The organism is Marinovum sp. PR37 (assembly GCF_028807375.1).
GTDB lineage: Bacteria > Pseudomonadota > Alphaproteobacteria > Rhodobacterales > Rhodobacteraceae > Marinovum > Marinovum algicola.
Genome location: NZ_JARAML010000003.1, coordinates 1 through 54,923, shown reverse-complemented (window position 1 = coordinate 54,923; position 54,923 = coordinate 1). Strand labels below are relative to the sequence as shown.

Annotated in this window: 52 protein-coding genes (1 of these 52 running past the window's edge); 22 read left to right on the top strand and 30 right to left on the bottom strand. The window is 67.2% G+C overall.

Translation table 11 applies throughout. The features are described 5' to 3' along the window. Positions 1 to 104, bottom strand: partial view of a polyribonucleotide nucleotidyltransferase gene (pnp, locus tag PVW49_RS03440; RefSeq protein WP_274565727.1) — the 5' end (the start) only. 2,029 nt of this gene lie to the left of the window's left edge; only the first 104 of its 2,133 coding nucleotides appear in the window; it begins with the start codon at positions 102 to 104; its stop codon lies off the left edge, out of view. 316 nt (positions 105 to 420) lie between these two features. Between pnp and PVW49_RS03435 the strand changes: the two genes are divergently transcribed. Beyond that, positions 421 to 1,293, top strand: a complete 873-nt coding sequence (locus PVW49_RS03435) for a PilZ domain-containing protein (RefSeq protein WP_274589905.1) — start codon at positions 421 to 423, stop codon at positions 1,291 to 1,293. Between the two features lie 57 nt (positions 1,294 to 1,350). Here PVW49_RS03435 and rpsO read toward each other — a convergent pair whose 3' ends face one another. The 4 genes from rpsO to truB form a co-directional block, all read right to left on the bottom strand. After that, positions 1,351 to 1,620: a 30S ribosomal protein S15 gene (gene rpsO, locus PVW49_RS03430; RefSeq protein ID WP_048533422.1), complete on the bottom strand. Its 270-nt coding sequence runs from the start codon at positions 1,618 to 1,620 to the stop codon at positions 1,351 to 1,353. A gap of 155 nt (positions 1,621 to 1,775) precedes the next feature. Then, positions 1,776 to 2,765 carry a calcium-binding protein gene (locus PVW49_RS03425; protein ID WP_274565729.1) on the bottom strand — a complete coding sequence of 330 codons (990 nt, stop codon included), beginning with the start codon at positions 2,763 to 2,765 and terminating at the stop codon, positions 1,776 to 1,778. Between the two features lie 91 nt (positions 2,766 to 2,856). Further along, on the bottom strand, positions 2,857 to 3,378 hold the full coding sequence (locus tag PVW49_RS03420; protein ID WP_074839077.1) for a DUF1643 domain-containing protein: 522 nt from the start codon (positions 3,376 to 3,378) through the stop codon (positions 2,857 to 2,859). 4 nt (positions 3,379 to 3,382) lie between these two features. After that, a complete protein-coding gene (gene truB, locus PVW49_RS03415) occupies positions 3,383 to 4,294 on the bottom strand; it encodes a tRNA pseudouridine(55) synthase TruB (protein ID WP_274565730.1) in 912 nt (303 codons plus the stop codon). Between the two features lie 135 nt (positions 4,295 to 4,429). Here truB and PVW49_RS03410 point away from each other — a divergent pair, with 135 nt between their 5' ends. Beyond that, positions 4,430 to 5,242, top strand: a complete 813-nt coding sequence (locus tag PVW49_RS03410; protein ID WP_274589904.1) for a class I SAM-dependent methyltransferase — start codon at positions 4,430 to 4,432, stop codon at positions 5,240 to 5,242. Between the two features lie 27 nt (positions 5,243 to 5,269). Here the strand turns inward: PVW49_RS03410 and PVW49_RS03405 are convergent, their stop codons facing one another. Next, positions 5,270 to 6,010: a phosphodiester glycosidase family protein gene (locus PVW49_RS03405; protein WP_274589903.1), complete on the bottom strand. Its 741-nt coding sequence runs from the start codon at positions 6,008 to 6,010 to the stop codon at positions 5,270 to 5,272. Next, positions 6,007 to 6,402: a 30S ribosome-binding factor RbfA gene (gene rbfA / locus PVW49_RS03400; RefSeq protein WP_074839088.1), complete on the bottom strand. Its 396-nt coding sequence runs from the start codon at positions 6,400 to 6,402 to the stop codon at positions 6,007 to 6,009. The genes PVW49_RS03405 and rbfA overlap by 4 nt, the downstream gene beginning before the upstream one ends. Positions 6,403 to 6,484: 82 nt before the next feature. On the opposite strand from rbfA, the gene dapB reads away from it, so the two are divergent. Continuing rightward, complete coding sequence (dapB, locus tag PVW49_RS03395; RefSeq protein ID WP_074839090.1) at positions 6,485 to 7,303, top strand: 4-hydroxy-tetrahydrodipicolinate reductase; 819 nt, start codon at positions 6,485 to 6,487, stop codon at positions 7,301 to 7,303. A gap of 97 nt (positions 7,304 to 7,400) precedes the next feature. Here the strand turns inward: dapB and PVW49_RS03390 are convergent, their stop codons facing one another. Further along, on the bottom strand, positions 7,401 to 7,592 hold the full coding sequence (locus PVW49_RS03390) for a DUF1674 domain-containing protein (RefSeq protein ID WP_048533415.1): 192 nt from the start codon (positions 7,590 to 7,592) through the stop codon (positions 7,401 to 7,403). Between the two features lie 72 nt (positions 7,593 to 7,664). On the opposite strand from PVW49_RS03390, the gene PVW49_RS03385 reads away from it, so the two are divergent. From PVW49_RS03385 to PVW49_RS03355, 7 genes are all read left to right on the top strand, one after another. Next, on the top strand, positions 7,665 to 8,927 hold the full coding sequence (locus PVW49_RS03385) for an RsmB/NOP family class I SAM-dependent RNA methyltransferase (protein ID WP_074839097.1): 1,263 nt from the start codon (positions 7,665 to 7,667) through the stop codon (positions 8,925 to 8,927). Between the two features lie 108 nt (positions 8,928 to 9,035). After that, a complete protein-coding gene (locus PVW49_RS03380) occupies positions 9,036 to 10,787 on the top strand; it encodes a heparinase II/III family protein (protein WP_048533413.1) in 1,752 nt (583 codons plus the stop codon). A gap of 18 nt (positions 10,788 to 10,805) precedes the next feature. Continuing rightward, positions 10,806 to 12,404, top strand: coding sequence for a bifunctional phosphoribosylaminoimidazolecarboxamide formyltransferase/IMP cyclohydrolase (gene purH, locus PVW49_RS03375; protein WP_274589902.1), 1,599 nt, complete (start codon positions 10,806 to 10,808; stop codon positions 12,402 to 12,404). 16 nt (positions 12,405 to 12,420) lie between these two features. Continuing rightward, a complete protein-coding gene (gene lspA, locus PVW49_RS03370) occupies positions 12,421 to 12,918 on the top strand; it encodes a signal peptidase II (protein ID WP_274589901.1) in 498 nt (165 codons plus the stop codon). A 55-nt stretch (positions 12,919 to 12,973) separates the two neighbouring features. Beyond that, positions 12,974 to 13,531, top strand: a complete 558-nt coding sequence (locus PVW49_RS03365) for a DUF3035 domain-containing protein (RefSeq protein WP_048533410.1) — start codon at positions 12,974 to 12,976, stop codon at positions 13,529 to 13,531. 89 nt (positions 13,532 to 13,620) lie between these two features. After that, the gene (locus tag PVW49_RS03360; RefSeq protein WP_274589900.1) at positions 13,621 to 14,997 is read left to right on the top strand and encodes a M16 family metallopeptidase; all 1,377 of its coding nucleotides are present in this window, start codon (positions 13,621 to 13,623) and stop codon (positions 14,995 to 14,997) included. Continuing rightward, complete coding sequence (locus tag PVW49_RS03355) at positions 14,994 to 16,331, top strand: M16 family metallopeptidase (protein WP_274589899.1); 1,338 nt, start codon at positions 14,994 to 14,996, stop codon at positions 16,329 to 16,331. Before PVW49_RS03360 ends, PVW49_RS03355 begins: the two co-directional genes overlap by 4 nt. Before the next feature lie 91 nt (positions 16,332 to 16,422). Here PVW49_RS03355 and dapA read toward each other — a convergent pair whose 3' ends face one another. Next, complete coding sequence (dapA, locus tag PVW49_RS03350; protein WP_074839109.1) at positions 16,423 to 17,298, bottom strand: 4-hydroxy-tetrahydrodipicolinate synthase; 876 nt, start codon at positions 17,296 to 17,298, stop codon at positions 16,423 to 16,425. A gap of 143 nt (positions 17,299 to 17,441) precedes the next feature. Here dapA and PVW49_RS03345 point away from each other — a divergent pair, with 143 nt between their 5' ends. Then, on the top strand, positions 17,442 to 19,643 hold the full coding sequence (locus tag PVW49_RS03345; RefSeq protein WP_244526571.1) for a lytic transglycosylase domain-containing protein: 2,202 nt from the start codon (positions 17,442 to 17,444) through the stop codon (positions 19,641 to 19,643). A gap of 93 nt (positions 19,644 to 19,736) precedes the next feature. On the opposite strand, the gene PVW49_RS03340 is transcribed toward PVW49_RS03345, so the two are convergent. Next, positions 19,737 to 20,630, bottom strand: a complete 894-nt coding sequence (locus PVW49_RS03340; protein ID WP_074839112.1) for a DMT family transporter — start codon at positions 20,628 to 20,630, stop codon at positions 19,737 to 19,739. After that, positions 20,627 to 21,295 carry a tRNA (5-methylaminomethyl-2-thiouridine)(34)-methyltransferase MnmD gene (gene mnmD / locus PVW49_RS03335; RefSeq protein WP_274565739.1) on the bottom strand — a complete coding sequence of 223 codons (669 nt, stop codon included), beginning with the start codon at positions 21,293 to 21,295 and terminating at the stop codon, positions 20,627 to 20,629. The genes PVW49_RS03340 and mnmD overlap by 4 nt, the downstream gene beginning before the upstream one ends. 56 nt (positions 21,296 to 21,351) lie before the next feature. Between mnmD and PVW49_RS03330 the strand changes: the two genes are divergently transcribed. Further along, complete coding sequence (locus PVW49_RS03330; protein WP_274589898.1) at positions 21,352 to 22,383, top strand: NAD(P)/FAD-dependent oxidoreductase; 1,032 nt, start codon at positions 21,352 to 21,354, stop codon at positions 22,381 to 22,383. Between the two features lie 56 nt (positions 22,384 to 22,439). Here the strand turns inward: PVW49_RS03330 and PVW49_RS03325 are convergent, their stop codons facing one another. Next, complete coding sequence (locus PVW49_RS03325; RefSeq protein WP_048533404.1) at positions 22,440 to 23,063, bottom strand: trimeric intracellular cation channel family protein; 624 nt, start codon at positions 23,061 to 23,063, stop codon at positions 22,440 to 22,442. Between the two features lie 165 nt (positions 23,064 to 23,228). Between PVW49_RS03325 and fzlA the strand changes: the two genes are divergently transcribed. Together fzlA and queG are read left to right on the top strand one after the other, a co-directional pair. Then, entirely contained in the window at positions 23,229 to 23,894 is a 666-nt protein-coding gene (fzlA, locus tag PVW49_RS03320) for an FtsZ-binding protein FzlA (RefSeq protein WP_048533403.1), read from the top strand. Positions 23,895 to 23,963: 69 nt separating this feature from the next. Then, on the top strand, positions 23,964 to 25,007 hold the full coding sequence (gene queG / locus PVW49_RS03315) for a tRNA epoxyqueuosine(34) reductase QueG (RefSeq protein ID WP_274589897.1): 1,044 nt from the start codon (positions 23,964 to 23,966) through the stop codon (positions 25,005 to 25,007). An 88-nt stretch (positions 25,008 to 25,095) separates the two neighbouring features. Here the strand turns inward: queG and PVW49_RS03310 are convergent, their stop codons facing one another. The 11 genes from PVW49_RS03310 to PVW49_RS03260 form a co-directional block, all read right to left on the bottom strand. Further along, complete coding sequence (locus PVW49_RS03310; protein ID WP_074839121.1) at positions 25,096 to 25,686, bottom strand: VOC family protein; 591 nt, start codon at positions 25,684 to 25,686, stop codon at positions 25,096 to 25,098. A 74-nt stretch (positions 25,687 to 25,760) separates the two neighbouring features. Further along, positions 25,761 to 26,567: a glutathione S-transferase family protein gene (locus tag PVW49_RS03305; protein ID WP_274589896.1), complete on the bottom strand. Its 807-nt coding sequence runs from the start codon at positions 26,565 to 26,567 to the stop codon at positions 25,761 to 25,763. A gap of 92 nt (positions 26,568 to 26,659) precedes the next feature. Further along, positions 26,660 to 27,736, bottom strand: coding sequence for a BMP family ABC transporter substrate-binding protein (locus tag PVW49_RS03300; RefSeq protein ID WP_048533399.1), 1,077 nt, complete (start codon positions 27,734 to 27,736; stop codon positions 26,660 to 26,662). A 50-nt stretch (positions 27,737 to 27,786) separates the two neighbouring features. Beyond that, positions 27,787 to 28,710 carry an ABC transporter permease gene (locus PVW49_RS03295; RefSeq protein WP_170850602.1) on the bottom strand — a complete coding sequence of 308 codons (924 nt, stop codon included), beginning with the start codon at positions 28,708 to 28,710 and terminating at the stop codon, positions 27,787 to 27,789. Beyond that, a complete protein-coding gene (locus PVW49_RS03290; protein WP_274589895.1) occupies positions 28,710 to 29,795 on the bottom strand; it encodes an ABC transporter permease in 1,086 nt (361 codons plus the stop codon). The genes PVW49_RS03295 and PVW49_RS03290 overlap by 1 nt, the downstream gene beginning before the upstream one ends. Before the next feature lie 90 nt (positions 29,796 to 29,885). Then, entirely contained in the window at positions 29,886 to 31,409 is a 1,524-nt protein-coding gene (locus PVW49_RS03285) for an ABC transporter ATP-binding protein (protein ID WP_074839126.1), read from the bottom strand. After that, positions 31,406 to 32,161 carry a xanthine dehydrogenase accessory protein XdhC gene (gene xdhC, locus PVW49_RS03280; protein WP_274565747.1) on the bottom strand — a complete coding sequence of 252 codons (756 nt, stop codon included), beginning with the start codon at positions 32,159 to 32,161 and terminating at the stop codon, positions 31,406 to 31,408. The genes PVW49_RS03285 and xdhC overlap by 4 nt, the downstream gene beginning before the upstream one ends. Beyond that, entirely contained in the window at positions 32,158 to 34,596 is a 2,439-nt protein-coding gene (gene xdhB / locus PVW49_RS03275) for a xanthine dehydrogenase molybdopterin binding subunit (RefSeq protein WP_274589894.1), read from the bottom strand. The genes xdhC and xdhB overlap by 4 nt, the downstream gene beginning before the upstream one ends. Beyond that, entirely contained in the window at positions 34,593 to 35,981 is a 1,389-nt protein-coding gene (gene xdhA / locus PVW49_RS03270; RefSeq protein WP_274589893.1) for a xanthine dehydrogenase small subunit, read from the bottom strand. Before xdhA ends, xdhB begins: the two co-directional genes overlap by 4 nt. A gap of 172 nt (positions 35,982 to 36,153) precedes the next feature. Continuing rightward, positions 36,154 to 37,077, bottom strand: coding sequence for a glutaminase (locus tag PVW49_RS03265; protein WP_074839134.1), 924 nt, complete (start codon positions 37,075 to 37,077; stop codon positions 36,154 to 36,156). A gap of 9 nt (positions 37,078 to 37,086) precedes the next feature. After that, positions 37,087 to 38,022 carry a hypothetical protein gene (locus tag PVW49_RS03260; RefSeq protein WP_274589892.1) on the bottom strand — a complete coding sequence of 312 codons (936 nt, stop codon included), beginning with the start codon at positions 38,020 to 38,022 and terminating at the stop codon, positions 37,087 to 37,089. Between the two features lie 121 nt (positions 38,023 to 38,143). Here PVW49_RS03260 and dnaE point away from each other — a divergent pair, with 121 nt between their 5' ends. After that, a complete protein-coding gene (gene dnaE, locus PVW49_RS03255; protein ID WP_274589891.1) occupies positions 38,144 to 41,686 on the top strand; it encodes a DNA polymerase III subunit alpha in 3,543 nt (1,180 codons plus the stop codon). Between the two features lie 84 nt (positions 41,687 to 41,770). Here dnaE and PVW49_RS03250 read toward each other — a convergent pair whose 3' ends face one another. Continuing rightward, a complete protein-coding gene (locus PVW49_RS03250; RefSeq protein ID WP_074839143.1) occupies positions 41,771 to 42,538 on the bottom strand; it encodes a sulfite exporter TauE/SafE family protein in 768 nt (255 codons plus the stop codon). Positions 42,539 to 42,686: 148 nt separating this feature from the next. On the opposite strand from PVW49_RS03250, the gene PVW49_RS03245 reads away from it, so the two are divergent. Next, positions 42,687 to 44,381 carry an acyl-CoA dehydrogenase family protein gene (locus PVW49_RS03245; protein WP_274589890.1) on the top strand — a complete coding sequence of 565 codons (1,695 nt, stop codon included), beginning with the start codon at positions 42,687 to 42,689 and terminating at the stop codon, positions 44,379 to 44,381. A 154-nt stretch (positions 44,382 to 44,535) separates the two neighbouring features. On the opposite strand, the gene PVW49_RS03240 is transcribed toward PVW49_RS03245, so the two are convergent. Next, entirely contained in the window at positions 44,536 to 44,874 is a 339-nt protein-coding gene (locus tag PVW49_RS03240; RefSeq protein ID WP_074839149.1) for a hypothetical protein, read from the bottom strand. Between the two features lie 29 nt (positions 44,875 to 44,903). Then, complete coding sequence (locus PVW49_RS03235; RefSeq protein WP_074839151.1) at positions 44,904 to 45,350, bottom strand: SRPBCC family protein; 447 nt, start codon at positions 45,348 to 45,350, stop codon at positions 44,904 to 44,906. Between the two features lie 48 nt (positions 45,351 to 45,398). Between PVW49_RS03235 and PVW49_RS03230 the strand changes: the two genes are divergently transcribed. Further along, positions 45,399 to 45,761, top strand: a complete 363-nt coding sequence (locus PVW49_RS03230; protein WP_274565754.1) for an ArsR/SmtB family transcription factor — start codon at positions 45,399 to 45,401, stop codon at positions 45,759 to 45,761. A 182-nt stretch (positions 45,762 to 45,943) separates the two neighbouring features. On the opposite strand, the gene PVW49_RS03225 is transcribed toward PVW49_RS03230, so the two are convergent. Continuing rightward, complete coding sequence (locus tag PVW49_RS03225; RefSeq protein ID WP_274565755.1) at positions 45,944 to 46,258, bottom strand: DUF6525 family protein; 315 nt, start codon at positions 46,256 to 46,258, stop codon at positions 45,944 to 45,946. 99 nt (positions 46,259 to 46,357) lie between these two features. Further along, entirely contained in the window at positions 46,358 to 47,410 is a 1,053-nt protein-coding gene (locus tag PVW49_RS03220; RefSeq protein ID WP_274565756.1) for a Hint domain-containing protein, read from the bottom strand. Between the two features lie 147 nt (positions 47,411 to 47,557). Between PVW49_RS03220 and PVW49_RS03215 the strand changes: the two genes are divergently transcribed. Then, entirely contained in the window at positions 47,558 to 48,277 is a 720-nt protein-coding gene (locus tag PVW49_RS03215; protein ID WP_274589889.1) for a hypothetical protein, read from the top strand. Between the two features lie 3 nt (positions 48,278 to 48,280). On the opposite strand, the gene PVW49_RS03210 is transcribed toward PVW49_RS03215, so the two are convergent. Then, entirely contained in the window at positions 48,281 to 48,487 is a 207-nt protein-coding gene (locus PVW49_RS03210) for a SlyX family protein (RefSeq protein WP_048533383.1), read from the bottom strand. A gap of 117 nt (positions 48,488 to 48,604) precedes the next feature. Between PVW49_RS03210 and hisS the strand changes: the two genes are divergently transcribed. From hisS to hisG, 3 genes are read left to right on the top strand one after another with little or no spacing between them, the layout of a single operon-like run. After that, positions 48,605 to 50,077, top strand: a complete 1,473-nt coding sequence (gene hisS / locus PVW49_RS03205) for a histidine--tRNA ligase (RefSeq protein WP_274589888.1) — start codon at positions 48,605 to 48,607, stop codon at positions 50,075 to 50,077. After that, positions 50,077 to 51,177: an ATP phosphoribosyltransferase regulatory subunit gene (locus tag PVW49_RS03200; RefSeq protein ID WP_048533381.1), complete on the top strand. Its 1,101-nt coding sequence runs from the start codon at positions 50,077 to 50,079 to the stop codon at positions 51,175 to 51,177. The genes hisS and PVW49_RS03200 overlap by 1 nt, the downstream gene beginning before the upstream one ends. Then, positions 51,174 to 51,872 carry an ATP phosphoribosyltransferase gene (hisG, locus tag PVW49_RS03195; protein ID WP_048533380.1) on the top strand — a complete coding sequence of 233 codons (699 nt, stop codon included), beginning with the start codon at positions 51,174 to 51,176 and terminating at the stop codon, positions 51,870 to 51,872. Before PVW49_RS03200 ends, hisG begins: the two co-directional genes overlap by 4 nt. Before the next feature lie 111 nt (positions 51,873 to 51,983). On the opposite strand, the gene PVW49_RS03190 is transcribed toward hisG, so the two are convergent. After that, the gene (locus PVW49_RS03190) at positions 51,984 to 52,415 is read right to left on the bottom strand and encodes a DUF1489 family protein (RefSeq protein WP_048533379.1); all 432 of its coding nucleotides are present in this window, start codon (positions 52,413 to 52,415) and stop codon (positions 51,984 to 51,986) included. A gap of 118 nt (positions 52,416 to 52,533) precedes the next feature. Here PVW49_RS03190 and PVW49_RS03185 point away from each other — a divergent pair, with 118 nt between their 5' ends. After that, positions 52,534 to 54,825, top strand: a complete 2,292-nt coding sequence (locus tag PVW49_RS03185) for an adenosylcobalamin-dependent ribonucleoside-diphosphate reductase (RefSeq protein ID WP_274589887.1) — start codon at positions 52,534 to 52,536, stop codon at positions 54,823 to 54,825. Positions 54,826 to 54,923: the final 98 nt, after the last annotated feature.

Below are 54,923 nucleotides of genomic sequence, written 5' to 3'. Positions count from 1 at the left end.
AGCGTGGCGATGACCGAGCCGTCGGCCTGGCGGGCGACCTTGCCGGTTTCCAGCGTGAGCGTCTCTTCGCCCCACTGCATGCTTTTCTTGGAAATGTTGAACATCTGCGTATCCTGTATGGGGCGCTCCCGGGCGTATCCCGGGTCCCCGTTTGAATGGCGGCCCCATTGCCGCCGACCCCTTTCATCATTTCATGCGCCGGGGTCAGAGCGTCACGTCTCAGATGCCGGCTGGAATACAGGGTTTCACGCCACTTGGAAAGACGGGATGTGGATAGCTTTGTACACGGGCGGATGCGGCCCCTGGGGCGGGCGGGCTTAAGCCTTTCGTAAAGACGCTGTGCTAGTTCTCGCCGCGTCAGGCAGGCAATTGCCGGCGCGGCAGTCTTTGACACGTCGACAGGGGGCTGGACCAGTGCGAATGTCCGATTTCAGATCTCTTCTGGCGGCCGGCCTCATGCTGGCGGCGTCTGTCGCGACAGCCGCGGCCGAAGAGGCCTGTATCTTCGAGGCCTGGCTGCTGCGAATGGTGCATCAGACCAACGCGGTGGCGGCGGCGACCGGAAAGCCCGGCCTGGTGCGGCAGCAGGCCGGGCTTGCCCGGACACTTGCGGCGTTTGACCGGCCCGAGATGCGCCGTGCGATGGCGCGCGAAGGCTATGGTGATTTTGCGCCGCTGACCGGCCGGCATGTGGCCTCGGCCCGGGCTCTGCTGGCCAGCCCGCCGGGCAGCCCGGGCCGCGACGCCGCGTTGCGCCGGCTTGGCGGCAGCGGCGCGCGGCTGCTGGCGGCGGTGGCCCGGATCGATTGCGCCGCGACAAGCGAGGAGCCCGCCCGAAGCGCGACGCGAGAGGCCGGAACGGCCCCGGGCGCAGGTCGTGGCACCGGGCTCTGGCCGGCATTCGACGGATCGGCCGGGCTCGCGCTTTTGTTGGCGGCGGCGGCGTTGGCCGGGCTGCTTCTGCTGGAACACCGGACCCGTTCGCGCAAGCGGCGGAACCGGCGCTTTGTCTGCGATATCCCCTGCCGCATCAGGCTGCGCGGCAGGCTCCATGACAGCCGGATCGTCGATATCAGCGAGGCGGGCGCCAAGCTTCAGCTGGGGATGGAGGGCAGTGGCGATGCGCCGGTCGATATCGAGGCCGGCACGTTTGCGGCGGCGGGGCGGGTGGTCTGGGCCAACACGCATTATTGCGGCGTGGTGTTCGACCGGCCGCTGGCCTCGGGCCAGTTGCAGGAGGCGATGCTGGCGGGCTGCGGGCCGGCCCCGCACCCGGCATCGGTGCAGACATGACAACGCCCGCCAGTTTGCACTGGCGGGCGTCACGGAGCCTTGCGGATCCGAAAAACCTTAGCGGCGGATTTCGAGACGCTTGATCAGGTCCTGATAGCGTGCCTCTTCCTTGCCTTTGAGGTAGTCGAGCAGTTTCCGGCGCTGTGCCACGAGCTTCAGGAGGCCACGGCGGGAGTGGTTGTCCTTCTTGTGGGTCTTGAAGTGCTCGGTCAGCGTGCGGATGCGCGAGGTGAGGATGGCCACCTGAACTTCGGGCGAGCCGGTGTCGCCGTCCTTGGTGGCGAATTCCTTCATCACGCGGTTCTTTTCTTCCACAGTAATCGACATCGGGGTCTCCTTTCGGAAATCTAAAGGGTTATGGCGCAAGCCGGGATGTCGTCCAGCAGGGCCCGTGGAGATGGTGCGCCCCGGCCGCGAAGCCGGGGCAAGAGCTCCCTATAGGGCAATTTTCGCGGTTTGGAAAGGGCCGAGCGCCATGGCTCTCATGCGGCAGGGGGAAGCACCTCCCATGCGGCGGCCTCGGCCTCGGAAACCAGCAGGATATCGGCCATGGTCATGTCTTCCGCGCCGCGCAGAAGCGCTACCTCCTGGCCGTCCACTGACATGCGCAGCACGTTGGGATCGTCGGCATCTGGCGCAATTGTCACATCGACGCCGCCGGCCGGGTCATCGGAAATCAGCAGGATCCGGTCCTCGCCCGGTTCGAAATCGATCAGCGTGATCTGCTGCCCGGGATGGCCGCGCAGCACGATGTCATCGGCGCCGGCGCCGCCGGTCACGACATCGCCATCGTCGGCAAGGATCCGGTCGTCGCCGGCGTTGCCGTTGAGATAATCCACCGCATCGTCCCCTGCCTCGGTGCCATCGAGCAGGTCGTCGCCGGCGCCGCCGAACAGCGAATCGCTGCCCTGGCCGCCGATCAGCGTATCGGCGTCATGCCCGCCGAGAAGACCGTCATCGCCGGCGCCGCCGATCAGCGTGTCGTTGCCCTGGCCATCGGTCAGAACGTCGTCGCCGGCCCCGCCCCGCGACAGATCGTGCCCGCCGTGGCCATAAAGCGCGTCATTGCCGTCGTCGCCCGAGAGCGTATCCGCCCCGGCCTCGCCGTGCAGGGTGTCGTCCTCGCTGCCGCCGTGCAAGAGATCGTCGCCGGCAGCGCCCCAGATCCAATCCTCGCCGGCTCCGCCCGACAAAAGATCATCGCCGCCCCGGCCATCGATCGCATCGCTGCCGCCACCGCCGGAGATCAAGGAGACGCCCTCGCCACCGGCAAGCGTGTCGGCGCCCGCGCCGCCGGTCTGCGTGTCGGGCTCTTCGGCGGGTTCGAGCATGCCGGGCGGGCCGAGGTCGTCCTCGGTCAGCTCGGGCGCCGTCGTCCGGCCGCCCGGGTCGTCGTCGTCATCGCCAATCGTGCCGATCATCACGACCGAGCCGACAGCGGCCATGCCCAGAAGGCCCGCAATCAATAACATGGTTTCACACCCTTTGTCCCGCGGGCAGTATCCCGCCGCAGCGCCCGCAGGGCAAACCAAATCGGATCAAATGGTTAACGGTTTCAGGTATTTACCCGGCGTTTACCACAAAATGCTGTGGTTTCTGCGCGTAGGAGACATACAGCGGATGACGCGGCAGCCCGTGCCGGGTGAGCCCGAGCGCATAGAGTCGATCCTGCGCCGGTGCCATCAGCGCCAGGGCCTCGGTGTCGCGGGCGCGGTGGGTGCCATGCACGCCCCAGGCGGCCAGCACCATGTCGGCCTCGTCGCAGGCGCGGCTGAGAAAGCCGTCGTTTTCCGGCCCGACCGGCGCTTCGGCGGCACGCAGATCCTCCGGCGCCGTGGCGCGGAAGGCAAAGAGGTTGACCACGTCGAGCGCGCCGAAGCCCAGGAGCCGCGCGCGTTTCTCGCAGCGCGCGATGGTCGGATCGTTGACCTTTTCGCTGGCGGTCGAAGGGTTGAGCATGACAAAGACGATGCGCCCCGCCGTCGCGTTCCAGACCCGCGTCAGGCGGTAGCGGTAGAGCCCGCATTCGCTGTAGATCGCTTCCGAGCGGCAGTCGGGCGTCTCATGCGTTTTGGTGACGAGCATTGGCCTAGCCGGTGACAAACACGCGCGAGGGTTGCAGCTTGCCGCCGCGGTATTCGCCAACGGCCACCGGCGTGCCCTGATGGCTGACCCAGACGGTCTCGCCAAATTCGACATCGCCGCCGCCGGTCACCTCGGCCGGGTTGCCATTGCGCAGCCGGGTGGCGGATTCGACACCGCAATGCAGCTCGGGCAGATCGCCAAGACCGGTTTCCAGGGGCAGCAGCAGGGCGTCGAGCTCGGGCGTCTGTGCCAGTTCCTCGACCCGGCCCAATGCCACCGCAGTTTCAAGATCGAACGGTCCCGACCAGATCCGCCGCAGGGTGACCACATGGCCGAGACAGCCCAGCACCCGGCCCAGATCGCGGGCAATGGCGCGCACATAGCCGCCCTTGCCGCAGGTCATTTCCAGCACCGCGGTGTCGGCATCCGGCCGGTCGACCAGCAGCAGCTCCTCGACCCAGAGGGGCCGCGCCGCGATTTCGACATCCGCGCCGTCGCGGGCCAGCTTGTAGGCCCGTTCGCCGTCGATCTTCACCGCCGAGAATTTTGGCGGCACCTGCTCGATATCTCCGACGAACTGGCCCAGAGCGGCCTTGATCTCGTCGTCGCTGGGGCGGCTGTCCGAGGTCTCGATCACCTCGCCCTCGGCGTCATCGGTGTTGGTTGCGGCCCCCCAGCGCACGGTGAATTCATAGGCCTTCATCGCGTCGGTGACATAGGGAACCGTCTTGGTGGCCTCGCCCAGCGCCACCGCCAGCAGGCCGGTCGCCTCGGGGTCGAGCGTGCCGGCGTGGCCCGCCTTCTTGGCCTGAAACGCCCAGCGCACCTTGTTGACGACGGCGGTCGAAGTGGGGCCCGCGGGCTTGTCCACCACCAGCCAGCCGGAAATGTCGCGCCCCTTGCGTCTGCGTGCCATGATGTCCCCGCGATGTGTGATCAGAGCGGGCGGGATAGAAAACGCCGGCGCAGCCGTCAATAGGGCGCAAGAAAAACCCGAGCGCGCGGCGGTTCTGTGCTAGATTGGAGCCCTGCCATATTTGCGAGGGCTCTGATGGCGGGAGGTGACACGGATTTTGCCGGATCGATCCCCGAGATCTACGACGCCTGGCTGGTGCCGCTGATCTTCGAGGCGCATGCCGAGGACATGGCGCAGCGGGTGGCGGCGCTGGCGCCGAAAGACGTGCTCGAGACGGCGGCGGGCAGCGGTGTGGTCACGCGGGCGCTGGCGCCGCAACTGGCGGCGACCACACGTTATGTCGCCTCCGATCTCAACCCGCCGATGCTGGCGCGGGCCGCCGCGCGGCAGCCCGAGGGCAAGGGCGTGCACTGGCAACCGGCGGATGCGCTCGACATGCCCTTCGGCGACGCAAGCTTCGATGTGGTCTGCTGCCAGTTCGGGGTGATGTTCTTTACCGACCGCATCGCCGGCCACCGCGAGGCGCGGCGTGTGCTGCGGCCCGGCGGGCGCTATATCTTCAGCACCTGGGACGAAATCGCCGAAAACGGTTTCGCCGATTGTGTGGCCCAGGCGGTGGCCGAGGTCTTTCCCGAGGATCCGCCGGATTTCCTGGCCCGCACGCCGTATGGCTATCACGATCCGGCCGGCATCCTATCCGATCTCCGGGCGGCGGGTTTTGCCGATATCGCGGTCGACACGATCGCCGGCGAGAGCCGGGCAGCCTCGGCCCGGGAGCCGGCGGTGGCCTTTTGCCAGGGCACGCCGCTGAGAACCGAGATAGAGGCGCGCGACCGGTCACGGCTCGAAGAGGCGACGGCACAGGCGCAGGCGCGGATTGCCGCGCGCTACGGGCCGGGGCCGGTGACGGCGCCGATCCGCGGCCATGTGGTGACCGCGCTGCGTTAGGCCGGCGCGGCCGCCCGGGTTCGGAGCTCAGGGGTCGGGCACCACCACGGCGACGATCGGCCCCATGGGAAAGCCCAGATCGCTGCGGCCGATGTCGGGGGCATGCAACCGCGAGACATTGCCATCGAGAAACAGCGCCTGCGGCACGCCGAGCACGTCGCGGAAGAAGCTGGCGAATTCCCAGAAGGTCACGGTGTTGTTGGAAATCACGAAATAGGCGGTTTTCCCGTCCCCGGAGGTGCCGACGCCGTTGCGGATAAAACGCGAGGTGCCGTCGGGCAGGAAATCGGGGTGCAAGTCGCCATCGATCACCAGCATCGGGCCGGATTGCGTGGCATAGCGGCAATCGGGCGCCTGATCGAGATATCTGCGGGTCTCGATCACATCGGCGCGGCCCGGACGCAGGCAGAGCACGCCATTCGGCAGCAGGCCGAAATTGCCGGGCCCCTCGTTGGCGATCACCCGCATCTCTTCCTCGCCCTCCTCGATGTAATGGCCCACCGGGGCGCGGTCGTCGTGGTACATGCCGCCGTTGGTGGCAAAGCGCAGCTGCTTGCCCTCGGCCTGCACCGCGCGTTCGAGATTGGCAAAGGTGCCATAAGGCGCGCCGGCCTCATCGGCGCGGTAGAGCCGCAGCTCCTCCTCGCCGGGGCTCACCTTGCAGACGGTGAACCGGTTGCCTTCGTACCGCTCGTCCGAACAGGTCACCGCCATGGCCGGCGCCGCCACCAGAAGCAGCAGGGCTGTCAGTCCGCCGCGCAGCCTCATTCGTCCAGGTCGCGCCGGACGTTTTCCTGGGCGAACATCCGGCGGGTGTCTTCGAGCCGGTCGAAGGTGTCATCCAGCCGGAACCGCAGGTCGGGCGAAAACTTGATGGTCAGCTGCTTGTTGACCAGCCGGCGAATCTCGCCCTTGTTGCGCGCCAGAAGCGCCACGACGTCCTCGCCGCCCTGGCCGCCCAAGGGGCAGACATAGGCGGTGGCGATGCGCAGGTCGGGTGACATGCGCACCTCGCCCACGGTGATCGACACGCGGTTGAGATCGGGGTCATGCACCTCGCCGCGCATCAGAAGCTCGGAAAGGGTCCGGCGGATCAGCTCGCCGACCCGAAGCTGGCGCTGCGAGGCGCCCTGACCGTCTGGTATCTTGTTCTTAGCCATATCTGGCAGATACGCTTTCGCGCGGGCTTTGCCAAGTCGGGCGGCAGGCGGTATGTGGGGGCAAGCACAGGAGATCAGAGACATGAGCGCACCCCTTCCCGGCATTGTGATCACCGGCGCATCCGGCCGGATGGGCCAGATGCTGATCCGCAGCGTGAGCGAAAACGACCGGATGCGGCTGGCCGGCGCGGTCGAACGCAAGGGCCACGACTGGGTGGGGCGCGACGTCGGCGAGGCCATGGGCGGCGCAGCGCTGGGGGTGACGGTGACCGACGATGCGCTCTCGGTCTTTGCCGAGGCCCAGGCGGTGATCGATTTCACCGCGCCGGCGGCGACGGTGGAATTCGCCCATCTGGCGGCGCAGGCGCGGCTGTGCCACGTGATCGGCACCACCGGCATGGAAGAGCAGCACCTGGCCAAGATCCAGGCGGCGGCGCGCCATGCGGTGATCGTGCGGGCCGGCAACATGAGCCTCGGGGTCAACCTGCTGACGCTGCTGACGGAGAAGGTGGCGCGGGCGCTGGACGCGGAGTATGACATCGAGGTGATCGAGGCGCATCACAACCGCAAGGTCGACGCGCCCTCTGGCACCGCGCTGATGCTGGGCGAGGCGGCGGCCCGGGGCCGCGGCGTCGCGCTGGCGGATGTCGCCGACCGCGGCCGCGACGGCATCACCGGCGCACGGCAGACGGGCGACATCGGTTTCGCGGTGATTCGCGGCGGCGATATCGTCGGCGAGCATGACGTGATGTTCGCCGCCGCCGGCGAGCGGATCACCCTGCGGCATGTGGCCTCGGACCGCTCGGTCTTTGCCCGTGGCGCGCTGAAGGCGGCGCTCTGGGGCCAGGACAAGGCGCCGGGGGAATACGACATGATCGACGTGCTGGGGCTGCGGGACTAGGCGGTTCGGCCGGGCGGACGCGGGGCAGGGGGCGCTGCCCCCGGCGCCTGGCGGCGCCTCCCCCGAGGGTATTTCCGGCAAGAGGAAGCCCGCAGGCTCAGAAATCGATGGCGAGGCCCTTTTTCTCCCAGTCGCCGTAGCGCACGGGTTCGGGGCCGTCGCGGCCGCCGAGTTCGGTGGGCAGGGGCGTCTGGCCGGCCTGTTCGATGCGGCGGGCGTCGGCCTCTTCCAGGGCGCGGCGGGCGGCATCGGGCAGGGCGGCGCGGCGTTGCGCTTCGGTCTGGTCCATCGGGCTTTCCTCTTTTCGTCCTCCCAGATATACGCCGGGGCTTCACATGGGCAAGCGGTCTGGAGGTCGCGGATGGCAGCAACGGCACGTGCGGGAGCGCTCTGGCTTCTGGGGCAGGTTCTGGCCGAGGGGCGGCTTCTGTCGGAACTGACCGGCACGGCGCAGCATCTGCGGCTCGATCCGGCCGAGCGGGCGCGGGCGCAGCGGCTGGCGCTGGAAACGCTGCGCGGGCTGGAAAAGGCGGACCGCGTCGTGAAGCCCTATCTGCGCAAGATGCCGCCGCTGGCGGTGCGTAACGTGCTGCGGCTGGCCACGGTCGAGCTCTGCCAGGGCGGCGATGCCCATGGGGTGGTGAACGAGGCGGTGGCGCATGTGCGGCGCGGCAAGCGGACCGCGGCCTATGGCGGCATGGTCAATGCGGTGCTGCGCAAGGTGGCGCTCGAGGGGCCGGCGAAATGGGCCGAGCTGCGGGTGCCGCATCTGCCGAAGTGGTTGCGCCAGCCCCTGGCCGAGGCCTGGGGCGGCGCCACCGTGGCGGCGATGGAAGCGGTGCATTTTGCCGGCGCGCCGCTCGATCTGACGGTGAAATCCGACGCCCGGGAATGGGCCGCGCGGCTGGGCGGGGCGCTGCTGCCGACCGGCTCGGTCCGGCTGACGGCGCCGGGGCAGGTCTCGGCCCTGCCGGGCTTCGAGCGCGGCGACTGGTGGGTGCAGGATGCCGCCGCCGCCCTGCCGGTCCGGGGGCTGGGAGAGGTTGCGGGGCTGAGCGTGCTCGACATGTGCGCCGCCCCCGGGGGCAAGACCCTGCAACTGGCCGCCGGGGGCGCCGATGTCACGGCGCTGGACATTTCCGAGGGGCGGCTGGCGCGGGTGCACGAGAACTTGGCGCGCACCGGGCTGAGCGCCGCGGTGGTGACGGCGGATGCGCTGGCCTTCGCGGGCGGGCCGTTCGATGCGGTGGTGCTTGATGCGCCCTGTTCGGCCACCGGCACCATCCGGCGGCATCCCGATCTGCCGCTGGTGCAGCGCGGCGAGGCGATCGGCGGGCTGATCGAGCTTCAGGCAGCGCTGCTGGACCATGCGCTGACCCTGCTGAAGCCGGGCGGGCGGCTGCTGTATTGCACCTGTTCGCTGCTGCCCGACGAGGGGGAATGCCAGATCGAGGCGGCGCTGGCGCGGCATGAGGGCCTGCGGGTGATGCCCGGAGCCTTCGATCTGCCGGGGGTGGCGCCGGACTGGCGCAGCGACGACGGCGGGCTGCGGCTGCGGCCGGATTACTGGGCCGAGCGCGGCGGCATGGACGGGTTCTACATGGCCTGCCTGACCCGGGGATAACCCGGCCGCTGCCGGTCGCGGCGGGTGTTTTCAAAGGTGACTTTGTGCCGCGGCACGGCTATGCTCGGCCTCATATAACGCACGCCAAGTGCGCCAGAGGCAGTGCAGATGTCCGAGTACGAAAGCTGGTCGGCGCGACAGACGCGCCTGATGCACCGCGTTCATGCGCGGCTGGCCGCGCGGGCGCGCGCGGCGACGGCGTTCGTGTCGCAGCCCGAACCGCGCACCATCGGCAGCTTCAACCGGGGCCGGCAGCTGATCGCCGGCAACCTGATGTTCGCCGGCCATCTGATCGAGGCGAAGGGCGCCATGCTCTGGGATCTCGACCCGCCCGATCAGGCCTTCCTCGAACAGATCCACGGCTTTGGCTGGCTCGACGATCTGGCGGCGGTGGGCGATCTGCGGGCGCGGACGGTGGCGCAGGACTGGCTCTGGGGCTGGATCGACCGTTACGGGCGCGGCAGCGGGCCGGGCTGGACGCCGGATCTGACCGGCCGCCGGCTGATCCGCTGGACCCATCATGCGATCTTTCTGCTGCGCGCGCTGGAGCCGGCGCAGTCGGCGGCCTATTTCCAGTCGCTGGCGCATCAGACCCGGTTTCTCGGGCGGCGCTGGCACAAGGCGGCGCCGGGGCTGCCGCGGTTCGAGGCGCTGACCGGGCTGCTCTATGCCGGGCTGTCGCTGAGCGGGATGGAGCGCCACGTGGGATCGGCCACGGCGGCGCTGGCGCGGGAATGCGCCGGGCAGATCGACGACCAGGGCGGCATTCCGACCCGCAATCCCGAAGAGCTGCTCGAGGTTTTCACCCTGCTCACCTGGGCCGCCGCGGCGCTGGAGGAGACCGGCAATCCGGTGGCCCCCGAGCACCAGACCGCGATCACCCGCATCGCCCCCACCCTGCGCGCCCTGCGCCACAGCGACGGCGGGCTGGCGCGGTTTCATGGCGGCGGGCGGGGGCTGGACGGGCGGCTCGACCAGGCGCTTTCGGCCTCGGGGGTGCGCAAGGGCGCGCAGGGGCTGGCGATGGGCTTTGCCCGGCTCTCGGCGGGCCGCACCTCGGTGATTGTTGATGCCAGCCCGCCGCCCGAGGGCGCGGCCTCGTTCAACGCCCATGCCTCGACGCTGGCCTTCGAGCTGACCTCGGGGCGGCGGCCGCTGATTGTCTCCTGCGGCTCTGGCGCGCATTTCGGAGAGGATTGGCGCCGCGCCGGCCGCGCCACGCCGTCGCACAGCACCCTGGCGCTCGAAGGCTATTCCAGCGCCCGGCTGGGCCGCGAGGGCCGGGTGGCCGGCGCGCGACGCGAGATGCTGGAAGATGCGCCGGAGGAGGTGCCGGTCGAGATCGGCCATGCCTCTGACGGGCTCAAGCTCGAGGCCGGGCATGACGGCTATGTCGACACCCATGGCCTGACCCATGCCCGCATCCTCGAGCTGACCTTCGATGGCCGCGGGCTGGTGGGCGAGGACATGCTGCTGGCGCTGAAATCCTCCGACCGGAAGCGATTCGACCGGGTGCGTCACGCGGCTGGCAAATCGGGCATTCCCTATCATGTGCGGTTTCACCTGCATCCCGATGTCGATGCCGAGGTCGACATGGGCGGCATGGCGGTCTCGCTGGCGCTGCGCTCGGGCGAGGTCTGGGTGTTTCGCCACGAAGGCGGGCTCGAAATGACGCTGGAACCCTCGGTCTATCTCGAAATGGGGCGTTTGCGGCCCCGCGCGACGAAACAGATCGTTTTATCTCACCGGGCAATGGAGTATGCGACGCGCATTCGCTGGTCTCTGGCCAAGGCGCATGACACTGCCGTGGCGGTGCGCGACCTGACCACCGACGACGAAGACTACGATTTTGACAGCTGACCGCAGGACCCTGACGATATGACCGATGACACCCGCCTCGTGCCGATCCGGCGCGCGCTTCTCTCAGTTTCCGACAAGACCGGCCTGACCGATCTGGGGCGTGCCCTTGCCGAACGCGGGGTCGAGCTTCTGTCGACCGGCGGCTCCGCCAGGGCGCTGCGCGAGGCCGGCCTCGAGGTCCGCGACGTGGCCGAGGTGACCGGCTTCCCCGAGATGATGGATGGCCGGGTAAAGACGCTGCATCCGATGGTGCATGGCGGGTTGCTGGCGCTGCGCGACAATGACGCGCACGTGGCGGCAATGAAAGAGCATGGCATCGGCGGCATCGATCTGCTGGTGGTCAACCTCTATCCCTTCGAGGAGACCGTGGCCAAGGGGGCCGATTACGACACCTGCATCGAGAACATCGACATTGGCGGCCCGGCGATGATCCGCGCCGCGGCCAAGAACCACGGTTTTGTGACCACGGTGGTGGATGTGCAGGATTACGAAGGGCTGCTGCAAGAGCTGGACGCCAACTCCGGCGCGACCTCCTATGGTTTCCGCCAGCGTCTGGCGCAGATCGCCTATGCCCGCACCGGCGCCTATGATGCCGCCGTTTCCTCCTGGATGGCCGGGGCGCTGGGCGCCGCCGCGCCACGCCGCCGCGCGGTGGCCGGCGAGGTCAAGCAGACCCTGCGTTATGGCGAGAACCCGCACCAGCAGGCGGCTTTCTACACGGATGGCACCGGCCGCCCCGGCGTCGCCACCGCCGTGCAGCATCAGGGCAAGGAGCTGTCCTACAACAACATCAACGATACCGATGCGGCCTTCGAGCTGGTGGCGGAGTTCGCCCCCGAGGACGGCGCGGCCTGCGCCATCATCAAGCACGCCAACCCCTGCGGCGTGGCCAAGGGCGCGACGCTGCTCGAAGCTTATAAGGCGGCCTTCGACTGCGACCGCACCTCGGCCTTTGGCGGCATCGTCGCCTTCAACCGGCCGCTCGACGAGGAGACCGCACGGGAAATCACCGGCATCTTTACCGAAGTGGTGATTGCGCCTGGCGCCTCGGACGGCGCAATGCGTATTTTCAAAGAGAAGAAGAACCTGCGTCTGCTGACCACCGAGGGCCTGCCGGATGTGCGCGCCGGCGGCCAGACCCTGCGGCAGGTGGCCGGCGGCTTCCTGATGCAGGACAAGGACGTGGGCTTTGTCGGGCTCGATGACCTCAAGGTGGTGACCAAGGTCGCGCCGACCGACGAACAGATGCGCGACCTGCTGTTTGCCTGGAAAGTGGCGAAACACGTCAAGTCGAACGCCATCGTCTATGTCAAGGATGGTGCCACCGTTGGGGTTGGCGCCGGCCAGATGAGCCGGGTGGATTCGGCGCTGATCGCCGCGAAGAAAGCCGAGCGCATGGCCGAGGCGCTGGGCCTCGACACGCCGCTGAGCCAGGGCTCCGCCGTGGCGTCGGATGCCTTCTTTCCCTTCCCCGACGGGCTGATGGAAGCGGCGGCGGCGGGCGCGACCTGCGTGATCCAGCCGGGCGGCTCGATGCGCGATGACGAGGTGATCGCCGCGGCCGACGAGGCCGGGCTGGCGATGGTCTTTACCGGCATGCGCCACTTCCGGCACTAAGGGCAGGAGCGGGCAGATGCGAACGGTGTTCTGGGCAGCCTTCTGGGTGTTTCTGCTGGATCAGGTCAGCAAGATCGTTGTCGTGCATCTGCTCGATTTGCGCACCTTGGGCGAGATCGACGTGCTGCCGCCCTTCGTCAATCTGCGGATGGCGTGGAATTCGGGCATCAACTTCGGCCTGTTTTCCGGCCATTCCGATGCGGCGCGGATAGTGCTCATCGCCATCGCGCTGGTGATCGTCGGGTTCGTGCTGGTCTGGGTCTGGCGCGATCCGCCGGGACGGACCGGCCGGATTGCGGCCGGCCTCCTGATCGGCGGCGCGCTGGGCAATGTGCTCGACCGGGTGCTGTATGGCGCGGTGGCGGATTTTCTCAACATGTCGTGTTGTGGCATCGAGAATCCCTATGCCTTCAACGTCGCCGATATCGCGATCTTTGCCGGCGCCTTCGGGCTGGTGCTGTTTCCCGGATCGGGCAGCGGCAAGGGCTCGCCAAAGCGGAAAAAGGGCACGTGACCTCTCTGGAACAATCCGTTAAGTCTGGGCGCGTAAGCAGGTGGAGTGAATACGCATGACAGTCTCGCCAATTGCAAAGCGGTGCGTTTTGCTGGCGTTGGCCCTCGGGCTGGCGGCATGTGGCGAGCGTGACATCACCCTGCACGAGCTGCGGGTGCGCGGCGACGGCCCGGAAGAATTTGCCATCGTCCCGCCCAAGCCGTTGCAGACGCCGGAGAGCTTTGACGCGCTGCCGCCGCCGACACCGGGCGCGGCCAACCGCACCGATCCGACGCCCGAGGCCGATGCCGTCGCGGCGCTGGGCGGCGACGGCGCCCGCGTGGCGCCGCGGGCCGCGGGCGCGGCAGCCGGCGATGGCGCGCTGGTGAGCTATGCCGCCCGCAACGGCGTGCAGCCGGGGATCCGCGCCCAGCTTGCCGCCGAAGACCTGGAGTTTCGCAAGCGGGCCTCGCGGTTCACCTGGCAGCTGATGCGCGAAGACAAGTATTACGACGCCTACGAACGCTTTGCGATCGACCCCTATGAGGTGCTGCGCCTGTTCCGCCGGGCCGGGGTCAGAACCCCCGCCGCCGATCCGCCGGAAGAGCGGAACGACAATCGCGTGGGCGGCTGAGCCGGCTCACGCAACTGTCACGCGGTTTTTCTTGAACTCCGGGGGGGAGCGGCCATTAGTAAGGCCTGACACCCATTCAGGAGAGCCACATGTCCGCACCCCCGTTTGACCGACTGACCCCCAGCCTGCGCGCGTTCGCCGCCGGGATCGCCCTGCTCTGGGCCGGGGCCGCATTGGCCCAGACGTCGATCGAAGATCAGGTGACCACCGCGACGCTGGACAATGGCCTCGAGGTGGTGGTGATCGAAGATCACCGCGCGCCGGTGGTGGTCCACATGCTGTGGTATCGCGCCGGCAGTGCCGATGAGACGCCGGGGGTTTCCGGCGTGGCGCATTTTCTCGAGCATCTGCTGTTTCAGGGCACCAAGAACATGGCCCCGGGCGAGCTCAGCCGCGTGGTGGCCGAGAACGGCGGCACCGACAATGCCTTTACCAGCTACGATCAGACCGGATATTACCAGCGCGTCGCCGCCGACCGGCTGGGGTTGATGATGCAGATGGAGGCCGACCGGATGGTCAACCTTCAGCTTGGCCCCGAGGAAATCCGCACCGAGCGCGAGGTGATCATCGAAGAGCGCAACATGCGCACCGAGAACGACCCGGCGGCGCTGATGCGCGAGCAGGCCCGCGCGGCGCAATATCTCAATCACCGCTACGGCGTGCCGATCATCGGCTGGCGGCACGAGATGGTGGGCCTCGATCTGGAGGCGGCGCTGGAGTATTACCAGACCAATTACGCCCCCAACAATGCGCTGCTGATCGTGGCTGGCGACGTCACGCCCGACGAGGTTCTGGCGCTGGCCAAAGAGCATTACGGCCCGCTTGCGGCCAATCCCGATCTGGCGCCGCGCGACCGCCCGCAAGAGCCGCCGCAGACCGCACCGCGGCGGTTGGTGTTCGAAGACCCGCGGGTGGCCCAGCCCTATGTGATCCGCACCTACCTGGCGCCCGAACGGGACCCCGGTGCCCAGGAAAAGGCGGCGGCGCTGATGCTGCTCTCCGAAGTGCTGGGCGGCGGCCAGACCTCGGTGCTGAACGAAAAGCTGCAATTCGACCAGAAGCTTGTGGTCTATGCCGGTGCCGGATATGGCGGCGTCTCGCTGGATGACACGACGTTTTCGCTGGTTGTGGTGCCGGTCGAGGGCGTGAGCCTCGAGGCGGCGGAAACGGCGCTTGATGCGGCGGTGGCCGAGTTTCTCGAGGAAGGCGTCGACACCGAACAGCTGGACCGGATCAAGCGGCAGTTCGAGGCCAGCCGGATCTACGCCCGCGACAATGTCGAGCGGGTGGCCAATCAATATGGTCGGGCGCTGACCTCGGGGCTGACGGTCGAGGATGTGCACGCCTGGCCAGAAATCGTGGCGGCGGTGACCGAAGAGGATATCCTTGCCGCCGCGCGCGAGGTGTTCGACGACAAGGCCAGCGTGACAAGCTGGCTCATGCGCCCGCAGGAGGTGACCCAATGACCGCGCTCTTCAACGCCCCGCTGGTGAAAACATGGGCCTTTGCCGCCGCCGCGCTGGTGATGGCCGCGCTGCCGGCCCGTGCCGAGATCGAGATCCAGGAGGTCACCACCCCCGGCGGCATCTCGGCCTGGCTGGTCGAAGAGCCGTCGATCCCCTTTGTCGCGCTCGAACTGCGCTTCAAGGGCGGCGGCTCGCTCGATGCGCCGGACAAGCGCGGGGCGACCAATCTGATGGTCGGCCTGCTCGAGGAAGGCACCGGCGAGATGGATGCGCGGGCCTTTGCCCGCGAACTCGAAAGCCTGGCGGCGTCCTTCGATTACGACACGTTCGACGACACGATTTCGGTGTCGGCCAAGTTCCTGACCGACACCACTGACGCGGCCATGGCGCTGCTGCGCGGCTCGCTGGTGGCGCCGGCGTTCAACCAGGTGGCCATCGACCGGGTCAAGGCGCAGGTGCTGTCCGGGCTGGCCTCGGACCAGTCCGATCCCGACAAGATCGCCGGCCGCACTTTCGACCGGCTGGCGTTTGGCGATCACCCCTATGCCACCTCGCTTGATGGCACCCGCGAAAGCGTGATGGCGCTGAGCCGCGAGGATATCGTCGCGGCGCATGCGGCAGCCTTTGCGCGCGACCGGGTCTATGTCAGCGCGGTGGGCGACATCTCGGCCGAGGAGCTGTCGGCCTTGCTCGATGAGCTGTTGGGCGACTTGCCCGAAACCGGTGCGCCCCTGCCTGGAACGGCGCCCTTCCTGCTCGAGGGCGGCTTGACGGTCGAGCCCTTCGACACGCCGCAATCGGTGGTTCTTTTCGGGCACCGGGGGCTGGAACGCGATCACCCGGATTTCCTCGCCGCCTATGTGATCAACGAGGTCTTCGGCGGCAGTGGGCTGACCAGCCGGCTGATGTCCGAGGTGCGTGAAAAGCGCGGTCTGACCTATGGCGTCTATTCCTATCTGGTGCCCAAGGATCACGCGGCGCTGGTGATGGGCTCGGTCGCCTCGGCCAACAACCGCGTCGCCGAGACCATTGCGGTGATCCGCGAGGAATGGGCCAAGCTGGGGCAGGACGGTCTGACGGCCGAGGAGCTGGCAGCGGCCAAGACCTATTTGACCGGGGCCTATCCGCTGCGCTTTGACGGCAACGGGCCGATCGCCAATATTCTGATCGGCATGCAGATGGACGGTCTGGGGCCGGAGTATGTGACCGAGCGCAATGCGCTGGTCGAGGCGCTCACGCTGGACGAGGTCAACCGGGTGGCCGCCGAGCTTTACGACCCCGAGGCCCTGCATTTCGTGGTGGTGGGCCAGCCCGAGGGGCTGGAGACGCAATGACCGGCGCGGCCCCGGGGCCGTATTGCAGCACGAAAAAGGCCCGGCGCGATCCCTCGCGGCCGGGCCTTTCAATTCCGCAGCGGTCAGAGCCTCAGCCGGTCAGACCGGCTTGGCGCAGCCCGGCGTCGATCAGGGCGCGGGTCGGCTCGCTGACCGGCAGGAGCGGCAGCCGCACCTCGTTTTCGCAGAGCCCAAGCCGCGACATCGCGTATTTCACGCCGCAGAGCCCCGGTTCGGCAAAGATTGCCTGGTGCAGCGGCATCAGCCGGTCCTGGATTTCCAACGCCTTGGCGTAATCGCCGGCCAGACAGGCGTTCTGCAAGGCGCTGGACAACGCCGGCGCCACATTGGCGGTGACCGAGATGCAACCGACGCCGCCCTGGGCGTTGAAACCATGCGCGGTGGCATCCTCGCCCGAGATCTGGAGGAAATCGGCGCCACAGGTGATGCGCTGGGCCGAGACCCGGGCGAGATCGCCGGTGGCGTCCTTGACGCCGATGATGTTCTTCAGTTTCGCCAGCTCGCCCATGGTGGCGGGCAGCATGTCGATCACCGAACGCGGCGGGATGTTGTAGATGATGATCGGCAGGTCGACGGCCTCGGTGATGGCAGTGAAATGCGCGATCAGCCCGGCCTGCGTCGGCTTGTTGTAATAGGGGGTCACCACGAGGCCCGCATCGGCGCCGACCGATTTGGCATGGGCCATCAGGCGAATCGCCTCGGTGGTGTTGTTCGATCCGGCGCCGGCAATCACCGGGATACGGCCGGCGGCGGCCTTGACCACTTCCGACACGACCAGCTCGTGCTCGCCATGGGTCAGGGTGGGGCTTTCGCCGGTGGTGCCGACCGGGACCAGACCATGGCTGCCCTGATCGACATGCCAGTCCACGAGTTTTCGCAGCGTCTCCAGATCGACCGCGCCGTTCTTGAACGGCGTGACCAGGGCTGGCATGGACCCTTTGAACATGGTGACGCTCCTTTTCTGTCAACAGGCCCGCCCCGAGGGCGCGCCGCATGTCCGCCAGTGTCAGCATCGTGAGTTGAAGGATGCGGCGGACGGGTTATCTTCTAGATCGTGTCTATTCCTTTTCAGAACAGAAATTGCAAGTGATGATGCGTGCGCTTTTATGCCTTCTGGCACTGGCCGCTTCGCCGGTGCCCGCTCAGCAAACCTCTGATACCGGGGCCGCTGTCGACCTGACGACAAGCCTGCGCCCGCGGGCCAGAAGCTCTGGTGCGCAGGGCGATGCCGAACCCGCCGCCGAGGCCGAGGACGGGCTGCCCGCCGCCGAACCCGAAGCGATCGCGGCGGGTGAGGATGCCGCCGTGCCCGAGCCGCTGGAAGAGCTGGAAGAAGACCTCGCCGGGCTGCGCCCCAGGGTCAGGCCGAAGGGGCTGGATACAGAGCCGCTCGGGCTGCGCGTGCCTGCGGCCGATCCGGGCTTCAAGGCCGGGCTCGCCGCGATGCGCGATGGCCGCTGGGACGAGGCCCTTCGCCTTGCCGGCCCCGAAGGTTCGCCGGCGCGCGATGTCATCATGTGGCACTTTCTGCGCAGCGGCAGCGGCAGCTCGGGCGAGGTGATGGAATTTCTCGCCCGCAGCGGCGACTGGCCCGGCCTGCCCTATCTGCGCGAGAAATCCGAAGACGCCATGGCCGGGGCCTCGGTCGCGGCGCGCCTCGCCTTTTTCAAGGAGCAGGAGCCCCAGACCGGCACCGGCGCGCTGGCCCATGCCGAGGCACTGGAGGCCAGCGGCGAAACCGGCGCGGCGCAGGCCGGCATCGTCAAGGCGTGGCTGACCCTGGCGCTGTCCGACAGCGAACAGGCGCGGTTTCTCGACCGATATGGCAGCCTGCTCAAGCCGCATCACGAGGCGCGTCTCGACCGGGCGCTCTGGGAAGGCTGGGAGATCAACGCCACGCGGATGCTGCCCCTAGTCTCCGAGGGCTGGCAAAAGCTCGCCACCGCGCGGATGGCGCTGCGCGCGCGCAATGGCAATCCCGATCCGCTGATCGCCGCCGTGCCGGCGGTGCTGGCCGATGATCCGGGTCTGGCCTATGAGCGGTTTGAATGGCGGATGGCCAAGGGGCTGCGCGACAGTGCCATTTCACTGCTGCTCGACCGTTCGACCAGTGCCGAGAGCCTGGGTGAGCCCGAGCACTGGGCGCGCCGACGCCACACGCTGGCGCATCGCGCCATGCGCGACGGCGATCCGGTGCTGGCCTATCGCATCGCCGCCTCGCATTACACCGTGACCGGCCGCAATTTCGCCGAGCTGGAATGGCTCTCGGGCTATCTCGCCCTGCGGTTCCAGAAGGACCCGAGCCGGGCGCTGGCGCATTTCACCCGTTTCAAGGGTGACGTCTTTACGCCGATCTCGCTCGGCCGCGCCGGGTATTGGCTGGGGCGTGCCTATGAGGCACTGGGAAACGAGGATGCCGCCAAGGGCGCCTATGCGCTGGGCGCGGCCTATCAGACCAGCTTCTACGGGCTGCTGGCGGCCGAGCGCGGCGGCCTGCCGTTCAACAGCAATCTCGGCGGTTTCCGCCCGGTCGAGGACTGGCGCGAGGCCGCATTCACCAAATCCCGGGTGCATGAGGCGGCGCTGTTGCTTCTGGCGGCGGGCGAGGGCTGGCTGGCCAAGCGGTTCTGGACCCATCTGGCCGAGAGCCAGGACGAGGAAAACCTGCACCTGATGGGCAAGATGCTCGAGGATCTGGGCCAGCCGCATATCGCCGTGCTGCTGGGCAAACGCGCGGCGCAGGCCGGGCACGAGATCGCGGCGCCCTATTATGCGGTGCATCCGGTGGCAAAACGCGATCATCCGGTGCCGACAGAGATGGTGCTGGCCATCGCCCGCCGCGAGAGTGAGTTCGACCATTCGGTGGTCAGCCACGCCGGCGCGCGCGGGCTGATGCAGGTGATGCCGGCGACGGCGCAACTCGTGGCGCGGCGGGTCGGGCTGGATTACAGCCAGTCCCGGCTGACCGGCGATTGGCTGTACAACTCCCGTCTCGGCGCGGATTACCTGCGCGGGCTGGCTGAGGAGTTCGACGGCAATGTCATCATGATGTCGGCCGGCTACAATGCCGGGCCGGGGCGGCCGCGGAGCTGGAAGAACGCCTATGGCGATCCGATCCGGGGCGATATCGACATCGTCGACTGGATCGAGATGATCCCCTTCAACGAGACCCGCAACTACGTCATGCGGGTATCAGAGAGCCTGCCGGTCTATCGCGCGCGGCTGGGCAAGGATCCGCATCCGGTGCCCTTCTCGGAGGAGCTGGTGGGATCGACCCTGCTGCCCGAATGAGCCTTCGGCGGCAAGTTGCGGCCCGAGTTGCGCGGGCCGGGCCAATCCTGCACCAAACGCCGTAAGGCGGGTTTTCAACCTACCGCCCGCGCTTCATACCGGCGCCACCCGCCGGGCCACCCGCATCCTCTGCCGTTCGCGCCACAGGGTGAAGAGCCCGGCGCCCACGATCAGCACCGCGCCCACCACCACCGAGGCCCGCAGGCTTTCGCCAAAGATCAGCAGGCCGATCGCCACGGCAAAGGGCATTTGCAGATAGGCAAAGGGCTGCACCGCGCTGGCTTCGGCAACCTCGTAGCATTTGATCATCGTGTAATGCCCGGTCACCCCGGTCACGCAGAGCGCTGCCATCCAGATCCAGTCGGGCCCGGTCATCGGCACCCAGAACCAGATGCCGATTGCCGTCATCACCACGCAGCCCACCGTACCGGTCCAGAAAAACGACGTGGCGGCGGTGTCGCGGCGTGCGGCATACCGGTTGAGCAGCGAATAGAGCGCGAACATCGAAGCCGCCGCCAGCGGGATCAGCGCATAGATCGAGAATACCCCTGCGCCGGGATTGATGATGATCATCACCCCGACAAAGCCCACTGCGATCGCCAACCAGCGCCGCCAACCGACCTGTTCGCCCAGCACCGGGCCCGAGAGCGCGGCGACCAGCAGCGGATAGCTGACAAAGACCGCATGGCTCTCGACCAGCCCGAGATAGGTGAAAGCGGCGACCATGACACAGATCTCCAGCGCCAGCAGCACGCTGCGGAAGATCTGCACCAGCGGCTGATCGGTGCGCGCCACATCGCGCAGCCCGCCGGCCTTGCGCGCCGACAGGGCGATCACGAAGGCGGCAAAGAACCAATAGCGGATCATCACCACCATGAAGACATTGTATTCCGAGGCGAGATGCCGGCTCAGCCCGTCCTGCACCGCAAAGACAAAGGTGGTGGCCACCATCAGCCAGATGCCGCGCACCGTATCGTTCTGGGTCATAGGGTGGCCCTTGTCATGTGACGTTTGCGGCCGAAGCCGGGGATGCGGGTGACGGCAAAGCCGCCCGCGGCGAGCGCGCGGCGCACATGGCCCGCCGCGGTATAGGTGGCCGCCGTGCCGCCAGGGGCGGTGTGGCGCGCGACCTGCATCATCAGGGCCTCGCCCCAGAGTTCGGGGTTTTTGGCCGGCGAAAACCCGTCGAGAAACCAGGCATCCGCCTTGCCGGACCAGTGCGGCAGGGTCTCGCGGGCATCGCCCTGGACCAGGGTGAAGGTCAGGTCGGGCGTCTCGAAGTGGCGCGCGCCGGCCTGCCACTGCGGTGCCAGCTCTGCCGCGATCGCGGCCAGTTCGGGAAAACCGGCCTGCGCGGCAATCATGTCGTCGGCCTGCATCGGGAAGGCCTCGAAACTGGTGAAATGCAGCCGGCCGGGGGTGCCGGCGGCGCGAAAGGCCGAAAGCGTGCAGAGCAGGTTCAGCCCGGTGCCGAAGCCCAGTTCGGCGATGTGAAAGCCATCGGCAAAACGCGCCGGCAGGTCGTTGCCGGCCAGAAAGACATGCCGCGTCTCGGCCAGGCCATTATCGAGCGAGTAATAGGGATCGTCGAATCGGGTCGAGACAGGCACGTGCCCGTCGCGCCATTCCAGCTCTGCGCTCTGGTCTGTCATTTTCGGCTGCCTTAAGGGTTTCCCCCGAGGCCTAAAGCCTGACGGAGGGGTATGCAATGGACGACGTGACAGTGCGGGGGGCGGGCGTGTTCGGCCTGTCAGTGGCTTGGGCCTGCGCCCGGCGCGGCGCCAAGGTGCGGGTGATCGATCCCTTCGGCCCGGCGGCGGGCGCCTCCGGCGGCATCGTCGGCGCGCTGGCGCCGCATGTGCCGGAAAACTGGAACGCCAAGAAGGCCTTCCAGTTCGAGAGCCTGCTTATGGCCGAGGGTTTCTGGGCCGAGGTGGCGGAGGCCGGCGGGCGTGACCCCGGCTATCTGCGCTCGGGCCGGTTGCAGCCCCTGGCCGATGACCGCGCGGTCGACCTGGCCCGGCAGCGGGAAGGGACGGCGGCCGAGCTCTGGCAGGGCAAGGCGGTCTGGCGTGTGGTCGATGCGGCGGGCTATGGCGATTGGGCCCCGGCCTCGCCGACGGGATTGCTGGTCGAGGACAGCCTCAGCGCCCGGGTGCATCCGCGCCGGGCCTGTGCCGCGCTGGTGGCGGCGCTGGCGGCGCGCGGGGTCACCGTGACCCCGGAGGGGGAAGACCGGGGGGCCGTGGTCTGGGCCACCGGGATGCAGGATCTCGCGGCGATGAGCCGGGCGGCGGGGCGCAGCCTCGGCAACGGGGTCAAGGGGCAGGCGGCGCTGTTGCGATTCGCGGCGCAGGACCGCCCGCAGCTTTTTGCCGATGCGCTGCATATCGTGCCGCATGGCGACGGCACGGTGGCCGTGGGCTCGACCTCGGAGCGCGAATACGACGATGGCGCGGCAGTGGACGATCAGCTCGAGGCGGTGATCGCGCGGGCGGTGGCGGCCTTTCCGGTGCTGGCCGGGGCGCCGGTGGTGGCGCGCTGGGCCGGGGTGCGGCCGCGGGCGCGCAGCCGGGCGCCGCTGCTCGGGGGGCATCCCCTTCGACCGGGGACCTTCATCGCCAACGGCGGGTTCAAGATCGGCTTCGGCATGGCGCCGCTGGTGGGCGAGGTGATGGCGGATCTCGTGCTCGAGGGTCGCGACCGGGTGCCGGAGGGGTTTCGCCCGGAACCGCTTTAGGGCGGGCGCGACGAACCGGCGGAGAGGTCCCGGATCGGGTCCGGGACGGTGGGGCGCTATTTCTCGCGCGGCGGGCGGCTTTTGTAGACCGGCAGCATCCAGCCCCAGCGCAGGCTGCCGGCGCGCAACGCCCAGGTCACGCCGGCGCAGCCCAGAAGCGCGACGTCGCGGCCGAGACCCAGCTCCAGCAGCCCCAGCGCGGCGCCGGCACCGGCCAGCGCGGCGGTGGCGTAAAGCTCGCCCTGGCGCAGGATCACCGGCACCTCGTTGGCCACCACGTCGCGCATCAGCCCGCCGAAACAGCCCGTCGCCACCCCCATGATCAACACGATCACCGGTGGCTGATCCAGCGCCAGCGCCACCCCGGTGCCGGCGGCCACCGCCACCGCCAGCGCGAAGCTGTCGAGCCAGAGCAGCCAGCGCAGCCGGCTTTCCATCCGGTGTGCGGTGAAGAACACCAGCAGGGCCGCGCCGCAGGCGGTCGGGACGATGCCGGGATCGGCGATCCAGAACACCGGGTTGCGATCGAGCAGCAGGTCGCGCAGCGTTCCGCCGCCCACCGCCGTCAGGCTGGCGAGAAAGGCGAAACCGATGATATCGAGCTGCGCCCGCGAGGCCGCCAGCGCCCCGGTCAGGGCAAAGACAAGGACCGATGCATAGTCGAGAACACTCAGGATCATGGCGCGTCCTTGCGGCGTGAAAGCTGCGGCGGCCATAGCGGATTCGGCGCGCAAGGGGAACCGGCCGGGGCCGCGGGCTGTTGCCGATCCGGGCGGGGGTGGTTGAACTGGCGCCGGTTTCACGGCAAAGAAGCTGGGCACTTCCCCCTTAGGACATTGCCCTTCATGGCCAAGCTTTATCACGTTCCCCTCTCGCCGTTCTGCCGCAAGGTGCGACTCAGCCTTGCCGAGAAGAAGATCGAATGCGAGCTGGTCGAGGAACGCTACTGGGAGCAGGAGCCGGATTTCCTGCGCCGCAATCCGGCCGCCAAGGTGCCGGTGCTGCGCATCGACGGCAAGACCATGGCCGAGAGCGCGGCGATCTGCGAATGGCTGGAGGAGAAGTACCCCGAGCCGAGCCTGATGCCGAAATCCGCCGATGCGCGTTATGAGGTGCGCCGGCTGGTGGCCTGGTTCGACGACAAGTTCCACCATGAGGTGACCTCGAAGCTGCTCTACGAGCGGGTCAACAAGAAGGTGCAGGGCCAGGGGTTTCCCGACAGCAAGAACGTCAAGGCCGGGGCCAAGGCGATCAAGTATCACCTGGATTACATGACCTGGCTGCTCGACCACCGGCGCTGGCTGGCCGGCGATGTGATGACGCTGGCGGATTTCGCCGCCGCGGCGCATCTGTCGTCGCTCGACTATATCTCCGACGTCGACTGGAACCGGTCGGCGGTGGTCAAGGACTGGTATGCCAAGATCAAGTCGCGGCCGGCGTTTCGCCGCATCCTGGCCGATCAGGTGCCCGGATTTCCGCCGCCGCGGCATTACAATGACCTCGATTTCTGAGATCGGGCCTCGGCGGTTTCGGGGGCTCTGCCCCCGGACCCCCGCGGGTATTTCTGAACAGAAGAAGCCATGGATGCGCTGAAGGACAGACTGCTGCGCGAGGCGCGGGACCAGGGGTTTTCCGCGGCGCGAATCTGTCGGCCGGAGGCGGTGCCGGAGGTGGCCGAGCGGCTGGCCGGGTTTCTCGCGGCGGGCTATCACGGGCAGATGTCCTGGCTGGCCGAGCGCAGCCATTGGCGCGGCGATCCGGCGGCGCTCTGGCCCGAGGCGCGCTCGGTGATCATGCTGGCGGAGAATTACGGGCCGGCGCATGATCCGCTGGCGGTGCTTGAGCAGAGCGACCGGGCGGCGATCTCGGTCTATGCGCAGCACCGCGATTACCATGACGTGGTGAAGAAGCGGCTGAAGCGGCTGGCGCGCTGGCTGATCGCCGAGGCCGACACCGATCCGCCGGCCGAGGTGAAGGTCTTTGTCGATACCGCGCCGGTGCCGGAAAAGGCGCTGGGGCAGGCGGCGGGGCTGGGCTGGCAGGGCAAGCACACCAACTTGGTGAGCCGGCAGCTTGGGTCCTGGTTCTTTCTCGGGGCGGTGTTCACCACGCTGGAGCTGCCTGTGGACCCGGGCGAGGTGGATCATTGCGGCTCGTGCCGGAAGTGTCTCGATATCTGTCCGACCGCAGCCTTTCCGGCGCCCTATCAGCTCGATGCGCGGCGCTGCATTTCCTACCTGACGATTGAGCACAAGGGGCCGGTGGACGCGGCTTTGCGGCCGCTGCTGGGCAACCGGATCTATGGCTGCGACGATTGTCTTGCGGTCTGTCCCTGGAACAAGTTCGCCGAACGGGCGGCCGAGGTGAAATACCATGCCCGCGACGACCTGATGGCGCCGGATCTGGCAGAGCTGGCCGGGTTGGAGGATGCGGCGTTCCGGGCGCGGTTCTCGGGCTCGCCGATCAAGCGGATCGGGCGCGGGCGTTTCGTGCGCAACGTGCTTTACGCCATCGGCAATTCCGGCGAGGCGCGGCTCTTGCCGGCGGCGCAGGCGCTGTGCGAGGACGCCGATCCGCAGATCGCGGATGCCGCACGCTGGGCGGTGGAGCGGTTGCAGAGATAAGCCGACAGGCCGCCGGCCGACGCCCGCCGGGCCGGGAAAGCGGGGACCGGGTGGCGAGGCAACCGGGCCTGTCAGTCGGGGGACGGGGTCAGCCCCGGCCGTAGGGGTCTTTTGCCGAGCGGTCCTCGCTCAGAGACTGCTGGCGCCGCGCGACCAGCGCTTCGATCGCGTCGGCCAGGTGCACTTCGGCGATGTGGTGATCGCCCTGCGCCACCCGCCGCCGATGCGCCTCGATCATCACGTCGGCATGGGAACAGCCCATCGGCGGTTCGAACCGGTAACAGGCCAGCTCGATCAGCAATCCGAGGGGATCCTTGAAGTAGATCGAATCCATGAACCCCCGGTCCTTGACGCCGGAATGGCCGATCCCCCGCGCATCGAGCCGGTCGATGGTCTGCGAAAAGGTCGCCTTGGAGACGTTGAACGCCAGGTGGTGCACGCAGCCGGGATCGGTGGGCGTGCGCCGGTGAACCGGCGTGCGGGCCTCGTTGGTAAAGATGGTGATCAACCGCCCGTCGCCGGGATCAAAATAAAGGTGGCCCTCGTCGGGATTGTCGAGGTTGGGCTGATCGAAGATGAAGGGCATGCCCAGCACGCCCTCCCAGAAATCGAGGCTGGTCTGCCGGTCGGCCCCGGTCAGCGTGATGTGATGCACGCCCTGAACCTGAAGTTTGCGCATGTGTCGGTCCTCCTTGTCGCAAGGATAGCCGCACGGCGGAAAAAGGCGAGAGGAAGCGGCGGCGCGGGCCGTTGTCAGGCCGCCACCAGCCCCAGTTCGGCGTCGCTGGCATGGGTCAGGTACTTGTCGCGCGGCGGCCAGGGCCGGTCCGGCCAAGCCGGCTCGAAAGCAAAGCTCGAGACGTTGCGATCCTCGGGCAGGGCGCCGTTGCCGGCGCCGAGGGCGTAGTCGTAATAGAGTTTCACGATCTCCTCGCGGCTCACCTGCTGCGCCGCCGGATGAGCCAGACAGGCTTCGCGCCAGGCGCGCACGCGGGCATATTCGGCGGTGGCCGGCACGTCGAAGCCCTCGTAATACTCGAGGAACCAGAAGCGCATGAACATCGGGGTGAAGACCGTTTCGGCCAGTCCGAAATCCTCGAACAGCCAGGGCCCCTCGCCTTTGCCCTCATGGCGCAGGAAATCGTCGATCTCGCGGTAGAGGCCCCGCATCTTTTCGGCGTGCGTGTCGCGCCGGTCGGGATCCTGGTTCATCACGAAGCTGTAGCCGGCCATGGTGAAGGCGCCTTCCTTGGCGATCAGCATGCTTTCCGTCGCATGTTCCAGCGGATCGGCGCGGCGCAGCGGCGTGTCGCCCACCGTCTCGTCAAGGTAGCGCAGGATCACCAGGCTTTCCTTGAGGATCTCTCCGCCCGGCATCTCGAGCACCGGCAGCGCGGTGGTGCCACGGGTCTTTTCCAGCAGTTCCGGGTCGCGCGGTCTGGTGATGTCGACGACCTGGAAGGAAACGGCGTCGCGCACGCCTTTCAGCGCCAGCATGATCTCGAGCCGTTGCGAGAACGGACAGACCGGGATGTGATAGACGATGGGGATCCGGGGCATGGTCAACCTCTTGTCAGGGCGCCTCTCGGCAGGCGCGACAAACAGAGAACCCCCGCCCGGGGGCGAGGGTTCCCGTCGCCTGTCGGCAGCGGTCAGTTCGGGATTTCGCCGGTCAGCCCTTCGACGTAGAAATCCATGCCCGCGAGCGTGCCGTCATCGGCCACTTCGCCTTCGGCCAGCCAGGGCGTGCCGTCCTGCTTGTTGATCGGCCCAGTGAAGGGGTGATACTCGCCCGCGGCAATCGCGTCTTTCATCGCCAGCGCCTCGGCCTTGACCTCTTCCGGCACCGCGTCGGTGATTTCGCCGATGCCAACCATGCCCGGCCCGATGCCGTCCCAGGTGTCCTTGCTTTCCCAGGTGCCGTCCATCACCGCCTGCACGCGATCAATGTAATAGGGCGCCCAGTTGTCGATGATCGAGGAGACCCGCGGCATCGGCGCGTAATCGCCCATGTCCGAGGCCTGGCCGAAAGTGATCACGTTGCCCGCCTTTTCGGCGGCCGCCTGCGGCGCCGTGGAATCGGTGTGTTGCAGGATCACGTCGGCGCCCTGTTCGATCAGCGCATTGGCGGCGTCGGCCTCTTTCGCCGGGTCGAACCAGGTGTAGGCCCAGACAATCGAGAACTCGACATCGGGGTTCACCTCCTTGGCGTGCAGATAGGCCGAGTTGATGCCGCGGATGACCTCGGGGATCGGGAAGGAGGCGATATAGCCGATTTTGTTGGTCTCGGTCATGTGGCCCGCAATCAGGCCTTGGATGGCGCGGCCTTCGTAGAACCGGGCGGAATAGGTCGAGACGTTGTCGGCGCGCTTGTAGCCGGTGGCGTGTTCGAACTTCACGTCGGGGAATTTCTTGGCGACGTTGATCGTCGGGTCCATGTAGCCGAAGGACGTGGTGAAGATGATGTCGGCGCCGGACAGTGCCATCTGCGTCATCGCGCGTTCGCTGTCGGCGCCCTCGGGCACGCTTTCCTGGAACACGGTTTCGACCTTGTCGCCGAAGTGCTCTTCGACGGCCAGGCGGCCCTGTTCGTGCTCATAGGTCCAGCCGCCATCGCCGACGGGTCCGACATAGATGAAGCCGACCTTGGTCGTGTCGTCCTGCGCCATCGCCGTTCCGGCGAGGCCAAGCGCCAGCGCGGCGCTGGCAAGAAGGGTTCTGCGGTTCATGTGGATACTCCCTGAGTCTTCTTTTGGATTGTCTTGTTTTGGGTTTGGCCTCAGTGCGAGGCATGGAACGGCCGGCCGAGCGAGGCCGGCGCGCCGTGGTAGCCCCGTGCTGAAATGATGACCAGCACGAGAATTGTTATCAGATACGGTGACATCGACAAGTATTCGACCGGCAGCCTTGTGCCGGCCGCCTGAAGGTTCAGTTGCAGCACGGTGACGCCGCCGAAAAGGTAGGCACCGATCAGCACGCGCCAGGGCTTCCAGCTGGCAAAGACCACGATGGCAAGCGCGATCCAGCCGGCGCCGGCGGTCATGCCCTCGGTCCATTGCGGCACCCGGACAAGACTGAGATAGGCGCCGCCGAGGCCGGAACAGGCCCCGCCGAAGAAGATCGCCATGAGCCGGATGCGCACCACCTTGTAGCCCAGGGCATGGGCGGCATCATGGCTTTCGCCGACAGCCCGCAGGATCAGCCCGGCGCGGGTGAATTTCAGCCCGGCCCAGACGGCAGCCACCAGCGCGATCGAGAGATAGACCATCAGGTCATGCTGAAACAGCATCGGGCCGATGACCGGCATATCGGCCAGCAGCGGCAGCGGCAGGTCGGGCAGGGTGGGGGATTTCATGCCCTCGTAGGGCTTGCCGATCAGCGACGAGAGCCCGAGGCCCACCAGCGTCAGCCCGAGGCCGGTGGCCACCTGGTTGGACAGCAGAAACTGGGTCAGCACCCCGAAACTGAGCGACAGCAGCGCCGAGGCCAGCGCCGCGGCGGCAAAGCCGAGACCCGGGCTGCCGGTGTTGACCGCCACGGCAAAGCCCACCACGGCACCGGTGATCATCATGCCCTCGACGCCGAGGTTGAGCACGCCGGATTTCTCCACCACCATCTCGCCGATGGCAGCCAGCAGGATCGGCGTGGCCGAGACCATCAGCGAGGCGACCAGAAGGATGGGATTGATCGTTCCGAGATCCATCAGGCGGTTTCTCCCTGTCCGAATTGTAGCCGGTAGTTGGTGAACACATCCGTCGCCAGCAGGAAGAACAGCAACATCCCCTGGAACAGCTGGATCGAGGCGCCGGGCAGGCCGAGCATGAGCTGCGCCAGCTCGCCGCCGATATAGGTCAGCGCCATCAGCAAGCCAGCCAACAGGATGCCAACCGGATGCAGCCGGCCGAGGAAGGCCACGATGATCGCGGTAAAGCCGTAGCCCGAGTTGAAATCAATGGTGATCTGGCCGGCCGGGCCGGACACCTCGAAGAGCCCGGCCATGCCGGCCAGCGCGCCCGAGAGCCCGAGACAGAAGATCACCACCCGGCCCGGGTTGACCCCGGCGAAACGGGCGGCGCGCGGCGCCTCGCCGGTCAGCCGGATGTGGAAGCCGCGGATGTGGCGGGTGAGCAGCACATAGGCAAAGATCACCGCGACAAAGGCCGCCACCACCCCCCAATGCATGCCGGTGCCGGCGATCACCTCGGTATTGGCGCCGGCGTCATATTGCTGAAAGTTGCGCGAGCCGGGAAAGCCGCGGCCTTCCGGGTTCTTCAGCAGGCCCGAGGAGACCGAGGCCAGCCAGGCCTCGGCGACATAGACCAGCATCAGCGAGACCAGGATTTCGTTGGTGCCGAATTTCACCTTGAGCAGCGCCGGGATCATCCCCCAGGCCCAGCCGCCAAGCGCGCCGGCGATCACCATCAGCGGAAAGACGATGAAACTGTCGAGCGGGTAGAAGGCCAGCCCGACCGCGGCGCCGGTGATCGCGCCCATGATATACTGGCCTTCGGCGCCGATGTTCCAGATGCCGGCGCGAAAGCCGATCGACAGGCCGATGGCAATCAGGATCAGCGGCCCCGCCTTGACCAGAAGCTGCGGCCGCGAATAGGCGGCGAATTGCGGATGGAACAGCGGATCCCAGAAGATCGTGCGGATCGCCTCGAGCGGCGGCTTGCCCAGCGCGGCGAACATGATGCCGCCGACGAACATGGTCAGCACCACGGCCAGCAGCGGCGTCACCGCCGTCCAGACCCGTGACGGCTGCGGGCGCTTGACGAGATGGATCATGCGCGACCTCCCCCCGATTGCGCCGTCCTGCGCTTCTTCTCTTGCAAAATACGCTCCGCGACGCTGGCCAGGCGCGCCCCGCCAGCTTCTCTAGGCCTCCACATGGGCCACCTCCATGTCATGTGCGCCGCCCATCATCAGGCCGATCTGTTCGACGGTGAGGCCCTGCACCGGGCGGATATCCGACAGCCGGCCTTCGTTCAGCGCGGCAAACCTGTCGGCCACCTCCATCAGTTCGTCGAGATCCTGGCTGATGACGACGACGGCCGCGCCCTCACCTGCGAGATGCAGCAGCGCCTGGCGGATCGCGGCGGCGGCGGCGGCGTCGACCCCCCAGGTGGGCTGGTTGACGACAAGCACCTCGGGGCGCTGCATCACCTCGCGGCCGATGACGAATTTTTGCAGGTTGCCCCCCGACAGCGCCCGGGCGGCGGTGCCGGGGCCGGGGGTGCGGACGTCGAAGGCCTTGATCACCTTTTCGGTAAAGCCGCGGGCGCCGGACCAGTCGAGAAAACCGTTCTTCATCAGCCCCTCGCGGGCGGCGGCTGTCAGGATCGCGTTCTCGGTCAGGCTCATGTCGGGGGCGGCGGCATGGCCCAGCCGCTCCTCGGGGGCCGAGAGCAGCCCGGCAGTGCGCCGTGCCTCCGGGCCCTGGCCCCCCACCGGCGTGCCGTCGAATTCCACCATCTCGGGCCTGGTCACGATCTCGCCCGAGAGCGCGGCGAGCAGCTCGTCCTGGCCGTTGCCGGCAACCCCGCCGATGCCCAGCACCTCGCCGGCGCGGACCTCGAAGGAGACGTCCTTGAGCGCGGTGCCAAAGGCATTGGGCGAACGCGCCGACAGGTTGTGCACCGCCAGCCGCACCGCGCCCGGGGCCCGCGCCTCGCGGGTGACGGCGTCGAACGAGGCGCCGACCATCAGTTCGGCCAGCTGCCGCGCGGTGGTGTCGCGCGGATCGCAGGTCTCGACCACCTTGCCCAGCCGCAGGATGGTGGCGGTTTCGCAAAGGCTGCGGATTTCCTCGAGCTTGTGCGAGATATAGAGGATCGCGGTGCCCTCGGCCGAGAGCTTGCGCAGGGTCTGGAACAGGATCTCCACCTCCTGCGGGGTCAGCACCGAGGTCGGCTCGTCCATGATCAGCAGTTTCGGTTCCTGCAACAGGCAGCGGATGATCTCGACCCGCTGGCGTTCCCCGGCCGAGAGCCCGCCGACGGTGCGGTCGGGGTCGAGCGGCAGGCCGTAGGTCTCCGAGACCTCGCGGATCTGGCGCGCCAGATCGCGCGGCTTGGGCGGGTTCTCCATGCCGAGCGCCACATTCTCGGCCACGCTCAGCGCCTCGAACAACGAGAAATGCTGGAACACCATGGCAACGCCGGAGGCACGGGCGGCATGCGGATCCTGCGGCGCAAAGGCGCTGCCGTTGAGACGCATGCTGCCGCTGTCGGGTTTGACCAGGCCGTAGATCATCTTGACCAGGGTCGATTTGCCGGCGCCGTTTTCGCCCAGAAGCGCATGCACCTCGCCGCGGCCGATCGAAAAGGAGACATCGGAATTGGCAATGACGCCGGGATAGGCCTTGGTCAGCCCCTTGATCTCCAACAAGGTTTCTCTCACGCGTGTCTCTCCTTCAGGGCGGGCGGCTCTGCGGCCCGGGCGAGATAGCCCGCCGCCACGCCCACCGCAATTGCCTGCGGGTGCTTGCCCAGGGCCGGATCGCCGATCGGGCAGGCAATGCGGGAAATTTGAGCGGTGGCATGGCCCAGCGCGGCCAGCCGTTTGCGAAAGCGGGCCCATTTGGTGGCCGAGCCGATCAGCCCGCAGTCGCCGAAGCCATGGCGCAGCAGCGCGTCGCAGAGCCGCAGATCGAGATCATGCGAATAGGTGACGATGATGTGACTGGCGTCGGACGGCGCCAGCGCGACGGCGCGCAGCGGATCGGCGGCGACAAGCGGGGTGACGCCCTCGGGGATCGGGTCGGGCAGGCGCGCGGCGCTGGTGTCGACCAGGGTGATCTCGCGGTCCTGCAACGGCGCCATGGTGGCGGCAATGGCGCGGCCGACATGGCCCGCGCCCCAGATCCAGAGCGGTGCGGCCAAGGCGGTGCGGACGGCGGCATTGCGGGCAAAGCTCAGGGTGACCACGCCGCCGCAGCATTGGCCCATGTCGGGGCCCAGCGCCATCTTGCGTCGGGCCTCGGCGGTGCCCTCCGCCAGCATCGCCCGGGCGATCTGCGTCGCCTGCCATTCCAGCGTGCCGCCGCCGATGCTGCCCTCTTGCGCATCGGCCCAGACCCGCATCGTGGTGCCCGGTTCGCGCGGGGTCGAGCCGCGCGCCTCGGTGAGGGTGATGCGAATCCAGTCGCTCATCCGCGCGCCCTTTGCACCGCGTGCAGGATCTCTTCCGGCGTCGCCGGGGCCCTTAGCGCCGGGTAGTGCGGGCCGCAGGCGGCCACCGCGTCGGACAGGGCAAAGAAGGCCGACATGCCCAGCATGAGCGGCGGCTCGCCCACCGCCTTGGAACGATAGATCGTCTCGGCCGGGTTCTCGCCGTCCCAGAGCGCGACGTTGAAGATGTCGGGCGTGTCGGGGCAGGCGGGGATCTTGTAGGTCGAGGGTGCATGGGTGGTCAGCCGGCCCTTGTCGTCCCAGACCAGCTCTTCCATCGTCAGCCAGCCGGCGCCCTGCACAAAGCCGCCCTCGATCTGGCCGATGTCGATGGCCGGGTTCAGCGAGGCGCCGGCATCATGCAGGATATCGGTGCGCAGGATGCGGTTTTCGCCGGTCAGCGTGTCGATCACGCATTCGGTGAGCGCGGCGCCATAGGCAAAGTAGAAAAACGGCCGGCCTCGCCCCTTGATCCGGTCCCAGGCGACATCGGGCGTCTTGTAGAAGCCGGTGGCCGAGAGGCTGATGCGCGCCTCATAGGTCAGCTTGGCGGCCGCGGCGAAACTCAGCCTTTCGGCGCCGACCTGCACCTCGCCGTCGGCGAAGCGCACCGATTCCACCGGCTGCTGGTGCAGTTCGGCGAGGTGGCCGGCGATCCGGGCGCGGATCGTGTCGCAGGCGTCCTTGACCGCCATGCCGTTCAGATCCGAGCCGGAGGAGGCGGCGGTGGCCGAGGTGTTGGGCACCTTGGCGGTGTCGGTGGCGGTGATCTTGATCGCCTCGAGCGGCAGGCCAAAGCGGCTGGCGGCGACCTGCGCCACCTTCTGGAACAGCCCCTGTCCCATCTCGGTGCCACCGTGATTGAGATGCACCGACCCGTCCTGATAGACATGCACCAATGCCCCGGCCTGGTTGAGATGGGTCAGGGTGAAGGAAATGCCGAACTTGACCGGGGTCAGCGCAAGCCCGCGTTTCAGGATCGGATTGGCGGCGTTCCACACGGCCACTTTCGCCCGGCGGTCGGAGTAGCCGGCCTGCTCTGCCAACCGGTCGGTCATCTCGTGCAGGATGAAATCGGTGACCTCCATGCCGTAGGGCGTGGTCTGGGCGCCCTCGGGCGGCTCGGGCACCTCGGGCGGGGCGACATTCGCCGCCGCGCCGCGCGAGGCGAGATCCTCTTGCGGCGCCGTGGCGGGGCCCGGTCCGGCGTAGCGGTGGCCCTTGCCCGCGTTGGGGCCGGTAAAGGGCTGGCCGCTGCCGGGGCCGGTCCTGGCTGGGGCGTGGTAATAGTTCACCCGGCGCACCTCGAGCGGGTCGCGCTCGAGGTAATGCGCGATATGGTCGACCACCCGCTCGATCCCCAGCATCCCCTGCGGCCCGCCAAAGCCGCGAAAGGCGGTGGCGCTCTGGGTGTTGGTCTTGAGCCGGTGGCTCTCGATGCGGGCATGATCCAGCAGATAGGCATTGTCGGCATGCAGCATGGCGCGGTCGGCCACCGGCAGCGACAGATCCTGGGCCCAGCCGCAGCGGGCATATTGCACGAAATCGATGCCCGCGATGCGGCCGCTGTCATAAAAGCCGACCTCGTAGTCGATGCGGAAATCATGCCGCTTGCCGGTGACAACCATGTCGTCATCGCGGTCGTAGCGCATCTTGCAGGCTGTGCCCGTCACCTGCGCCGCCAGGGCACATGCCACGGCCAGCGCATTGCCCTGGCTCTCCTTGCCGCCGAATCCGCCGCCCATGCGCCGGGTCTCGACGCGGACGGCGTGCATCGGGCGGCCGATCGCCTCGGCCACTTTGTGCTGGATCTCGGTCGGATGCTGGGTGGAACTGTGCACCAGCATGTCGCCGTTGTCCTGCGGCAGCGCCAGCGCGGCCTGGCCTTCGAGGTAAAAATGCTCCTGCCCGCCCATGGTGAGCGTGCCTTTCAGCAGATGCGGCGCGCCGGCGATGGCGCTGGCGGCGTCGCCCTTGCTGTAGATGCGCGGGCCGTCCTCGAAACGGCTGTCGGCGGCGAGCGCCTGCTCGATGGTCAGAAGCGGCGCCTCCACCTCGGTTTCGATCTGGCCCAGCCGGGCGGCGCGGCGGGCGATGTGATGCTCTGTCGCCACCACCAGAAAGAGCGGCTGGCCGAGGTAATGGATGCGGCCATCCGAGAGCAGCGGCTCGTCGTGGATCGACGGCGAGACATCGTTGGCGAAAGGCAGGTCGTCGGCCGACAATACGGCGATGACGCCGGGCAGGGCGCGGACCTGCGCCAGATCCATCGCGGTGATGCGGCCGCGGGCGATCTGGCTCAGGCCGAAGGCCAGATGCAGCGTGCCGCGCGGGGCCGGTATGTCATCGACATAGCGCGCGGCGCCGGTGACATGCAGGGCGGCGGCGTCATGCGGCAGGGGTCTGGCGACGCTCATGGCAGCACCTTCAGGACGGAGGTTTCGCGGCCCTCGATCTCGTGGAAATAGCGCAGGGCGAGGTTTTTCGCCGCCTCCATGCGGTAGCGGGCCGAGGCGCGCATGTCGGTGAGCGGCGTGAAATCCTGTTCCAGCGCGGCGGCGGCCGCCCGGAGGCTGTCTTCCGACCAGGGCGCGCCGGTGAGCGCGGCCTCGAAGGCGCGCGCGCGTTTCGGAATGCCGGCCAGGCCGCCGAAGCCGGTGCGGACGGCGGTGATCCGGCCGGCCTCGATGCTGAGGTTGAAGGCGGCACAGAGCGCCGAGATATCCTGATCGAAGCGTTTGGAGATCTTGTAGCAGCGGAAGCCGGGCTGGTGTTTGGGCAGGGTGACCGCCTCGACGAATTCGCCGGGCGCGCGGTCCTGCTTGCCGTAGTCGAGAAAGAAATCCTCGAGCGCGATGTCGCGGCGGGCCTCGCCCCGGCGCAGGTGCAGCCGGGCGCCGAGGGCGATCAGCGGCGGCGGGCTGTCACCGATGGGCGAGCCATTGGCGATATTGCCTCCGAGGGTCGCGGCTTCGCGTACCTGGACCGAGCCGTAGCGGCGGAACAGCTCGACCAGGCTGGGATAGAGTTCCGCCATCAACGGCCAGAGCCGGGCGATGCTGACCCCGGCGCCGATTTTCAGGCTGTCCCCCCGGTCCTCGATCTGCTGCAAGTCGCGGACCCGGTGCAGGAAGATCACCGGATCGAGCGCGCGCAGCTGCTTGGTGACCCAGAGGCCGACGTCGGTGGCGCCGGCGATCAGGGTGGCCTCGGGGGCGGCGGCGTAGGCCGCTGCCAGTTCGTCCGAGCTGCGGGGGAGGAGGGGGGCGCTGCCCCCCGCTGCGCTCCCCCCGGGATATTTCCGGCCAGAAGAAGCATCGGAGGCGACCCATTGCGGGACCGGGGCGGATTCGGCCGCCCTGGCGGCGCGCAGGATCGGGGCGTATCCCGTACACCGGCAGAGATTGCCGGCGAGCCGGTCCGTGTGATCCGTCTGGCCGTTGGCATGGGCCACGGCCATCGAGGCGATGAAGCCCGGGGTGCAGAAGCCGCATTGCGCGCCGTGGTGGTCGACCATCGCCTTTTGCACCGGGTGCATGTCGCCGGCGTCGTCGCGCAGGCCTTCGACGGTGCGCACCGCCTTGCCGTCGAGCTGCGGCAGGAAGAGGATGCAGGCGTTGAGCGCGCGGATGCCGGTGTCGTCCTGCACCATCACGGTGCAGGCGCCGCAATCGCCTTCGTTGCAGCCCTCCTTGGTGCCGGTGAGACCGCGCTCGTCGCGCAGCCAGTCGAGCAGGGTGCGGGTCGGGGGCTCTGGGCGGATCCGGACCGGTTCTCCGTTGAGAAGAAAGCCAATGTCCATGGTGATGACCTGCCGCTCTACCTTGCGCACCTGTGCTGCGGGTCTTCGATGCGGCGTAGAAAACCTGCGTGCCTGTCCGGACAGATTAGAAAGCGCGGATCGGGCCTTGCAAGCATTTCCTTGGCCGCGGTGCAGAAAAAACCGGCGCTGCCTGCCGGATGGGCAGGGCCGGTCAGCCGAAAACCGACCATCCGGTGAACCGCGCCAGCCGTTCCGCCGCCTCGGTGCCGACCCGCGAATTGCCCCAGGCGTTGAGCCCCGGCGACCAGATCGCCACCGAGGCGCGACCGGGCACCGCCAGTAGGATGCCGCCGCCGACGCCGGATTTTCCCGGCAGCCCGGTGCGGAAGGCGAAATCGCCCGAGCCGTCGTAATGCCCGCAGGTCAGCATCAGGGCGGCGATGCGGCGGCGCTTGACCTCCGACAGCTTCAGGGGCGCGTCGGCCAGCCCGGCGATGCCGCGCCCGGCCAGGGCCAGCTGATCGGTGGTCATCTCGATGGCGCATTGGTGGAAATAGGTGCCCAGCACCAGCTCGGGCGGGTTTCTCAGGTTGTCGAAACTCAGCAGGTAATGCGCCAGCGCCCGGTTGCGATGGCCGGTTTCGGTTTCTGACGCCGCGACCTCGGCGTCGAAGTGGATGTCGCTGTCGCCGGCGCTGGTGCGGATGAAGTCGATGATCTCGGACAGCGCTTCTTTGGGCGCGCGGCCGGCCAGCAGCTCATCGGTTGTCACCAGCGCGCCGGCATTGATGAAGGGGTTGCGCGGGCGGCCGTGCTCCTGTTCGAGCAGGAGGATGGAATCGAACCGGTCGCCGGACGGTTCGCGCCCGACCCGGTGCCAGATGCTTTCGCCGAACCGGGCGAGGACGCAGGCGAGTGAAAAGACCTTGGAAATCGACTGGATCGAAAACCGTTGTGCGTATTGCCCGGCGCGCATCAGCCGGCCATCGGCCAGCACCACCGAGATGGCGAATTGCGCCGGGTCGATGCGGGCCAGTTCGGGGATGTAGCCCGCGACCTCGCCCCAGTCGGCCGCGTCGCGGACCTCGGTATCGAGGGTTTCGAGAAAGGCGGGCAGGGTGTCGAGATCGGCCATGACTGGACGCTACTGCATTTCCGACTCTTGTCCACTCTTGGCCGCGGGCGTGTGCGGGGCAGGGCGCTCTTGCAGGAAGGCGAGGATCCGGTCGATGGCGCCGCGTTGCCCGAGGATGGTGTTGTGATCGCCGGTGTCGAGCAGGGCGAGCCGCGCCCCGGGCCAGGCCGCGCCGATGCCGGCCACGTCCGAGACCGGCACCGCATAGTCGTTGCGGGCATGGATCACCAGCAGTGGCTCCGAGCGGCGCGCGGCCAGCGGCTGCCAGGGGATGTCGATCGGATAGGGGGCGCCGAGCCGGCTGACCTGGGCCACGAACCGCGCCAGACAGCGCCGCCGCAGGCCGTATTGCCGGCCGGCGAAGCGCACCAGGTTCGGCAGGGTCAGCGGCGCCGAGAGAAACACCAGCTTTTTCGCGAGCGGCACATCCTCCATTGCCAGCAGGCTGGCGTTGCAGCCGACGCAATGGGCGATTACTGCGTCATACGGGCCGCCATGGGCGCCCACCTCGCGCACTGCCCCGACAATCGCGCCGAAGCTGCACAGCCGGGGCTTCGGCCCGAGATGGCCGGGCAGGACCAGAAGATCGACCGATGCCCCGGTTTCGCGCAGGCAGCGCAGAAGGCGGCCGAACTGCCGGACATGGCCATTGTGGCCGGGCACGATCAGCAGCCGCCGGGCCGGAGCCGACCCGGCCACCCCGCCAAAGCGCAGCAGCACCTGCCGGCCCGCGGGCACAATCGCGAAACCGGGGTCGGTCTCCGCCCCGGCGATGAAACTGCCCGACGGCGTGAGGTAGCGCCGCGCCAGCAGCCGTGCGGTCGCCGCCGGGCACAGGCGCGCGGCGGCTGACAGGCAGCGGCGCCGGAGACTGTGCCGGCCGGCGCGGGACACCGGAGCCCAGTCGAAGGGTATGACGTCCCCGGGGGAATGGTGATTGGCCATTGCTCTTTAAGGTTGTGGCATTCAGGCCGTTTATTCTTGCCAATTGTGACGAAATTGCGGCGGTTCGACGGAAGCGGCCGTTGCGCTTCCATCGTGCCGGGCGCCGTTCTAATGTGCGCGCATGACGAGCTCCCCCCGATTCATCCATCTTCGCACCCATACCGAATATTCGCTTCTGGAAGGCGCCATGCGGCTCAAGAAGCTGCCGGGCCTTTGTGCCGAGATGGGCATGCCGGCGCTGGCGGTGACCGACAGCAACAACCTGTTCTGCGCGCTGGAATTCTCGGTCGGTGCCCAGGCTGCCGGGGTGCAGCCGATCATGGGATGTCAGGTCGATGTGGCCTATGTGGCGCTCAACCCGGGCGACAAGCCGGTGGACCCGGCGGCGGTTGTTCTTCTGGCGCAGAACGAGCGCGGCTACGAGAACCTGATGAAGCTCAACACCTGCCTGTATGTCGACAAGGGCGGGCAGGTGCCGCAGGTGACGCTGGAGGAGCTGGCGGCCAATGCCGAGGGGTTGATCTGCCTGTCGGGCGGGCCGGACGGGCCGGTGGGGCGGCTGCTCCGGCGCGGCCAGCGCCCGGCGGCCGAGGCGCTGATGGAGCGGCTCAAGGGGATCTACGGCGACAGGCTTTATGTCGAGCTGCAACGCCATCCCGGCGAAAGTGGATTGCCGGAGGCCGAAGCGCGGTCAGAGCGCGGGCTTGTCGAGATGGCCTATGCGATGGCGCTGCCACTGGTGGCGACCAACGACGTCTATTTTCCCAAGCCCGAGATGTACGAGGCGCATGATGCGCTGATCTGTATCGCCGAGGGGGCCTATGTCGATCAGCAGGACGCCCGGCGGCGGCTGACGCGGGAGCATTATTTCAAATCGCCGCAGGAAATGGCGACGCTCTTTGCCGATCTGCCCGAGGCGCTGGAGAACACCGTCGAGATCGCGCAGCGCTGTGCTTTCGGCTGCTATCGCCGCGACCCGATCCTGCCGAAATTCGCCGATGACGAGGTGGCCGAACTGCGCCGCATGGCCAACCAGGGGTTGCAGGCTCGTCTGGCGGTGATCCCGCATGCGGTTTCGGTCGAGGACTACCAGAAGCGGCTGGATTTCGAGCTCGGCATCATCGAGGGCATGGGATTTCCCGGCTACTTCCTGATCGTTGCCGATTTCATCCAGTGGGCCAAGGACAACGACATTCCGGTGGGGCCGGGGCGGGGGTCGGGTGCCGGCAGCCTCGTGGCTTATGCGCTGACCATCACCGACCTTGACCCGCTGCGTTATTCGCTGCTGTTCGAACGCTTCCTCAACCCCGAGCGGGTCAGCATGCCCGACTTCGACATCGACTTCTGCATGGATCGCCGCGAAGAGGTGATCCGTTACGTGCAGGAGAAATACGGCCGCGACAAGGTGGGGCAGATCATCACCTTCGGTGCGCTGCTGTCGAAGGCGGCGGTGCGCGACATCGGCCGGGTGTTGCAGATGCCCTATGGCCAGGTCGACCGCCTGTCCAAGATGATCCCGGTCGAGGGGGTCAAGCCGGTCTCGATCGAGAAGGCCTTGCAGGATGAGCCGCGGCTGCGTGAAGAGGCCAGGAACGAAGAGGTGGTCGACCGGCTTCTGACCTATGGCCAGCAGGTCGAGGGGCTTTTGCGCAACGCTTCGACCCACGCCGCCGGGGTGGTGATCGGCGACCGGCCGCTGGATGCGCTGGTGCCGCTCTATCAGGATCCGCGCTCGGACATGCCGGCGACCCAGTTCAACATGAAATGGGTCGAACAGGCCGGGTTGGTGAAGTTCGACTTTCTGGGCCTCAAGACCCTGACGGTGATCCAGAATGCCATGGACCTGGTGTTCAAATCCGGTCGGCCGCTGCATGTCTCGGCCGACGGCGTCGAACTCTACGAGCCGGCCGAGGGCGCCGAGAACCAGATCAACGCAATCCCGCTCGATGACGAGGCGACCTACAAGCTTTATGCCGCCGCCAAGACCGTCGCCGTGTTCCAGGTGGAAAGCTCGGGCATGATGGATGCGCTCAAGCGGATGAAACCGACCTGCATCGAGGACATCGTCGCGCTGGTGGCGCTCTATCGTCCCGGCCCGATGGAGAACATCCCGGTCTATTGCGAGGTCAAGAACGGGCTGCGCGAGATCACCTCGGTGCATCCGCTGATCGATTATATTCTGGAAGAGACCCAGGGGATCATCGTCTATCAGGAGCAGGTGATGCAGATCGCCCAGGTCATGGCGGGCTATTCGCTTGGCGGCGCCGACCTGTTGCGCCGCGCCATGGGCAAGAAGATCAAGGAGGCGATGGACGCCGAACGGCCGAAGTTCGAAAAGGGCGCGGCGGAAAACGGTGTCGAAAAGAAGAAGGCCACCGAGGTCTTCGACCTGTTGGAGAAATTCGCCAACTACGGGTTCAACAAGTCGCACGCGGCGGCCTATGCGGTGGTCAGCTACCAGACCGCCTGGCTCAAGGCGAACCACCCGGTGGAGTTCATGGCCGGGGTGATGAACTGCGATATTCATCTGACCGACAAGCTCGCCACTTATTTCGAGGAGGTCCGCAAGGGCCTCGGCCTGCCCTGGGTTCCGCCCTGCGTGAACCGTTCGCAGGCCAGCTTCGACGTGGTCGACGGCGCGCTGGTCTATGCGCTGGGCGCGTTAAAGAACGTCGGGCTGGAGGCGATGAAGCTGGTGGTCGAAGGCCGGCAGGGCCTTGGCCACGAGGCCCCGGATCAAGCCCGGGGCGCGAAGGAAAAACCCTTTGCCACGCTCTACGATTTTGCCCGTCGCGTCGATCTCAAGCGGGTCGGCAAGCGGCCGCTGGAGATGCTGGCGCGGGCCGGGGCCTTTGATCAGCTCGATCCCAACCGCCGCCGGGTTTTCGAATCGCTCGATGCGCTGGTGAATTATTCGGCGGCGGTGCACGAACAGAAGAATTCCAACCAGGTCTCGCTCTTTGGCGAGGCCGGCGACGACCTGCCCGAGCCGCGTCTGGCGCCGGTGAACGACTGGCTGCCCGCCGAGCGGCTGGCCGAAGAGTTCAAGGCGGTGGGGTTCTATCTCTCTGGCCATCCGCTCGACGATTACATGGCCTCGCTCAAGCGCAAGGACGTGATGACCCTCGACGAGGTCATGGCCAAGGCCGAACGCAGCCCCTGCGTCGCCAAGCTGGCCGGTGTCGTCGCCGGGCGGCAGGAGCGGAAATCGGCGCGCGGCAACCGCTTTGCCTTTTGCCAGCTTTCCGACACCACCGGCGCCTATGAGGTCACGCTGTTCTCGGAAACGCTGGAGAAATCGCGCGAACATCTCGAGACCGGGGCCAAGGTGGTGGTGACGGTCGAGGCGACGATGGAGAGCGACCAGCTCAAGCTGCTGGGCCGGTCGGTGGCGCCGATCGACGCGGCGGTTGCGGATGCCGGCACGATCGGCCTCAAGGTCTTTGTCGAGGAACCGGGGGCGATTCCCTCGGTCGCCACCATCCTTTCCGAGGCGGCGGGCAAGGTGCAAAAGGCGGCGCGGGGCCCGATCTTTCTCTACCTGATGGACCCGGCCCTGCCCGGCGAGGTCGAGATCGACACCGGTGCGGAATTTCCGGTGAACCCGGAAATCAAGGGCGCATTGAAGAGCCTGCCGGGGGTGATGGCGGTGGAAGAGGTCTAGGGTCCGGTTTGGCCGGTCCGGCGCATCGAGACGGATTGCGCATGGGCGAGGACCGGGGGGTCCCGGATCAGGTCCGGGACGCGGTCAGGCGAAATAGGCGCGGCGGATCAGGTTCAGCCCGGCCAGCAGCAGCACCGCCAGCGTGGCGCGGCGGAACACCTCCTGCTCGATCCGGTCGGACACCCGTCCGCCCAGCCACATGCCGATCATCGCCGGCACGCAGAGCCAGGCGGAAAACAGCAGCGTTTCGCCGCGGATCACCCCGCTGCCGGAATGTGCCACCAGCAGCAACACCGCGCCCAGCCCGAAGGCCACGCCCTGAGTGCGCATCTGCAACCGCTTTTCCGTGTGCAGCGCAGTGAGATAGGCCACCAGCGGCGGCCCCCAGACGCCGGAGAGCCCGCCGATAAAGCCGGAAACGCCGCCCAGAACGATTTCGACCCAGGGGGTCTGGCGGCTCAGCCGCAGGCGCAGCCCCATGAGCTGCACCAGGCTGAAGAGCACCATCGGCAGACCGATCGCCAGAAACAGCACCCAGACCGGCAGAAAGGCATACAGCTGCGCCGAGGCCACCAGCATCACCGCGCCGGCCAACAGGTAGATGCGGAACTGTCTGACCGAGGCCACCGCCGGGCCTACCCCCTGGCGCAGCGCCTGGGCGCCGTTCGACAGCAGGGTCGGCAGGATCAGCCCGGCCAGCGCCACATCCGGCGGCAGGAAGATGCCCAGGAGCGAAATCATGATCATCGGCATGGCAAAACCCACCATGCCTTTGATCACCCCGGCCAAAAGCGCGACCATGCCGCTGGCGGCAAGGATCAGGATGGTGAATTCGGGCGATGGTGCTTCCATGCCAGCGCCCTACCATGCCCGATCCGCCGCCGCATTCGGAAAGTGCGTGGGTAATTTTTGCAATGACTGGCGATGAAAAACGTATTTTTGTTGCGCTGCGACTGCGAAGGCATTATGCACGTGCAGGATAGCAGAAGGATGACGATTCATGGCCCATGACGGACAGGACGTGACCGCGGAGGCAAGTGTGCAACTGCCCGATCTTCTTACCCTTACCGGCGCGGCGATTGCCCCGGTGGCGGCGATCTTCGACAAATCCCGCGCCCATCTGCGGGCTCTCGTGGTTTCTGATGGCCGGATCTCGGCCAGACTGGTCGAGGCCAATCAGGATGCGGCGCATGGTCTGGCCTGGCTGGCCACCTATCTGGAATCGCTCAGACAAATGCAGGGTTGGGCCGAGCGGATGGCGGCCGAGGGCCGGTTCGGCGAGCTTGAGGCGCTGATCCATCAGATTGCCTTTGGCGAATATCTCGCGCAGATCCGCGGCGGCATCCCGATGAACCAGGGCGAGATCGTGCGGCCGCGCGATTTCGGCGTCGATGCCGCGGAGCTGGCGGTGCTCGACACGCCCGAGATCGAGACCCTGCTGACCCGCGCCAATACCACTGCCGCGCGGATGCGGCTGGTCGAGCTTATGCAGGCGCAGCACGGGGCGACGATGTTCGGCGCCTCCGGTCTGGATGAAGAGCTCGAGATGATCCGCGACCAGTTCCGCCGCTATGCGGTCGAAAAGGTCGAGCCTTTTGCGCATGAGTGGCACCTCAAGGACGCGCTGATCCCGATGGAGATCATCGAGGAACTGGCCGAGATGGGCGTCTTTGGCCTGACCATCCCCGAGGAGTTTGGCGGTTTCGGTCTCTCCAAGGCCTCGATGTGCGTCGTTTCGGAAGAGCTGTCGCGCGGCTATATCGGTGTCGGCTCGCTGGGCACCCGTTCCGAGATTGCCGCCGAGCTGATCCTTGCCGGCGGCACCGATGCACAGAAGGCGCATTGGCTGCCAGCGCTGGCCTCGGGCGAGAAGCTGCCGACGGCAGTTTTTACCGAGCCCAACACCGGCTCTGACCTTGGATCGCTGCGCACCCGCGCGATCAGGGACGAGACCGGCGATTACAGGGTGACCGGCAACAAGACCTGGATCACCCATGCCGCGCGCACCCATGTGATGACCCTTCTGGCGCGCACCGACCCGGAAACCAGCGATTACAAGGGGCTGAGCATGTTCCTGGCGGAAAAGACGCCGGGTGACGAGGCCGATCCCTTCCCCACCGAAGGCATGACCGGCGGCGAGATCGAAGTGCTGGGTTATCGCGGGATGAAGGAATACGAACTCGGCTTCGACAACTTCCATGTGAAAGGCGAGAACCTGCTTGGCGGCGAAGAGGGCAAGGGCTTCAAGCAGCTCATGGAGACCTTTGAATCCGCCCGCATCCAGACTGCCGCCCGCGCCATCGGCGTGGCGCAATCGGCGCTCGATGTCTCGATGCAATATGCGCTCGACCGCAAGCAATTCGGAAAATCTCTGATCCAGTTCCCCCGCGTCGCCGGCAAGCTGGCGATGATGGCGGTCGAGATCATGGTTGCCCGTCAGCTGACCTATTTCTCGGCGCGAGAAAAGGACGAGGGGCGGCGCTGCGATCTCGAGGCCGGGATGGCCAAGCTCTTGGGCGCGCGTGTCGCCTGGGCGGCGGCGGACAACGGGTTGCAGATCCACGGCGGCAACGGATTTGCGCTGGAATACACCATCTCGCGCATCCTGTGCGACGCCCGCATCCTGAACATCTTCGAGGGCGCGGCGGAAATTCAGGCGCAGGTGATTGCACGCCGATTGCTCGATCCCCGCTGACGCGGAAGCGCCCGCCCGGTTCGCCGTCCGCCCCTTGCCCGATGTGTTGGCGGTCGACCTCCGCTGACGAGGCCGCAACGGCCGCTTCGCAAGGATGTCGAAGCCGAAGGAAGCCACCCGGCCAACAGCCGGGGGGCGCCAGCCAATTGATGCCTCAGGACATCTGCTCTCGACGCAGGAGGATCACCGTTCCGGCCGGATCCGATGTCCAGTGTCCGACCACATTGGTCAGCGGCTCCAACTCGTCCCGGATGGGGCTGCCGAGGCGCGACAGGGCGGCGTCGGGATCGTCGTCGAACAGTTCGATCCACACATCCGTCTGGCTCTGCTGCGGGACGCGATCGATCCACAGGGTCATGTTTCCGAATTCGAACCCTATACTGGTGTCCAGCTCGCGGGTGACCGTCAGCCCCACCTTGTCGCGATAGAAGGCCACGGTCTCCGACCAGCGGTGCAGCGGCACCTTGATGGCCAAGTTCTTTCCCGGTTCCATGCGTTGCCTCTCCCCTTTCAGCAATCGATTTACTTGTAGAATCCGTCCCGCAGGTTGATCCCGTGCTCCAGCCAGGCCTTCATGGCGCAGAGCATCCCGGTCCAGCCTTCGCAATTGCCGAAGCACGAGGTCAGACCTGCCTCTGTTTCCGGCCAGCCAAATTCGCTGATCCGCACCAGCGTGCGACCGTCGTCCAGTGGGCTGAATTCCATGGTCACGGTCGTCCAGGTGGCGGTTTTCCCGTCCGCCTCCCATTGCAGCACGATTTTCCGGTTGGGAACGACCTCCTGCACCAGAACAGGGAAGGCGCCGGGAAAATCATGAAAGTCCCAGGTTACCTCGGCCCCGGTTTCCAGCCGGCCCCGTGCCCCGCCGGTGGTGAAATACTGCGATAAGCGATCAGGGGCGACCACGGCCTCGAAAACCTCCTCGATGGGTTTGGCGATGCGCCCGGCCACGGTGAACTTCAATTCCATGAGACGAATCCTCTTTGCTTCCCCCTCATCATGTTATAAAAACATAACATGTCAATCGACGATAAATTTGATGCCTTGTTCAAGGCGCTTGGCCATCGGGCGCGGCGGCGCATCCTCGACCTGATCAAGGACGGCCCGAAGACCACCGGCGCCCTTTGCGAGGCGCTGACCGATCTCGACCGCTGCACCGTGATGCAGCATCTTTCGGTGTTGGAGAAAGCCGGCCTGGTGGTTGTCGAGCGGCGCGGCCGGGAACGCTGGAACCATCTCGATGCCCTCCCGATCCACGACGTTCAGAAGCGCTGGATCGGGCCTTATGCGGCGCACGCGGTCAGGATGCTCGCGGATCTGGAGGCGCTGGCCGAAACCGAGGCAAGATCGGCGGGCACTGCCGACAAGAGCAAAGTCTGAGTTGCAGCAGAAAGCCCGAACGGGGTGACCGGTCTGCTGTGTCCGCACGCAGACCTTTAGTGTGACACGCCCACGCGGAAATCTGCGTGAGCCATCGCTCGGTGACACGCCGACCGCACTGCGCCGGCGCAGTCGCGATGCACCGCATCCGGTACGGGGCTTGGGTTCTTGGTGCGCGCTTCTTATGACGCGCGGTGGCTGGCGCGGGCAGGTGGACACCCGGGATGTCCCGGCCCCCAGACCTGATGAGCATCCCGGGTGACCAGCCGCTGTTGCAGGGCATCAAGCTCGCGCAGGGCCAGTTGGGGCGTCCCGGTGCGGGCGAGCGCCCGGTCGTAGGCGCGTCGCGCGGATTTGGCGCCCCAGGGAAGCACCGCCGACGCCAGCCAGCGCCGCAGCTCGCGCGGCAGGTTGTCATAGGCGCGCATCGGATCGGCGCGGTGCCGCCGGCGCCGCAAGGAGGTATCGCCGGAATTGCCGGGCGGAGTCTGGGTCATGAAAGGCCGTGTCGGAAGGATCGTGTTCCGATACGTAATGTAATAACGTAACTTCCGTCAAGCCGCGAAGAGACCCGGGCAATGCCGGGTCTCGGGCGCTCAGGCCGCGCGGTGTTTCAGAACCGCAAATTCGCTGGAAGTCAGATTGCGCCGGGCATAGGCACCGTAAGCCTGCGGATCGTGCTCGACCTCGGGCAGCCCGGCGATCAGCCGGGCGCGGTCCTCTGCGTCCAGGGTCGAGAGCTGGGCGCTGGCCGGATGGAAGCTCTCGGTTTTCAGGCCATTGGCCCAGAGGATCTCGTGCCGGGGCAGCAGCAGGTGCACATAGGTCACCTCGCGCGCGGCATAATCGGTCTGGGCGCAGGGCGTGTCGGCCAGATCGCGGGCGGCCACCAGGACCTCGGGTGTGTTGAACAGCGCCTCGATTTGGGCGCCGCGCAGCAACAGCCGATGCTGCGGCGAGACCAGAAAGCTGGTTTCGGGCCTGTCGGTGCCGAAGGCGCCGGCGAAAATCCGCACCGGACGCAGTTCGGGCATGGCATAGAGCCGCGCGCCCGTCATCCGCCGCGCGCCGGTCCAGAGCACCTCTTGCGGGCCATTGTCGCGCGTCAGAACCCGGTCGCTTTCGCGCAGTTCCTCGACCGGACGGGGGCCATCGGGGGTGTCTATCAGGGTGCCGGGGGTAAAGCAGATGACGCCGGGGTCGTCGGCCTCGGCGCGTTGTTGATGCGCCAGGTCGAGGCTCACCACCCAAAGCGGCATGTCGCGCGGCGGCATCTCGCCCACAAACATCAGCAGGCGTTCGCGCCCGGCCGGAATCACCGTGATCGCATAGCTTCTGAGCCCGTCGGTGACGACAAAGCAGCTCTCGTCCGCCGGCGCCGGTCTTGCCTCGGGGGGTGTGCTCTGCTGTCCGGTGAGTGCCGTGCCCACCAATCGTTGTACCTTGCGTGCCGCGCGTTTGCGCAGCGCTTCGTTTCCGTCCGCTCCCTCGAGCCGCAAGACATCATTGGGGCCATCGACGCACAAAGCGTCGCCCTGCCAGCTCCAGCCTGCACCGACCCTCAGGGATGAGAGTGATGCCGCGGCGAAACCGTCGATTTCTGTCTGCGACCAGGAGATGACAAACGTGCCGCGATAGCCCGCTTTCATTCCCAGCTCTACCTCAATTATATTTTTATTGCCTCATCTATACCAAGGTTTCCGTGGTTTGAAAATGCGTAAGCCATGCGCGGGAAACAGCCGTTGCAATCTTGCCGAGACTGGACGGACGGCCCCCGCCTGGGATATGCCCGCGCCATGAAACACGCTGTCGCTTTCAGGGCGCTGGCCTTGGGGGCCGCGCTGATCGGGCTCTCGGGTTGTGGCGATCCGCTGTCGGGCGTCGACCGCCTTTCCGATCTCGAGCTGGCCGAGGATCCGCCGGCCGCCGTCGCGGCCGCGCCGACGTCGCCGAACGAGCCGGTGGCCCGCCCGGGCCTGTTCAGCCGCATGCTGGGCGGCGGCGGGGCCGGGCGTGAAGCGCCGCCCTCGGTGCCGGCCGGAACCTTGCTGTCCTTCGGCCAGGTCAAGCCGGTCTGCGATCTGCCGCGCGACAAGCGCGGCGCCGAGATCGCGGCCTTTCCCGAACCGCGTGCCGCCTATCGCCTTTATGACAGCGCGCCGGGCAAGACCACGCCGCATCCGTTCTACATCACCGGTTTCGACGATGGCTGCGCACGCACCTTTACCGCCGCCGTGGCCATGTTCGGGGCCCCGGGCATGCATGAGATGCTGCGCTATGGTCTGCCGGCCGAGGTGCATCCCTATTCCGCCACCGACACCGCCTATGAACAGATCAAATCGCGGATCTGTCGGGTGGCCAGCGGCAAGCCCTGCGGCGAGCGGGTGAGCAAGCTCGAGAAAGACACCGTCTTTGTCAGCGCCTACGAGCGATACGGCGACAATGCCACCTGGTTGGAAATGTTGCTGCACCGCGGCGACGTGATCGAGACTGACGTCAAGAGCGGCGGCACCTGAGCCTCAGTAATGCGGCGGGCGTTCGTCGCCCAGCACCACGCCGCCGGGCTGCTCCGATTGGCGTTCGGCCTCGCGGTGCATCAGCATGTCGACCTGCTGGCGCAGGCGGGCGATTTCGCCGTCCTGTCGGGCGATCACGTCTGACATGTCATCCATCATGCGGATCAGGTGGGCGAGGCGTTCTTCGACGCTGAGCAGGGGATCGGTCATGGGGTGGGTTATAGCGCAATGGCGGGCGGTGTCGCGCTGAAATGCAGGGGCGGGGCGCTTGCCCCTTGGCGGCCTTCCGGCTACACGGACGCGCGAGAAGAGAACCCGGAGCCTGCCATGGCCAAGCAGAAGAAACAGCCCCGCCCCAAGGCGATCACCCCCAAGGGATTTCGCGATTACTTCGGGCATGAGGTCACCGAGCGGGCCGAGATGCTTCAGACCATTGCCGGGGTGTATCATCGCTACGGGTTCGATGCGCTGGAATCCTCGGCGGTGGAAACCGTCGAGGCGCTGGGCAAGTTCCTGCCCGATGTCGACCGTCCGAATGAAGGCGTCTTTGCCTGGCAAGAGGACGACGAGGCCTGGCTGGCGCTGCGCTATGACCTGACCGCGCCGCTGGCGCGGGTCTATGCGCAGTACCGCAACGATCTGCCGACGCCTTACCGCCGTTATGCCATGGGCCCGGTCTGGCGCAATGAAAAGCCCGGCCCGGGGCGGTTCCGCCAGTTCTATCAATGTGACGCCGATACCGTCGGTGCGCCCTCGGTGGCAGCGGATGCCGAGATCTGCGCCATGCTGTCGGACACGCTGGAAGCGGTGGGGATTGCGCGCGGCGACTATGTGGTGCGGGTGAACAACCGCAAGGTTCTGAACGGTGTGCTCGAGGCGATGGGCGTGGCCGACGATGGCCAGCAGGCCGCCGTGCTGCGCACCATCGACAAATTCGACAAGGTGGGTGAAGCCGGTGTGCGCGAGCTGCTCGGCAAGGGCCGGCTCGATGCCTCGGGCGCCTATATCGATGGGGTGGGCCTGGCTGAAGAGCAGGCCGAACCGGTGATCGCCTTCCTCACCTCCAAGGGCGCCGATGCCGAGGCGACGCTGGCCAACCTGCGCGCCGCCGTAGGCGAAAGCGCGGTGGGTGCCGAGGGCGTCGCCGAGCTGGAACAGATCGCCGCGCTGCTGGCGGCGCAAGGCTATGGCCCCGACCGGATCGAGATCGACCCTTCCGTGGTGCGCGGCCTCGGCTATTACACCGGCCCGGTGTTCGAGGCCGAGCTGACCTTCGAGATCACCGACGAGAAAGGCCGCCCGCGGCAGTTCGGCTCGGTGGCCGGCGGCGGGCGGTACGACGATCTGGTCAAGCGCTTCACCGGACAGGCGGTGCCTGCGACTGGTGTGTCGATCGGGGTCGACCGTCTGCTGGCGGCGTTGCGCGAGAAGGGCCGGGTGCAGAGCGCCGAGCGCGGCCCGGTGGTGGTGACGGTGATGGATCGCGACCGCATGCCGGAATACCAGACCATGGTGGCCGAACTGCGTCAGGCCGGCATCCGCGCCGAGGTCTACCTCGGCAATCCGAAGAACTTCGGCAACCAGCTCAAATACGCCGACAAGCGGCAGAGCCCGGTGGCGGTGATCGAGGGCAGCGACGAGGCGGCGCGCGGCGTCATCCAGATCAAGGACCTGGTGCTTGGCGCGCAGATCGCGGAAAATGCCACGCTCGAAGAGTGGAAGGAACGGCCCTCGCAATTCGAGGTGCCCCGGTCCGAGCTTGTCGCCAAGGTGCGCGACATCCTGAAGGCGCAGAGCTGATGCCGGAAAGAGCTGCGATCATCGAGGAAGCCCAGCGGCTGCGCGCGGGGTTCGAAGCCTCGGGCGCCAAGGTCGTGCAGACCCCGGTGCTGCAACCCGCCGAGACCCTGCTCGACCTCTATGGCGAGGATATCCGTGGCCGGGCCTATGTCACCGCCGATGCGCTGCGCGGCGAGCAGATGCTGCGGCCGGATTTCACCGTGCCGGTGGTGCAGATGCACATGGACGCGATGAAAAACGGCGCGGTGGAGCCGGCACGCTACACCTATTCCGGCGCGGTGTTCCGTCGGCAGGACGAGAACCCGGAGCGCGACAGCGAATATTTGCAGGTCGGCTACGAGGTGTTCGACCGCTCGGAGCCGGCGCTGACCGAGGCGGATGTCTTCGTGCGGATCTCCGGCGCGCTGGGCGATCTGCCGCTGCGTGCCGCCACCGGCGATATCGGCTTGCTGAAGGCCGCGGTCGAGGGGCTCGACACCACCGAACGCCGCAAGGCGGCGCTGCGCCGTCACATCTGGCGCCCGCGCCGCTTTCGTGCGCTGCTCGAACGGTTTGCCGGCCGCAGCCCGGCGCCGGCCAGCCGCGCGGCGCTTCTGGCGCAGGCAGACCCGATGGCGCGCATGGGCCAGCACGTCGGGCTGCGCAGCGAAACGGAGATTGCCGCGCGCATCGCCGGGCTGCGCGAGGATGCCGAGACGCCGCCGCTTTCGGTGGCGCAAGTCGATCTGATCGAGGCGCTGCTGGCGGTGCGCGAGACGCTGCCGCATGCGCTCGAGCGGCTGCGCGACATTGCCGTCGATCTGCCCTGGGTGGCGCATGCGGTCGACCGGCTGGCGGCGCGCTGCGAGGCGCTGGCCCGGCGCGGGGTGGACATCGACGGGCTGGAATTCGAGGGCAGCTACGGCCGCACCTCGATGGAATATTACGACGGTTTCGTCTTTGGCCTCTATGCCGAGGCGCGCCCCGACCTGCCGCCGGTGGCCACCGGCGGGCGCTATGACGCGCTGACCGCGGCGCTGGGCGGCGGCCGGTCGATCCCGGCGGTGGGCGGGGTGATCCGCCCCGGCCTGGTGTTGAAGCTCTCGGAGGGCCGGCGATGACGATCAAGCTGGGGGTGCCGTCCAAGGGGCGGCTGATGGAAAAGACCTTCGACTGGTTCGGCGCCCGCGGCGTGACGCTGCAACGCACCGGTTCCGAGCGCGAATATTCCGGCGCCGTGACCGGGGCCGAGGGCGTCGAGCTGGTGCTGCTTTCGGCGGGCGAGATCCCGCGCGAACTGGCGGCCGGGCGCATTCACCTCGGCGTCACCGGCACCGATCTGGTGCAGGACAAGCTGCCGATCTGGGAACAGCAGGTCGAGCCGCTGGCCGAACTGGGATTTGGCCATGCCGACCTGATCATCGCGGTGCCGGCCTGCTGGGTGGATGTCACCACGCTGGACGATCTCGATGCCGCCGCCGCCGCCTTTCGCGCGCGCCACGGCTTCCGGCTGCGGATCGCCACCAAGTATCACCGGCTGGTGCGCGAGTTCCTGCGCGAGGCCGGGGTCGCGGATTACCAGCTGGTGGACAGCCAGGGCGCGACCGAGGGCACGGTTAAGAACCTCACCGCCGAGGCCATCGCCGATATCACCTCGACCGGCGAGACGCTGCGCGCCAACCACCTGAAGATCCTGTCGGACGGACTGGTGCTGAAATCGCAGGCGACGCTGTTCCGCGCCCGCGGCGCGGCGCTGGACCCGGGCGACCGCAAGGCGCTGGACGGGCTGCGCGAGACGCTGGGGCTGGGCGGCTAGGTTTCCGGCGGGGCGCGGTGCGCACGGGTTGTCTTGCGTTCACGCCACGCAGGCGCTGGGGGCGCTGCCCCCAGACCCCCGGCAGTATTTTCAAAGAGAAGAAGTCCGGGGTCAGAGCACGCCGATCTCGGCCAGCGCGGCGTTGAGGCTGGCGGGCAGGGGGTCTTCTTTGCGGGCGCGTTCCGACAGGTCAGCCGGGGCGTCCGCGGCGGTGAGATAGCGCCAGCCCTGGAAGGGGCGGCGCGGCATCGGCGTGGTGCGGGTGATCTCGGGGTCGAGCACAATGCCGCAGCGCGGAATGCCGTCTTGGCCGATGACCTCGTCAAGCCGGATCACCCGTTGGCGGGCGAGGCAGACGCCCTTGAACACCCAGTAGAGCGAGCCGCCGGCGAGCAGTTCGTCTGCCCGCTTGGGCCACATGCGGGTGACATGGCGGGGCAGCTTGTCGGGCAGGTCCCTGCGGCGCTGGGCCTGCCACCGGGCAAGATCGTCGGGCGTTTCGGTGCCGACACAAAGTTTGATAAGATTGATGTGGTCACTCATGCGAATCCCGCCCCCTGCGGTCCATCTATTGTAGGCCGGCCTCGGGCGGCTTCAAGTTGTTGTGCTGTTCTCTAGTTATCGGTATCTTGGACACCTTCTGAAAAAAGGGAATCGCCCCATGACCCGCTTTGCCGCCCCGATCGCCGAACAGATCTGGGATATGAAATACCGTTTTAAAGAGGCGGACGGCACGCCGGTCGATCTCTCGGTCGAGGATACCTGGCGGCGGATCGCCCGCGACATCGCCCGCGCCGAGGCCGAGCCCGAGCTGTGGGACGCGCGGTTTTACGCGGCGCTGGAGGATTTCAAATACCTGCCGGCCGGACGGATCACCGCCGGGGCGGGCACCGCGCGGTCGGTGACGCTGTTCAACTGTTTTGTCATGGGCACCATCCCCGACAGCATGGGCGGCATCTTCGACATGCTGAAGGAAGCCGCGCTGACCATGCAGCAGGGCGGCGGCATCGGCTATGATTTCTCGACCATTCGGCCCAAGGGCGCCGGTGTGACCGGGGTGGCGGCGGATGCCTCGGGCCCGCTCAGCTTCATGGATGTCTGGGACGCCATGTGCCGCACCATCATGTCGGCCGGGTCGCGCCGGGGCGCGATGATGGCCACCATGCGCTGTGACCACCCGGATATCGAGGATTTCATCGGCGCCAAGCAGGATGCCGCGCGGCTGCGCATGTTCAACATGTCGGTTCTGGTGACCGATGCCTTCATGGCGGCGGTCAAGGCGGACGGGTCCTGGGACCTGCACTTCGATGGCAAGGTCTATCACACCATCCAGGCCCGCGACCTGTGGAACCGGATCATGAAGGCGACCTATGAGTACGCCGAGCCCGGCGTGATCTTCATCGACCGGATCAATGCCGCCAACAACCTGAGCTATGTCGAGCAGATCGCCGCCACCAACCCCTGTGGCGAGCAGCCGCTGCCGCCGTATGGCGCCTGCCTGCTGGGTTCGATCAACCTGGCGCGGCTGGTGAGTGATCCGTTCTCGGACGCCGCGCATATCGACGAGGCGGCGCTTGATACGCTGGTCGCCACCGCGGTGCGGATGATGGACAACGTGGTCGATGTCTCGAAATTCCCGCTTGAGGCGCAGGCGCAGGAGGCCGCGGCCAAGCGGCGGATCGGTCTCGGGGTGACCGGGCTGGCGGATGCGTTGCTGATGAAGGGGCTGCGCTATGGCTCTGACGCGGCGGCGGCACAGACCGAGCGTTGGCTGAAGCGGATTGCCCGTGCGGCCTATCTGGCCTCGGTGGAGCTGGCCAAGGAGAAGGGCGCCTTTCCGTTGTTTGATGCCGAGAAGTTCCTGGCCAGTGGCACCATGCGCGCCATGGACGAGGACGTGCGCGCCGCGATTGCCGAACATGGCATCCGCAATGCGCTGCTGACCTCGATCGCGCCGACCGGGACGATCTCGCTTTATGCCGGCAATGTCAGCTCGGGGATCGAGCCGGTCTTTGCCTATCGCTACACCCGCAAGGTGCTGCAAAAGGACGGCACGCGGACCGAGGAGGAGGTTGTCGATTACGCGGTGCAGATGTGGCGCGAGATGAAGGGCGATGCCCCGCTGCCCGACTATTTCGTCAACGCCCAGACGCTGGCCCCGTCGGAACATGTGAAGATGCAGGCGGCGGCGCAGAAGTGGGTGGACAGCTCGATTTCCAAGACGATCAATTGCCCCGAGGACATCTCTTTCGAGGCTTTCAAGGACGTCTACATGCAGGCCTATGAGACCGGCTGCAAGGGCTGCACCACCTATCGGCCGAATGATGTGACCGGGTCGGTGCTGAGCGTGGCGGAGAGCACGGAAAAGGTTCCGGCGGAGGCCCCGGAGCAAGTCCGGGGCGCGGGGGGGCAGGATGCCGAGGTGGTCTATATGTCCGAGCCTCTGGATCGGCCGCAGGAGCTGGAGGGATCGACCTACAAGCTTAAATGGCCCGACAGCGAGCATGCCATCTATCTGACGATCAACGATATTGTCTTGGGCGGCCACCGCCGGCCCTTCGAGGTCTTCGTCAATTCCAAGAACATGGAGCATTTCGCCTGGACGGTGGCGCTGACCCGGATGATCTCGGCGGTGTTCCGACGCGGGGGCGACGTGTCTTTCGTGGTCGAGGAGCTGAAGGCGGTCTTCGATCCGCGTGGCGGCGCCTGGGTGCAGGGCAAATACATCCCCTCGATCCTGGCCGCGATCGGCGGCGTGATCGAACGCCACATGATCGCGACCGGCTTTCTCGAGGGCGAGGGGATGGGGTTGAAAACCGATCCCACGGCCAAGGTGGTGGGGCTGGAAAGCGGCACCCGCGGCAAAGCTTGCCCGTCCTGCGGGCAGTTCGAGATGCGGATGATCGAGGGCTGCATGACCTGCGCGTCTTGCGGGCATAGCAAGTGTGGATGAGTGGTCTTGTCAGAAGTTTTGTGATTGTTGTCCGACATCGGAAGTAGGGTTTTGCTGACCTGCCACGGGATTTTTCCTCCACCGTTGATTAGAGTCCG

What these genes read in the sequence shown, in the direction of transcription:
- PVW49_RS03200 (WP_048533381.1), top strand. Translation starts at nt 50,077, where the DNA reads ATGCCGGAAAGAGCTGCGATCATCGAGGAAGCCCAGCGGCTGCGCGCG.
- PVW49_RS03235 (WP_074839151.1), bottom strand. Translation starts at nt 45,350, where the DNA reads ATGGAATTGAAGTTCACCGTGGCCGGGCGCATCGCCAAACCCATCGAG.
- rbfA (WP_074839088.1), bottom strand. Translation starts at nt 6,402, where the DNA reads ATGGCTAAGAACAAGATACCAGACGGTCAGGGCGCCTCGCAGCGCCAG.
- PVW49_RS03345 (WP_244526571.1), top strand. Translation starts at nt 17,442, where the DNA reads ATGATGCGTGCGCTTTTATGCCTTCTGGCACTGGCCGCTTCGCCGGTG.
- PVW49_RS03210 (WP_048533383.1), bottom strand. Translation starts at nt 48,487, where the DNA reads ATGACCGATCCCCTGCTCAGCGTCGAAGAACGCCTCGCCCACCTGATC.
- PVW49_RS03405 (WP_274589903.1), bottom strand. Translation starts at nt 6,010, where the DNA reads ATGAGGCTGCGCGGCGGACTGACAGCCCTGCTGCTTCTGGTGGCGGCG.
- lspA (WP_274589901.1), top strand. Translation starts at nt 12,421, where the DNA reads ATGCGAACGGTGTTCTGGGCAGCCTTCTGGGTGTTTCTGCTGGATCAG.
- PVW49_RS03245 (WP_274589890.1), top strand. Translation starts at nt 42,687, where the DNA reads ATGGCCCATGACGGACAGGACGTGACCGCGGAGGCAAGTGTGCAACTG.
- PVW49_RS03435 (WP_274589905.1), top strand. Translation starts at nt 421, where the DNA reads ATGTCCGATTTCAGATCTCTTCTGGCGGCCGGCCTCATGCTGGCGGCG.
- PVW49_RS03300 (WP_048533399.1), bottom strand. Translation starts at nt 27,736, where the DNA reads ATGAACCGCAGAACCCTTCTTGCCAGCGCCGCGCTGGCGCTTGGCCTC.
- dapB (WP_074839090.1), top strand. Translation starts at nt 6,485, where the DNA reads ATGAGCGCACCCCTTCCCGGCATTGTGATCACCGGCGCATCCGGCCGG.
- PVW49_RS03390 (WP_048533415.1), bottom strand. Translation starts at nt 7,592, where the DNA reads ATGGACCAGACCGAAGCGCAACGCCGCGCCGCCCTGCCCGATGCCGCC.
- PVW49_RS03290 (WP_274589895.1), bottom strand. Translation starts at nt 29,795, where the DNA reads ATGATCCATCTCGTCAAGCGCCCGCAGCCGTCACGGGTCTGGACGGCG.
- hisG (WP_048533380.1), top strand. Translation starts at nt 51,174, where the DNA reads ATGACGATCAAGCTGGGGGTGCCGTCCAAGGGGCGGCTGATGGAAAAG.
- fzlA (WP_048533403.1), top strand. Translation starts at nt 23,229, where the DNA reads ATGGCCAAGCTTTATCACGTTCCCCTCTCGCCGTTCTGCCGCAAGGTG.
- PVW49_RS03295 (WP_170850602.1), bottom strand. Translation starts at nt 28,710, where the DNA reads ATGGATCTCGGAACGATCAATCCCATCCTTCTGGTCGCCTCGCTGATG.
- PVW49_RS03340 (WP_074839112.1), bottom strand. Translation starts at nt 20,630, where the DNA reads ATGACCCAGAACGATACGGTGCGCGGCATCTGGCTGATGGTGGCCACC.
- purH (WP_274589902.1), top strand. Translation starts at nt 10,806, where the DNA reads ATGACCGATGACACCCGCCTCGTGCCGATCCGGCGCGCGCTTCTCTCA.
- PVW49_RS03250 (WP_074839143.1), bottom strand. Translation starts at nt 42,538, where the DNA reads ATGGAAGCACCATCGCCCGAATTCACCATCCTGATCCTTGCCGCCAGC.
- truB (WP_274565730.1), bottom strand. Translation starts at nt 4,294, where the DNA reads ATGGCACGCAGACGCAAGGGGCGCGACATTTCCGGCTGGCTGGTGGTG.
- PVW49_RS03325 (WP_048533404.1), bottom strand. Translation starts at nt 23,063, where the DNA reads ATGATCCTGAGTGTTCTCGACTATGCATCGGTCCTTGTCTTTGCCCTG.
- hisS (WP_274589888.1), top strand. Translation starts at nt 48,605, where the DNA reads ATGGCCAAGCAGAAGAAACAGCCCCGCCCCAAGGCGATCACCCCCAAG.
- rpsO (WP_048533422.1), bottom strand. Translation starts at nt 1,620, where the DNA reads ATGTCGATTACTGTGGAAGAAAAGAACCGCGTGATGAAGGAATTCGCC.
- dapA (WP_074839109.1), bottom strand. Translation starts at nt 17,298, where the DNA reads ATGTTCAAAGGGTCCATGCCAGCCCTGGTCACGCCGTTCAAGAACGGC.
- dnaE (WP_274589891.1), top strand. Translation starts at nt 38,144, where the DNA reads ATGACGAGCTCCCCCCGATTCATCCATCTTCGCACCCATACCGAATAT.
- PVW49_RS03185 (WP_274589887.1), top strand. Translation starts at nt 52,534, where the DNA reads ATGACCCGCTTTGCCGCCCCGATCGCCGAACAGATCTGGGATATGAAA.
- PVW49_RS03240 (WP_074839149.1), bottom strand. Translation starts at nt 44,874, where the DNA reads ATGGAACCGGGAAAGAACTTGGCCATCAAGGTGCCGCTGCACCGCTGG.
- PVW49_RS03225 (WP_274565755.1), bottom strand. Translation starts at nt 46,258, where the DNA reads ATGACCCAGACTCCGCCCGGCAATTCCGGCGATACCTCCTTGCGGCGC.
- PVW49_RS03380 (WP_048533413.1), top strand. Translation starts at nt 9,036, where the DNA reads ATGTCCGAGTACGAAAGCTGGTCGGCGCGACAGACGCGCCTGATGCAC.
- xdhA (WP_274589893.1), bottom strand. Translation starts at nt 35,981, where the DNA reads ATGGACATTGGCTTTCTTCTCAACGGAGAACCGGTCCGGATCCGCCCA.
- PVW49_RS03305 (WP_274589896.1), bottom strand. Translation starts at nt 26,567, where the DNA reads ATGCCCCGGATCCCCATCGTCTATCACATCCCGGTCTGTCCGTTCTCG.
- PVW49_RS03330 (WP_274589898.1), top strand. Translation starts at nt 21,352, where the DNA reads ATGGACGACGTGACAGTGCGGGGGGCGGGCGTGTTCGGCCTGTCAGTG.
- PVW49_RS03310 (WP_074839121.1), bottom strand. Translation starts at nt 25,686, where the DNA reads ATGCGCAAACTTCAGGTTCAGGGCGTGCATCACATCACGCTGACCGGG.
- xdhB (WP_274589894.1), bottom strand. Translation starts at nt 34,596, where the DNA reads ATGAGCGTCGCCAGACCCCTGCCGCATGACGCCGCCGCCCTGCATGTC.
- PVW49_RS03365 (WP_048533410.1), top strand. Translation starts at nt 12,974, where the DNA reads ATGACAGTCTCGCCAATTGCAAAGCGGTGCGTTTTGCTGGCGTTGGCC.
- PVW49_RS03215 (WP_274589889.1), top strand. Translation starts at nt 47,558, where the DNA reads ATGAAACACGCTGTCGCTTTCAGGGCGCTGGCCTTGGGGGCCGCGCTG.
- queG (WP_274589897.1), top strand. Translation starts at nt 23,964, where the DNA reads ATGGATGCGCTGAAGGACAGACTGCTGCGCGAGGCGCGGGACCAGGGG.
- PVW49_RS03355 (WP_274589899.1), top strand. Translation starts at nt 14,994, where the DNA reads ATGACCGCGCTCTTCAACGCCCCGCTGGTGAAAACATGGGCCTTTGCC.
- mnmD (WP_274565739.1), bottom strand. Translation starts at nt 21,295, where the DNA reads ATGACAGACCAGAGCGCAGAGCTGGAATGGCGCGACGGGCACGTGCCT.
- xdhC (WP_274565747.1), bottom strand. Translation starts at nt 32,161, where the DNA reads ATGAGCGACTGGATTCGCATCACCCTCACCGAGGCGCGCGGCTCGACC.
- PVW49_RS03260 (WP_274589892.1), bottom strand. Translation starts at nt 38,022, where the DNA reads ATGGCCAATCACCATTCCCCCGGGGACGTCATACCCTTCGACTGGGCT.
- PVW49_RS03230 (WP_274565754.1), top strand. Translation starts at nt 45,399, where the DNA reads ATGTCAATCGACGATAAATTTGATGCCTTGTTCAAGGCGCTTGGCCAT.
- PVW49_RS03265 (WP_074839134.1), bottom strand. Translation starts at nt 37,077, where the DNA reads ATGGCCGATCTCGACACCCTGCCCGCCTTTCTCGAAACCCTCGATACC.
- PVW49_RS03190 (WP_048533379.1), bottom strand. Translation starts at nt 52,415, where the DNA reads ATGAGTGACCACATCAATCTTATCAAACTTTGTGTCGGCACCGAAACG.
- PVW49_RS03385 (WP_074839097.1), top strand. Translation starts at nt 7,665, where the DNA reads ATGGCAGCAACGGCACGTGCGGGAGCGCTCTGGCTTCTGGGGCAGGTT.
- PVW49_RS03220 (WP_274565756.1), bottom strand. Translation starts at nt 47,410, where the DNA reads ATGAAAGCGGGCTATCGCGGCACGTTTGTCATCTCCTGGTCGCAGACA.
- PVW49_RS03410 (WP_274589904.1), top strand. Translation starts at nt 4,430, where the DNA reads ATGGCGGGAGGTGACACGGATTTTGCCGGATCGATCCCCGAGATCTAC.
- PVW49_RS03420 (WP_074839077.1), bottom strand. Translation starts at nt 3,378, where the DNA reads ATGCTCGTCACCAAAACGCATGAGACGCCCGACTGCCGCTCGGAAGCG.
- PVW49_RS03360 (WP_274589900.1), top strand. Translation starts at nt 13,621, where the DNA reads ATGTCCGCACCCCCGTTTGACCGACTGACCCCCAGCCTGCGCGCGTTC.
- PVW49_RS03425 (WP_274565729.1), bottom strand. Translation starts at nt 2,765, where the DNA reads ATGTTATTGATTGCGGGCCTTCTGGGCATGGCCGCTGTCGGCTCGGTC.